The sequence below is a fragment of the Moritella sp. 5 genome (genome assembly GCF_018219455.1).
In the GTDB taxonomy this organism is placed as follows: domain Bacteria; phylum Pseudomonadota; class Gammaproteobacteria; order Enterobacterales; family Moritellaceae; genus Moritella.
In genome coordinates this window covers 2018502-2074866 of the sequence record NZ_CP056122.1, presented here as the reverse complement: position 1 = coordinate 2074866, position 56365 = coordinate 2018502, and the positions used below count along the sequence as shown (strand labels likewise).

69 protein-coding genes, 3 pseudogenes and 1 riboswitch (1 of these 73 running past the window's edge) are annotated in these 56365 nt (G+C 38.6%); of the genes and pseudogenes, 17 read left to right on the top strand and 55 right to left on the bottom strand.

The genetic code is table 11. The features are described from left to right. The first annotated feature begins 159 nt into the window (after positions 1–159). From HWV01_RS09400 to HWV01_RS09390, 3 genes are all read left to right on the top strand, one after another. Positions 160–897: an EAL domain-containing protein gene (locus HWV01_RS09400; protein ID WP_211675119.1), complete on the top strand. Its 738-nt coding sequence runs from the start codon at positions 160–162 to the stop codon at positions 895–897. 212 nt (positions 898–1109) lie between these two features. Continuing rightward, positions 1110–1892 (top strand): LuxR C-terminal-related transcriptional regulator, encoded by a 783-nt coding sequence (locus tag HWV01_RS09395; RefSeq protein ID WP_211675118.1) that lies wholly within the window; start codon positions 1110–1112, stop codon positions 1890–1892. Positions 1893–2027: 135 nt separating this feature from the next. Then, entirely contained in the window at positions 2028–2696 is a 669-nt protein-coding gene (locus HWV01_RS09390) for an EAL and HDOD domain-containing protein (protein ID WP_249185503.1), read from the top strand. A 5-nt stretch (positions 2697–2701) separates the two neighbouring features. Here HWV01_RS09390 and HWV01_RS09385 read toward each other — a convergent pair whose 3' ends face one another. Next, the gene (locus HWV01_RS09385; RefSeq protein ID WP_211675117.1) at positions 2702–3283 is read right to left on the bottom strand and encodes a thymidine kinase; all 582 of its coding nucleotides are present in this window, start codon (positions 3281–3283) and stop codon (positions 2702–2704) included. A gap of 96 nt (positions 3284–3379) precedes the next feature. Next, on the bottom strand, positions 3380–4975 hold the full coding sequence (locus HWV01_RS09380; RefSeq protein ID WP_211675116.1) for a Na+/H+ antiporter NhaC family protein: 1596 nt from the start codon (positions 4973–4975) through the stop codon (positions 3380–3382). Positions 4976–5085: 110 nt separating this feature from the next. Next, positions 5086–5270, bottom strand: a riboswitch (Lysine riboswitch). 375 nt (positions 5271–5645) lie between these two features. Here HWV01_RS09380 and HWV01_RS09375 point away from each other — a divergent pair. Both HWV01_RS09375 and HWV01_RS09370 read left to right on the top strand, forming a co-directional pair. Further along, positions 5646–6047, top strand: a complete 402-nt coding sequence (locus HWV01_RS09375; RefSeq protein ID WP_211675115.1) for an H-NS family nucleoid-associated regulatory protein — start codon at positions 5646–5648, stop codon at positions 6045–6047. A 10-nt stretch (positions 6048–6057) separates the two neighbouring features. Beyond that, positions 6058–6489, top strand: coding sequence for an HIT domain-containing protein (locus HWV01_RS09370; protein WP_211675114.1), 432 nt, complete (start codon positions 6058–6060; stop codon positions 6487–6489). 113 nt (positions 6490–6602) lie between these two features. Here HWV01_RS09370 and HWV01_RS09365 read toward each other — a convergent pair. From HWV01_RS09365 to HWV01_RS09355, 3 genes and pseudogenes are all read right to left on the bottom strand, one after another. Beyond that, positions 6603–6689: pseudogene (locus tag HWV01_RS09365) on the bottom strand (NAD-dependent epimerase/dehydratase family protein); the annotation flags it as partial. A 39-nt stretch (positions 6690–6728) separates the two neighbouring features. Beyond that, positions 6729–6971, bottom strand: a complete 243-nt coding sequence (locus HWV01_RS09360) for a DUF3820 family protein (protein WP_211675113.1) — start codon at positions 6969–6971, stop codon at positions 6729–6731. A 119-nt stretch (positions 6972–7090) separates the two neighbouring features. After that, complete coding sequence (locus HWV01_RS09355) at positions 7091–7738, bottom strand: tRNA-uridine aminocarboxypropyltransferase (protein WP_211675112.1); 648 nt, start codon at positions 7736–7738, stop codon at positions 7091–7093. 31 nt (positions 7739–7769) lie between these two features. Between HWV01_RS09355 and rrtA the strand changes: the two genes are divergently transcribed. Continuing rightward, positions 7770–8348: a rhombosortase gene (gene rrtA, locus HWV01_RS09350; protein WP_211675111.1), complete on the top strand. Its 579-nt coding sequence runs from the start codon at positions 7770–7772 to the stop codon at positions 8346–8348. A gap of 38 nt (positions 8349–8386) precedes the next feature. Here the strand turns inward: rrtA and pyrF are convergent, their stop codons facing one another. From pyrF to HWV01_RS09290, 12 genes are all read right to left on the bottom strand, one after another. Further along, positions 8387–9088, bottom strand: a complete 702-nt coding sequence (gene pyrF / locus HWV01_RS09345; protein WP_211675110.1) for an orotidine-5'-phosphate decarboxylase — start codon at positions 9086–9088, stop codon at positions 8387–8389. A gap of 56 nt (positions 9089–9144) precedes the next feature. Continuing rightward, the gene (lapB, locus tag HWV01_RS09340; RefSeq protein ID WP_211675109.1) at positions 9145–10314 is read right to left on the bottom strand and encodes a lipopolysaccharide assembly protein LapB; all 1170 of its coding nucleotides are present in this window, start codon (positions 10312–10314) and stop codon (positions 9145–9147) included. A gap of 8 nt (positions 10315–10322) precedes the next feature. Next, positions 10323–10610, bottom strand: a complete 288-nt coding sequence (locus HWV01_RS09335; protein WP_211675108.1) for a lipopolysaccharide assembly protein LapA domain-containing protein — start codon at positions 10608–10610, stop codon at positions 10323–10325. Positions 10611–10771: 161 nt separating this feature from the next. Continuing rightward, positions 10772–11056 (bottom strand): integration host factor subunit beta, encoded by a 285-nt coding sequence (gene ihfB / locus HWV01_RS09330; protein WP_006034591.1) that lies wholly within the window; start codon positions 11054–11056, stop codon positions 10772–10774. Positions 11057–11124: 68 nt separating this feature from the next. Next, on the bottom strand, positions 11125–12792 hold the full coding sequence (gene rpsA / locus HWV01_RS09325; protein WP_045110730.1) for a 30S ribosomal protein S1: 1668 nt from the start codon (positions 12790–12792) through the stop codon (positions 11125–11127). 122 nt (positions 12793–12914) lie between these two features. Beyond that, positions 12915–13589, bottom strand: coding sequence for a (d)CMP kinase (gene cmk / locus HWV01_RS09320; RefSeq protein WP_211675107.1), 675 nt, complete (start codon positions 13587–13589; stop codon positions 12915–12917). Positions 13590–13785: 196 nt separating this feature from the next. Further along, positions 13786–15069 carry a 3-phosphoshikimate 1-carboxyvinyltransferase gene (gene aroA / locus HWV01_RS09315; RefSeq protein ID WP_211675106.1) on the bottom strand — a complete coding sequence of 428 codons (1284 nt, stop codon included), beginning with the start codon at positions 15067–15069 and terminating at the stop codon, positions 13786–13788. Between the two features lie 55 nt (positions 15070–15124). Beyond that, on the bottom strand, positions 15125–16237 hold the full coding sequence (hisC, locus tag HWV01_RS09310; RefSeq protein ID WP_211675105.1) for a histidinol-phosphate transaminase: 1113 nt from the start codon (positions 16235–16237) through the stop codon (positions 15125–15127). Positions 16238–16375: 138 nt separating this feature from the next. Further along, positions 16376–17467 carry a 3-phosphoserine/phosphohydroxythreonine transaminase gene (gene serC, locus HWV01_RS09305; RefSeq protein ID WP_211675104.1) on the bottom strand — a complete coding sequence of 364 codons (1092 nt, stop codon included), beginning with the start codon at positions 17465–17467 and terminating at the stop codon, positions 16376–16378. A gap of 94 nt (positions 17468–17561) precedes the next feature. Continuing rightward, positions 17562–17840: a hypothetical protein gene (locus HWV01_RS09300; protein ID WP_045110735.1), complete on the bottom strand. Its 279-nt coding sequence runs from the start codon at positions 17838–17840 to the stop codon at positions 17562–17564. A gap of 76 nt (positions 17841–17916) precedes the next feature. Further along, positions 17917–19323, bottom strand: coding sequence for an NAD(P)H-hydrate dehydratase (locus HWV01_RS09295; protein ID WP_211675103.1), 1407 nt, complete (start codon positions 19321–19323; stop codon positions 17917–17919). A 45-nt stretch (positions 19324–19368) separates the two neighbouring features. Continuing rightward, complete coding sequence (locus HWV01_RS09290; protein WP_249185502.1) at positions 19369–20226, bottom strand: DMT family transporter; 858 nt, start codon at positions 20224–20226, stop codon at positions 19369–19371. A 212-nt stretch (positions 20227–20438) separates the two neighbouring features. Between HWV01_RS09290 and HWV01_RS09285 the strand changes: the two genes are divergently transcribed. Further along, positions 20439–20930 (top strand): peptidylprolyl isomerase, encoded by a 492-nt coding sequence (locus HWV01_RS09285; protein ID WP_211675101.1) that lies wholly within the window; start codon positions 20439–20441, stop codon positions 20928–20930. A 38-nt stretch (positions 20931–20968) separates the two neighbouring features. Here HWV01_RS09285 and HWV01_RS09280 read toward each other — a convergent pair whose 3' ends face one another. The 16 genes from HWV01_RS09280 to dfrA form a co-directional block, all read right to left on the bottom strand. Continuing rightward, a complete protein-coding gene (locus HWV01_RS09280; protein WP_211675100.1) occupies positions 20969–21220 on the bottom strand; it encodes a DUF1272 domain-containing protein in 252 nt (83 codons plus the stop codon). A gap of 22 nt (positions 21221–21242) precedes the next feature. Then, positions 21243–21725 carry an HAD family hydrolase gene (locus HWV01_RS09275; protein WP_249185501.1) on the bottom strand — a complete coding sequence of 161 codons (483 nt, stop codon included), beginning with the start codon at positions 21723–21725 and terminating at the stop codon, positions 21243–21245. A gap of 53 nt (positions 21726–21778) precedes the next feature. Continuing rightward, positions 21779–22423, bottom strand: coding sequence for a class I SAM-dependent methyltransferase (locus HWV01_RS09270; RefSeq protein ID WP_211675099.1), 645 nt, complete (start codon positions 22421–22423; stop codon positions 21779–21781). A 31-nt stretch (positions 22424–22454) separates the two neighbouring features. After that, positions 22455–23051: a class I SAM-dependent methyltransferase gene (locus HWV01_RS09265; protein WP_211675098.1), complete on the bottom strand. Its 597-nt coding sequence runs from the start codon at positions 23049–23051 to the stop codon at positions 22455–22457. A 161-nt stretch (positions 23052–23212) separates the two neighbouring features. Further along, complete coding sequence (locus HWV01_RS09260; RefSeq protein WP_211675097.1) at positions 23213–23839, bottom strand: LysE family translocator; 627 nt, start codon at positions 23837–23839, stop codon at positions 23213–23215. 85 nt (positions 23840–23924) lie between these two features. Further along, positions 23925–24353 (bottom strand): SRPBCC family protein, encoded by a 429-nt coding sequence (locus tag HWV01_RS09255; protein WP_211675096.1) that lies wholly within the window; start codon positions 24351–24353, stop codon positions 23925–23927. A gap of 14 nt (positions 24354–24367) precedes the next feature. Beyond that, a complete protein-coding gene (locus HWV01_RS09250; protein WP_211675095.1) occupies positions 24368–24844 on the bottom strand; it encodes an OsmC family protein in 477 nt (158 codons plus the stop codon). A gap of 64 nt (positions 24845–24908) precedes the next feature. Beyond that, positions 24909–25709, bottom strand: coding sequence for a PhzF family phenazine biosynthesis protein (locus HWV01_RS09245; protein ID WP_249185500.1), 801 nt, complete (start codon positions 25707–25709; stop codon positions 24909–24911). 29 nt (positions 25710–25738) lie between these two features. After that, the gene (locus HWV01_RS09240) at positions 25739–26152 is read right to left on the bottom strand and encodes a GFA family protein (protein ID WP_211675094.1); all 414 of its coding nucleotides are present in this window, start codon (positions 26150–26152) and stop codon (positions 25739–25741) included. A 40-nt stretch (positions 26153–26192) separates the two neighbouring features. Further along, complete coding sequence (locus tag HWV01_RS09235) at positions 26193–26687, bottom strand: GNAT family N-acetyltransferase (RefSeq protein ID WP_249185499.1); 495 nt, start codon at positions 26685–26687, stop codon at positions 26193–26195. 39 nt (positions 26688–26726) lie between these two features. Further along, a complete protein-coding gene (locus tag HWV01_RS09230) occupies positions 26727–27230 on the bottom strand; it encodes a flavodoxin family protein (RefSeq protein WP_211675093.1) in 504 nt (167 codons plus the stop codon). Between the two features lie 125 nt (positions 27231–27355). Then, positions 27356–28834 (bottom strand): PhoPQ-activated protein PqaA family protein, encoded by a 1479-nt coding sequence (locus tag HWV01_RS09225; protein WP_211675092.1) that lies wholly within the window; start codon positions 28832–28834, stop codon positions 27356–27358. Between the two features lie 253 nt (positions 28835–29087). Then, complete coding sequence (locus HWV01_RS09220; RefSeq protein ID WP_211675091.1) at positions 29088–29558, bottom strand: GNAT family N-acetyltransferase; 471 nt, start codon at positions 29556–29558, stop codon at positions 29088–29090. A gap of 9 nt (positions 29559–29567) precedes the next feature. Further along, complete coding sequence (locus HWV01_RS09215) at positions 29568–30185, bottom strand: Type 1 glutamine amidotransferase-like domain-containing protein (RefSeq protein ID WP_211675090.1); 618 nt, start codon at positions 30183–30185, stop codon at positions 29568–29570. A gap of 112 nt (positions 30186–30297) precedes the next feature. Further along, a complete protein-coding gene (locus HWV01_RS09210; protein ID WP_211675089.1) occupies positions 30298–30468 on the bottom strand; it encodes a hypothetical protein in 171 nt (56 codons plus the stop codon). Beyond that, entirely contained in the window at positions 30461–30958 is a 498-nt protein-coding gene (dfrA, locus tag HWV01_RS09205; RefSeq protein WP_211675088.1) for a trimethoprim-resistant dihydrofolate reductase DfrA, read from the bottom strand. Before dfrA ends, HWV01_RS09210 begins: the two co-directional genes overlap by 8 nt. 210 nt (positions 30959–31168) lie before the next feature. On the opposite strand from dfrA, the gene HWV01_RS09200 reads away from it, so the two are divergent. Together HWV01_RS09200 and HWV01_RS09195 are read left to right on the top strand one after the other, a co-directional pair. Further along, entirely contained in the window at positions 31169–31738 is a 570-nt protein-coding gene (locus HWV01_RS09200) for a porin family protein (RefSeq protein ID WP_211675087.1), read from the top strand. Positions 31739–32076: 338 nt separating this feature from the next. After that, positions 32077–34098, top strand: coding sequence for a TonB-dependent receptor domain-containing protein (locus HWV01_RS09195; RefSeq protein WP_211675086.1), 2022 nt, complete (start codon positions 32077–32079; stop codon positions 34096–34098). A gap of 192 nt (positions 34099–34290) precedes the next feature. Here the strand turns inward: HWV01_RS09195 and HWV01_RS09190 are convergent, their stop codons facing one another. The 4 genes from HWV01_RS09190 to HWV01_RS09175 form a co-directional block, all read right to left on the bottom strand. Further along, positions 34291–34764: a GNAT family N-acetyltransferase gene (locus HWV01_RS09190; RefSeq protein WP_211675085.1), complete on the bottom strand. Its 474-nt coding sequence runs from the start codon at positions 34762–34764 to the stop codon at positions 34291–34293. Between the two features lie 83 nt (positions 34765–34847). Beyond that, the gene (locus tag HWV01_RS09185) at positions 34848–35048 is read right to left on the bottom strand and encodes a DUF6434 domain-containing protein (protein ID WP_211675084.1); all 201 of its coding nucleotides are present in this window, start codon (positions 35046–35048) and stop codon (positions 34848–34850) included. After that, positions 35045–35473, bottom strand: coding sequence for a VOC family protein (locus HWV01_RS09180; protein ID WP_211675083.1), 429 nt, complete (start codon positions 35471–35473; stop codon positions 35045–35047). The genes HWV01_RS09185 and HWV01_RS09180 overlap by 4 nt, the downstream gene beginning before the upstream one ends. 155 nt (positions 35474–35628) lie before the next feature. Further along, positions 35629–36090, bottom strand: coding sequence for a GNAT family N-acetyltransferase (locus HWV01_RS09175; protein WP_211675082.1), 462 nt, complete (start codon positions 36088–36090; stop codon positions 35629–35631). A 324-nt stretch (positions 36091–36414) separates the two neighbouring features. Between HWV01_RS09175 and HWV01_RS09170 the strand changes: the two genes are divergently transcribed. Further along, the gene (locus HWV01_RS09170) at positions 36415–37257 is read left to right on the top strand and encodes a hypothetical protein (protein ID WP_211675081.1); all 843 of its coding nucleotides are present in this window, start codon (positions 36415–36417) and stop codon (positions 37255–37257) included. A gap of 193 nt (positions 37258–37450) precedes the next feature. Here the strand turns inward: HWV01_RS09170 and HWV01_RS09165 are convergent, their stop codons facing one another. Further along, a complete protein-coding gene (locus HWV01_RS09165) occupies positions 37451–38293 on the bottom strand; it encodes a methyltransferase domain-containing protein (RefSeq protein ID WP_211675080.1) in 843 nt (280 codons plus the stop codon). Between the two features lie 1177 nt (positions 38294–39470). On the opposite strand from HWV01_RS09165, the gene HWV01_RS09160 reads away from it, so the two are divergent. After that, the gene (locus HWV01_RS09160) at positions 39471–39875 is read left to right on the top strand and encodes a hypothetical protein (protein WP_211675079.1); all 405 of its coding nucleotides are present in this window, start codon (positions 39471–39473) and stop codon (positions 39873–39875) included. A 335-nt stretch (positions 39876–40210) separates the two neighbouring features. On the opposite strand, the gene HWV01_RS09155 is transcribed toward HWV01_RS09160, so the two are convergent. From HWV01_RS09155 to HWV01_RS09120, 8 genes are all read right to left on the bottom strand, one after another. Continuing rightward, positions 40211–40666, bottom strand: a complete 456-nt coding sequence (locus HWV01_RS09155; protein WP_211675078.1) for a GNAT family N-acetyltransferase — start codon at positions 40664–40666, stop codon at positions 40211–40213. Positions 40667–40877: 211 nt separating this feature from the next. Then, entirely contained in the window at positions 40878–41588 is a 711-nt protein-coding gene (locus HWV01_RS09150; protein WP_211675077.1) for a GDSL-type esterase/lipase family protein, read from the bottom strand. A 27-nt stretch (positions 41589–41615) separates the two neighbouring features. Further along, positions 41616–41903, bottom strand: coding sequence for a GNAT family N-acetyltransferase (locus HWV01_RS22485; RefSeq protein WP_211675076.1), 288 nt, complete (start codon positions 41901–41903; stop codon positions 41616–41618). A 54-nt stretch (positions 41904–41957) separates the two neighbouring features. Further along, on the bottom strand, positions 41958–42668 hold the full coding sequence (locus HWV01_RS09140; protein ID WP_211675075.1) for an HAD family hydrolase: 711 nt from the start codon (positions 42666–42668) through the stop codon (positions 41958–41960). A gap of 27 nt (positions 42669–42695) precedes the next feature. Then, positions 42696–43316 carry a GNAT family N-acetyltransferase gene (locus HWV01_RS09135; RefSeq protein WP_249185498.1) on the bottom strand — a complete coding sequence of 207 codons (621 nt, stop codon included), beginning with the start codon at positions 43314–43316 and terminating at the stop codon, positions 42696–42698. Positions 43317–43376: 60 nt separating this feature from the next. Next, positions 43377–44324 carry an alpha/beta fold hydrolase gene (locus HWV01_RS09130; RefSeq protein WP_249185497.1) on the bottom strand — a complete coding sequence of 316 codons (948 nt, stop codon included), beginning with the start codon at positions 44322–44324 and terminating at the stop codon, positions 43377–43379. Positions 44325–44367: 43 nt separating this feature from the next. After that, positions 44368–44910: a nucleotidyltransferase family protein gene (locus HWV01_RS09125; protein ID WP_211675074.1), complete on the bottom strand. Its 543-nt coding sequence runs from the start codon at positions 44908–44910 to the stop codon at positions 44368–44370. A gap of 140 nt (positions 44911–45050) precedes the next feature. Beyond that, on the bottom strand, positions 45051–45698 hold the full coding sequence (locus HWV01_RS09120; protein WP_249185496.1) for an HAD-IA family hydrolase: 648 nt from the start codon (positions 45696–45698) through the stop codon (positions 45051–45053). Between the two features lie 231 nt (positions 45699–45929). Between HWV01_RS09120 and HWV01_RS22365 the strand changes: the two genes are divergently transcribed. From HWV01_RS22365 to HWV01_RS09105, 3 genes are read left to right on the top strand one after another with little or no spacing between them, the layout of a single operon-like run. Then, complete coding sequence (locus HWV01_RS22365; RefSeq protein WP_249185543.1) at positions 45930–46064, top strand: hypothetical protein; 135 nt, start codon at positions 45930–45932, stop codon at positions 46062–46064. 36 nt (positions 46065–46100) lie between these two features. Then, positions 46101–46643 (top strand): tyrosine-type recombinase/integrase, encoded by a 543-nt coding sequence (locus HWV01_RS09110; RefSeq protein ID WP_371816352.1) that lies wholly within the window; start codon positions 46101–46103, stop codon positions 46641–46643. A 43-nt stretch (positions 46644–46686) separates the two neighbouring features. Continuing rightward, a complete protein-coding gene (locus HWV01_RS09105) occupies positions 46687–47052 on the top strand; it encodes a transposase (protein ID WP_249185494.1) in 366 nt (121 codons plus the stop codon). Positions 47053–47163: 111 nt separating this feature from the next. Here HWV01_RS09105 and HWV01_RS09100 read toward each other — a convergent pair whose 3' ends face one another. Next, positions 47164–47781, bottom strand: coding sequence for an RraA family protein (locus HWV01_RS09100; protein ID WP_211675073.1), 618 nt, complete (start codon positions 47779–47781; stop codon positions 47164–47166). Positions 47782–47897: 116 nt separating this feature from the next. Then, complete coding sequence (locus HWV01_RS09095; protein WP_211675072.1) at positions 47898–48437, bottom strand: MAPEG family protein; 540 nt, start codon at positions 48435–48437, stop codon at positions 47898–47900. A gap of 121 nt (positions 48438–48558) precedes the next feature. On the opposite strand from HWV01_RS09095, the pseudogene HWV01_RS09090 reads away from it, so the two are divergent. Continuing rightward, a pseudogene (locus tag HWV01_RS09090) lies at positions 48559–49578 on the top strand (IS110 family transposase). Positions 49579–49853: 275 nt separating this feature from the next. On the opposite strand, the gene HWV01_RS09085 reads toward HWV01_RS09090, so the two are convergent. Both HWV01_RS09085 and HWV01_RS09080 read right to left on the bottom strand, forming a co-directional pair. After that, positions 49854–50420, bottom strand: coding sequence for a nucleotidyltransferase family protein (locus tag HWV01_RS09085; RefSeq protein WP_211675071.1), 567 nt, complete (start codon positions 50418–50420; stop codon positions 49854–49856). A gap of 117 nt (positions 50421–50537) precedes the next feature. Further along, the gene (locus tag HWV01_RS09080; RefSeq protein WP_211675070.1) at positions 50538–50918 is read right to left on the bottom strand and encodes a DUF4440 domain-containing protein; all 381 of its coding nucleotides are present in this window, start codon (positions 50916–50918) and stop codon (positions 50538–50540) included. Between the two features lie 116 nt (positions 50919–51034). On the opposite strand from HWV01_RS09080, the pseudogene HWV01_RS09075 reads away from it, so the two are divergent. Beyond that, positions 51035–51587: pseudogene (locus HWV01_RS09075) on the top strand (transposase). A 407-nt stretch (positions 51588–51994) separates the two neighbouring features. Here the strand turns inward: HWV01_RS09075 and HWV01_RS09070 are convergent. Then, positions 51995–52432, bottom strand: a complete 438-nt coding sequence (locus HWV01_RS09070) for a hypothetical protein (protein WP_211675069.1) — start codon at positions 52430–52432, stop codon at positions 51995–51997. A 119-nt stretch (positions 52433–52551) separates the two neighbouring features. Between HWV01_RS09070 and HWV01_RS09065 the strand changes: the two genes are divergently transcribed. Further along, positions 52552–53706: an IS110 family transposase gene (locus tag HWV01_RS09065; protein WP_211675068.1), complete on the top strand. Its 1155-nt coding sequence runs from the start codon at positions 52552–52554 to the stop codon at positions 53704–53706. A gap of 402 nt (positions 53707–54108) precedes the next feature. Here HWV01_RS09065 and HWV01_RS09060 read toward each other — a convergent pair whose 3' ends face one another. From HWV01_RS09060 to HWV01_RS09045, 4 genes are all read right to left on the bottom strand, one after another. Beyond that, the gene (locus HWV01_RS09060; RefSeq protein WP_211675067.1) at positions 54109–54609 is read right to left on the bottom strand and encodes a DUF2199 domain-containing protein; all 501 of its coding nucleotides are present in this window, start codon (positions 54607–54609) and stop codon (positions 54109–54111) included. A gap of 136 nt (positions 54610–54745) precedes the next feature. Beyond that, the gene (locus HWV01_RS09055) at positions 54746–55012 is read right to left on the bottom strand and encodes a hypothetical protein (RefSeq protein WP_211675066.1); all 267 of its coding nucleotides are present in this window, start codon (positions 55010–55012) and stop codon (positions 54746–54748) included. Positions 55013–55113: 101 nt separating this feature from the next. Further along, entirely contained in the window at positions 55114–55884 is a 771-nt protein-coding gene (locus HWV01_RS09050; protein WP_211675065.1) for an alpha/beta fold hydrolase, read from the bottom strand. A gap of 147 nt (positions 55885–56031) precedes the next feature. Then, positions 56032–56365 carry the 3' portion of a hypothetical protein gene (locus tag HWV01_RS09045; protein WP_211675064.1) on the bottom strand. 134 nt of this gene lie beyond the right edge of the window, so the window shows 334 of its 468 coding nt (coding positions 135–468); its start codon lies beyond the right edge, outside the window; its stop codon occupies positions 56032–56034.

Sequence of the window (56365 nt, the reverse complement as noted above, 5' to 3'; positions counted from 1 at the left end):
CACTATCTAACCTATGATTCTCCTCATCATCTAGCTCCATTTATAATATCCTTAATTTAGATGACCTTACTCGTGAAAAGTACTAACTAATTATTATTTTTATAACTTTAGCTTCACGATCCCGTAGAGAAATGAAAACAAATTTCATCAAGGTTTCTTATGTTTTATACAAAAATAAAAAATAAAAATTCATTCATATTGAAAAACAACACCAATAACTCCTCCGCTGAGTTCTATCTTGTAGCGCAACCCATTGTTCAACCTAAAAGTAGAAATGTGATTGCAATTGAAGTATTGACCAATTTGATTAGCAGCTCGAATGGGACTATTCACGCTGAAGATTTTTTTAGTGACATTTCAAATGAATTTATAAAATCATTAATCATGATTCAAATTGAAGAATTAAATAATATAAAGGTTGCAATAAATAGTAAAAATATAGTTGCATCAATTAACATTCCATTTGATTTACTTTCTGATATCGAATTCATAAGATTAATCATTAATAAAAGTCAAGTTAAAGTTGCGCTCGAGGTAACAAACTTCAAAAATTCAACCTTGATGACAGACAATATAAAAAAATCTGTCTCAATAATAAAAGAACATGGCTTTGAACTGTGGTTGGATGATTTCACATCTGAAGATATACCAAGTAATGCGCTGTATTTATTAAAATGGGATCGAGTTAAAATAGATAAAACGTTCATCTATAGGCATATAAACAACCATTCTTTAATTTCAGATTTACTGAACTACGTTTCTAATTTTTCATTTAATAGTATCGTATTCGAAGGTATTGAATCAGATTATCAGAATGATCAAATATCAAAATTTAACTGTCTCTGCCAAGGTTACCTTTATAGTCGTCCGTTAAGACTATCCCACATGGTACTGTAATTCTCTTATTAGGCTACAACACCTAAAAATTGTAAATAATTATTTACACGCAATTGTTCTTTTAAAACAAACTATTAAGCTAATGCTAGGTTTTATCTAATTAAACACATCAATCAATATAAATATGTATTTGCAGTATTTTTACTCTAGTACTCACCATTTATTTCAATAAAATACTTTAAACATTACTTATGTTTAGAATGAGATTTAATATGCAACACACTCAACACTCTAGCTTTGAAAAGTTAATGATTGATCAGTCAAACGCTTTAATGTCTAGTGACCCTAGAAAATTTATATCAACTTGGCGTAATACCTCTTTAAGCGTTATGAATTGGTTTAATATTGATAGAATATGTCTACATCCAAATACAAAAGTGTTAGTTAATAACTGCAAGGTAGAGTCTGTCGAGCGGGATGGAATACCGCCTTTAAGCTTGGATCATTTGATTGAAAATGATTATTCCGACTATTTTACATTATTTAGAGAAAAAAAAGATTGGGTGATTTTTAATGCCCAAGAGCTTAAAAAGCATAAAAACAATGTACTAAGCAAGCTGTATCAACAAGGGGGTCGTTGGCATTGCATCATTCTTTTACAAAGCTTTGGCCAAAGCTGGGGGCTTCTAACCGTGACTTGCTTTGAAAATAATAATAAAAAGTTCAACGTAATCGACCTACAACGTTTAAAACTATTATGTGAACTTTGGTTATGCTATTGGCAAAATTCAACATTAATTCGAACTTTGCATCAAGGTGAAATTGTATCAATAAATGAAAGTGAGAAAATTTTTAAACTGACTAAAAAGCAACGAGCTGTGCTTACATTACTTGCTCAAGGTAACACTGCAAAACAATGCGCAGATAAACTTAATTTAAGCTCTCGTACAATTGAATCTCATAAATACCGTATGCTCGATATACTGAACTTAGATAAGCATTCAAATTTAATCCAGTTTGCATTACGTAATGGCTTAGGAATTTCAGAAGATTAAGTTATGTAAATGACGGAAAACTACTACTAGCGGATATAATTACCGCTATTACTCAAGCATAGTACCGAGCAACCCCTCACCCAAAACGTTGAACTTTTACCTATACTTTCTAATTAATTCGCCTTTTTGAGTATTATGCATAAGCTTATAGATATCTTTGTAAATAAAGTAACCTCTATGCACGCATATATAGCTAAGCAACCGATCCTAAATAGTGCTCGTCACATAGTGGCTTATGAACTTTTATATCGTGATAGTTTAGAAAATACGTTTCCACTTATTAATGCCGAAATTGCGACAGAGCGATTGGTTTATGACCATTTATTAAGTTCCAACATTGATAAATTGGTTGATAACAAACCTTACTTTATTAACTTCACAGAGAAAAGCATTCTCAATGGTCTACCTAAAAAGCTCATTAATAAACCCATTGTAATTGAAGTACTTGAAGATGTGCCACCCACACAGGCAGTATTAAGGGCGTTAAAGAAATTTAAAAATGATGGATTTACAATTGCATTAGATGATTTTATTTATTCTGAAGACTGGCTACCATTTTTTGGTGTTGTCGATATTATTAAGTTTGATATTACCCTCACCTCATTTAACGAGATAAAAGAATTAACACCATTATTAGAAAAATATGGCATAAGTACTCTAATCGAAAAAATAGAAACTGAGGAGCAATTTAAACAAGCTAAAAAGCTCCAAAGTACATATTTTCAAGGCTATCTGTTTGCAGAACCTGAAATTGTGCTAAACGATATTAATAAACCAGATTTAGACATAATCAACTTTAATTAATTCGATTAACGGCTCGCATTACCATTCATGAAATGCTTACGGCACAGTGAGACATAACGCTCATTACCACCAATTTCAACTTGCTCACCTTCTCTTAATACCACACCGCAATCACTGACCCTAGCATTCATGTGCGCTTTATTACCACACCAACAGACTGTTTTAAGTTCTTCAACTTTATCTGCAAGACACATTAAGTGGTATGAACCTTCAAACATCTCTAATTTAAAATCTGTTTTCAATCCATACACAATCACAGGAATATTGAGTTGGTCAACCACATTGGCTAATTGGTAAACCTGTTCTCGAGATAGAAATTGACCTTCATCGATTATGAATACGTCAATTTTTTCATTTTCTAATCGTGTAGATACCGTGGTAAATAAATTGGTCTCTTTCTCAAATACATCAACTTCTAGTTTTAAGCCAACACGCGCGCCTATCACACCTTTACCGTAGCGACTATCACACTCAGGTGTCATCGCTAATGGGTGCATACCACGCTCAATATAATTAAAGTGAGCTTGGATCAATTGTGTTGATTTACCTGAATTCATAGCTGCAAATTTGAAATGCAAAGATGCCATTTTATACCCTCAAAAAAAACGCCTGTATAAACAGGCGTATATAATTACTTCACATTAATACCACTCATTATAAACAGCGTGTTATTAATGTCTTATTTATACTTTACGACTTACTCGCGACATAATAGCAATCACAATTGTAAATGCAATTGCTGAAGCGATAAAGCCAGAAAGCACAGAGCTTGTTATGCCAAGTACCAAATAACCAATCGCACTTACTAACGCAATTGATAGCGCATATGGAAGCTGTGTCATTACGTGATCCATATGATGACAGTTGGCACCCGTTGACGATAGGATCGTAGTATCAGAGATAGGTGAACAATGATCGCCAAATACAGAACCCGCAAGCACAGATGCTAACATAGGCAACATCAACGAAATTTCTGTACCCGCAGCCATATCTCCCGCGATTGGTAACATGATACCGAATGTGCCCCAGCTTGTTCCCGTTGCAAATGCCATAAAGCCTGCTAATACAAACATGATAATCGGTAATAAACTCATTGGGATTGAATCCCCCACTAATGCAGCAAGGTATTTACCAGTTTCCATAGAACCAATAGTTGAACCAATAGCCCATGCGAAGAATAAGATATAAACCGCTGGTAGCATTGATTTAGCACCGTGGAAACTTGCTTGTGCGAGTAATGAAATAGACACACCAGAAATGAGACTCAGCACAAGTGCCACAGCAAGGCCAGATAAAGCACCATAAACTAAAGAACTACCTACATCTGTATTTTCAAATGCGCCGAGAATATTAAATTCTTTGCCATCCGCAGCTAGCGCCGATGCGCCCGAGTTCATCATAAAAAAGATAGTAGCAAAGATAAGCACTAAAATAGGTAAAATAAGACCTGAAATATAACCACCTTCAGCTTCTTCTAATTCTATTGTTGAACCCGCTGGATTACCTTTTTTAGCATCAAACAACTCACCATTTTTTGCCGCTTTTTCTTCTTTTGCCATCAAACCAAAATCAAGGTTGAAGCAAGCAACCGCAAATACCATTGCAATAGCAAAGATAGCGTAGAAGTTCATTGGTATCATTTGAACAAATGCCGCTAGAGGGCTGATATCCGTAATAGCGTGACTGGCTAAAATACCACCAATAACAGCAATGATATAAGCACCCCAACTTGAAATTGGCATTAATACACACATAGGAGCTGCGGTAGAATCAAGCAGATAAGCTAATTTAGCACGAGAAACTTTATAATGGTCTGTCAGTGGACGACTTACACTACCCACCGCAAGGCTATTAAAGTAATCATCAACAAAGATGAAAACACCTAAAAAAGCGGTCAGCAATGTACTACCACGACGAGTCGTAATTCGCTGTTTTGCCCAATCAGCAAACGCACTAGTTGCGCCGCTTACCATCATAATACTCGTTAACATACCAAGTATGAATAGGAATATGATGATTGATAAGTTCCAAGTATTGAACGAACCCACGTCCCAGAATGATCCTTTGCTCGCATCACCAGATTCCCAAACCAAACTTAATGATAAGTCTACAAGGTGTTTAGCTGCACCAACAACATTAAAGTCGGTTAAAAATAGTGCGCCAAGTAAAATACCACAACCAAGTGACAACAATACTCTACGTGTAAGAATTGCTAATGTAAGTGCAACTAGTGGTACAACTAGCGATAACGCTGAGTCTGAATAATTAATGAGTTCCATGATCCCTTTGACCTAATAATTTTTACAGGGAACCACTAAACAAGACAGATGAGATGTGCAATAAGGATATTTACAATATGATAGATGTAAAGATTACCCATATTCTCTTCTATTTCAGTAGCGCCCCATAGTTAATATAAATTGACTATGACAGTGATGTCTCTATTCGAACACATCACCAGAATGAATATTTTTAGCTTAAAAACCCATTCTTCGGCGCAATTCCCTTTTGTGTTGCTATTATCGGAGCTACCTAAATAACACTACTTATGAATTGCGCACCTCTACTTAGGAGGAAGCCCGATAATAGCAGATAATTTCACCACTTCAAGACAACACAGGTGTTAACGTTCACAAAACAAACAACACATGATATAAGGGTCTGATTGATAAACTAATTATTTTTACCCGCATAGAGTAAATCAACATCAAAAAACTGACCATTAAATGACTTAAAAATAAAGTGAATTGACTTCAAGTAATAATAATTTAATGGTTTAAAGTTACATATCTAAATATATTTTACTGACTTAATCTATTCTAGCTAAGTTAAATAAATTAGTGTAAATAGATTTTTGTTATTTATTTAACTATTGTATATTAACCGCATTAAAGTATATTAATATAATTGCAGTTTATTAATCCCACCGTCTATATTTAGGTACTAATTATGAATGATTTTATTAAAGTGTTTTTAAATGCTCGTAGCCTACGCGCTGTAACAAAAGAATTAAGCGTTGTCCAACTTGAAGATGTTTTAATTAAATTCACAAAGATTGTTGAAGATAGAAAAGAATCTGAAGCCGCTGAATTAGAAAAACAGCAAGAAAAACAAGCAATGATGAACGACATATTATTACAGTTGAAAGAAAACGGTATCAGCCCTGAAGAATTAATGAATTTAACTGATTCAACAATTGAGAAAACAAAGACTAAACGTGGTCCTCGCCCTGCAAAATACTCGTATGACCTAAACGGTGAAACGAAAACATGGACAGGTCAAGGACGTATGCCCTTGCCACTTCAAGAAGTGATGAATGAGAAAGGTTCAATTGAAGAATTCTTAATATAGAGGGATTCGCGTGACTCAGTTTTTATTGCATCCACAACTTGCAGCTGATACAACCTTAATTGGTGAGTTCCCGCTATGCCAAGTACTGTTAGCAAACGACGGTAATTTCCCGTGGTTAATTTTAGTACCTAAAGTTAATGGCATCACTGAATTTCATGAATTAACGAATGAACAGCAGGCTCAATTTTTAATTGAATCAAATACAGTAAGTCGGTTATTAAAAGATGGGCTAAGTGCAGATAAAATAAATATCGCAGCATTAGGGAATATGGTTCCGCAATTACATATTCATCATGTAGCGCGTTTTAAAGAAGATGCTTGCTGGCCAAAACCTATTTGGGGTCAACTCCCCCCAATAAGCAGAACACCACAGCAAGCAGCCAAGCTGATAACGATGATATCAACAACGCTGAAAGCTGGATTTATCAGCGAATCAAATTAATCGTTGGTACAACCACTCGTGGTTATTTGATTGCCAGCGCCAAGTGTCAACCGTCATATCTGATACTTGGCGTGTTGCTTTCCAACCGAGTTCTCGTTCAGCTAGATCTGTCGCAGCATAACATTTTGCCCTGCGGCTAATAACTCTAAAACTGTATGGCTACCAATATACCCGGCACCACCTGTTACTAAAATGGCCATTCTAAATTCCTTTTTAAAGCGTAAATATTAAATAAAGGTTTACCGCCCTTCACTATTTAAATATTTCGATGGGCGCTTCAACAATGGTGCTAGCATAGACTCGAGTCCATTTAACTTCACTTCGTATATTAGCGCAAGTTGTTGCCCTAACTTAGAATCAGGAAAGCCATTACTGTGAAACCAAACTAAATAAGGTTCAGGTAATTCAAGTAAAAGCCGTCCTCGGTATTTACCAAACGGCATCACAGTATTGATTGCTTCAATTAACTGTTGTTGTGACATATAAAATCCAATGTTAACTAATGATCTAGTGTAATACGTCTCATTTAGCCATAATATTTCACATTATTAAGCTGCTTATCTGACTGAGGTACTTTTATTTTATCAGAGAATATCTAAGACTATTTATAATTTTTATTAAATAAATCCGCTGGCATCTGTGCAATTTGAAAATTAATCATATATTCAAATGCAGTCAGCAAAGGCTGATATTTTATTTTATCTTTTTCTAATGTTGAAAGTAATAAGTAACCAGCTTCAACCGTCGATAGTCCCCCTTCGATCGAGGTTTGTCTAATTGTATATTGGCTTTTTTCTTCAGCGCTCAATCGCACAGCAGGTATACCTTGTAGATTCGTTGATGTTTGATACATTTTAAATGCTTTACGCCATGTACCATCCAATAAAATAAACGTGCGCTTCATGTTATGTTTTAAAATTGCACTGTTACTAACCATATCACTGCTTTTTGCAATGCTCAATCGCTCCACCTCAATACTCTCTTCACTTGGGTAGAGTAAATAACATTGTCGTGTTGGATCGTTTAATATTTCATTTAACTGCGTATTATCAGTAAAGTTCTCGCCAATTATAATTTGACATTGTGGTAATGAAAGATTGAGAATACGGGCGGTTCCGATCGCATTTTTAACTTCACCTGGGTGTTGTAATATAATTAATTCAATATCAGAATCAATAACCGTTATGTGCTGACATATACAGGCTGCTAATGCTTTATCACATACAATACACTTTTTTCTTTTACTCACGACAAACCTAAATATTATGGATTGATAAGATATGCTAATTCAACATAGATGGCTAAGCTGGCTCATTCTCGGACTGTTATGCCTTATTATTTATGCCTTATCCACCGAAAATATAACCGCCTTAGATTATAACAGGGAATTGATTATCGATGGTGAATTATGGCGTTTAATCACTGGTAATTTTAACCATACAAATATCTATCATGTACTGTTAAACGTCTGTGCGTTGGCTGTTATTAGCGGACTACATTACCGTTATTATAGTGCGACGGTTTACCTTAGTTTAATTTTAATATTATCAATTGGCGTTGGCGCTGGTATATTCTTGCTATCGCCTAGCACGCATTTATATGTCGGATTATCAGGTATACTACATGGCATTATCATTGTCGGCGCGATTATTGACGTGACGAAACAGTATTATTCCGGTTACATTTTAATTGCAGGTACGATTATCAAAATCATCAATGAACAATTTTTCAATAGCCCGATAGAGATGAGTAAGTTAATTCAAGCTCAAGTGCTCACCGAGGCGCATCTGTATGGTCTTGTAACAGGATTAATTATTGCCCCACTGTTTGTTTATCTAAATAAAAAAAAGAGCGCCTGAGCGCTCTTATCGATATGCATATTGAATTAAAGAATCATTTAGCTCGCTAAACTTTCATTAATTTCAGTTAACACTTGCATTGGTGATTCAGCTTGTGTGATTGGTCGACCGATTACTAAATAATCGGAACCAGCAGCAACCGCTTCAACAGGAGTCATAATACGACGCTGATCACCTGCTGCAGAGCCTGCAGGTCGAATCCCAGGCGTGATCAATAGGAAAGAATCGCCCAATTCTTTTTTCAGCATTGATGCTTCTTGTGAAGAACAAACGACACCGTCTAAGCCACTTTTTTGTGTTAGCGTCGCTAAACGGATAACCTGTTCGGCAGGTGTAATATTAACACCCATTTGTGCGAGATCTTCTTGCTCCATACTTGTTAATACAGTGACAGCAATCAGAATCGGTGCTTTATCGCCATAAGGAACCAGCGCTGCTTTTGCCGCTTCCATCATACGTTGACCACCACAAGCATGTACATTCACCATCCACACACCCAACTCAGCAGCAGCGGCAACAGCTTTCGCTACTGTATTTGGAATATCATGAAACTTAAGGTCCAAGAATACATCAAAATCACGTGCAACTAATTTGCGAACAAATTCTGGTCCAAATAACGTGAACATTTCTTTGCCTACTTTCAGACGGCATTGGCTAGGATTGATTTTATCAACAAAATTCAATGCACTTGCTTCATCAGCATAGTCAAGTGCGACAACTACTTTACTCTCTTGCAACATATTTTTTCCTAGGTCCGAGTTACTCATTATCGTATTACAAATTCGTTCTATATATACTATTCGCCATCTAAGCCTCGAATAGGTTTCACACTGCCCCAACGCTTACACGATGGACAATGCCAGTATATTCGTTTAGTACTAAAGCCACATTGGCTACATCGATAAATCGGCTTCAACTTAAGCTGTTCACCAACAAGATTACGTAACATAGCTAAGCTTTCTTTTGCCTTACCTTCTTCTGCAGCTTGTTCTTGATACTGCATTAGATGATAAAAGCCTTTCATTGTCGGCGTGCGAACAATTTGATTTAACATCAGCTTTTCAGCTGGCTCTAACCCCACACTGCTCACTGTAAAATCAGCTAATGCAATCGCAACACTAATACCCGCTTTATTATTTTGGGCGTCATTAAGAAAGTGAATAAAACCATCTTCATTATTAATTTCAGTGTAACAATCTTTTAGTTTTTGTAAGATCTCGGTGACAAAATCAATGTCCTGAGTCATTACATGCTCAAGCCAGACAATGGCCTTTTTATAATCGTCTTGCTCAATGTAAAAATCTGCCAGCATGATACTCGCTCTGACACATTGCTTATCATACTGTAAGGCTTTTTTAAGACTCGCCAAACGTTTTTTAGGCTCATTTACTAATGATGCAGAGGCTGCTAGCGCACAATGAAAATGTGCCACTTTACGTTCAACTTTCGTATCGCCCATTTTCTTTAATCTAATTCCAATCGCAATGGCTTGCTCCCACTCCTTGGTCTGTTCATAAATAATAATAAGTTGTGATAGAGCGGTTTGACGGTGATCAGGTTCATCAATCAATTTCAAAAATAATTCTTCAGCGCGATCAACCAAACCCGCAGCAAGATAGTCACGCGCAAGTTGTAATAATGCAAGGTTACGCTGTTCATGCGTTAATGAAGGCCGTGCAATTAAATTTTGGTGGATCTTAATTGCACGTTGTACTTCACCACGTTGGCGGAATAAATTACCGAGCGCCAAATGCGTATCGATCGTTTCACTATCAACATCAAGTAAATCAATAAATAAATCCACCGCTTTATCAGGTTGGTCTGATAATAAAAAGTTAAGCCCCGTCACATACTCTCTAGACATAGTATGTTGCTTATCTTGTTGTAAATAGCGGCCATTTCTTCTACCCATATACCAGCCATACGCGGCGGCAACAGGAAGTAAAAGAAATAAAAGTTCAAACATACAGTAAATTAACCTTTAATATCAGCAGCACGTAATCGTTCAAGCTCTGTAACTTGACGTTTTGATTTACGTTTTAATTTCGACAGTGATAATTTTAATTTCATTAACAACAGCCCCATACACACACCAGCCACAACTAAACCAGAAACGAATGCACCAACAAGCAGAGAAGATAATTTAAATGAATCTAGCGCAATTAGGTAATTAAAATCAACTAACTGATCGTTGCTCGAAGCAAATGCTGCAGCAAGCGCCAGTGTACAAGCGATAATAATAAAAAAGATAAATGATTTCATCGACGTCCTCTGTGATATAAATAGCAATAAAAGGGATTATCGCCAATTAATGGGCCAAGTGCTAGTAATATATGGTGTAATCCATAAACTATGGGTCAGTGTGAAAAAAAAGCAAAAAAAAACGACACACCAAAGTATGTCGTTTTTGCAAGTATCAACGGCTATAAAGAAGCGTTAACACGATCTCGAAGTTCTTTACCAGGTTTGAAATGAGGTACATATTTTCCCTCTAATTCAACCTTTTCACCTGATTTAGGATTACGCCCAATTCGAGGTTCACGGTAATGTAGAGAAAAACTTCCAAAACCCCGAATTTCAATTCGATCACCAGTTGCTAAAGTATCTACCATCTGATCAAGTATAGCTTTCACAGATAATTCAACATCTTTAGTCGCCAGCTGCGAATTTGCAGTGCAAAGACGTTCGATAAGTTCTGATTTTGTCATATAATCTCCATATAAGAATATTGTCGACATCGTACTAATGAGGGATGAATAAACATCCCTCCGGCTGATTATTCGCCTTTAGCAGCTTTAAATGCTTCTGCCATAGCAGATAGACCAGACTCTTGCGGTTGGCTGTTTACACTAGCCATTGCTTCTTTCTCGTCAGCTTCATCTTTAGCTTTAACTGAAAGACTAATTACGCGGTTTTTACGATCAACACCAACATATTTAGCTTCAAGTGATTCGCCTACAGATAATACTAGGCTTGCATCTTCGATACGGTCACGAGAGATATCGCCAACACGGATGTAACCTTCAACACCTTTAGCTAGTTCAATTGTCGCGCCTTTAGCGTCAACAGAAGAAACTGTACCATTAACAATAGCATTCTTCTTGTTATTCGCTAGGTATTCGTTGAACGGGTCTTCATCAATTTGCTTGATACCTAAAGAAATACGTTCACGCTCTGGGTCTACTTGTAGAACTACAGCTGTGATTTCGTCGCCTTTTTTGTACTCGCGAACTGCTTCTTCACCAGTAGCATCCCAAGAGATGTCTGAAAGATGAACTAGACCGTCGATGCCGCCGTCAAGACCGATGAAGATACCGAAATCTGTAATAGATTTGATCTTACCAGTAACTTGCTCGCCTTTGATACGTGAAGTTGAGAAGTTTTCCCAAGGATTAGCAATACATTGCTTAAGACCTAGAGAGATACGACGACGTTCTTCGTCGATATCAAGAACCATAACTTCAACAGAATCGCCAACGTTAACAACTTTAGAAGGGTGGATATTTTTGTTAGTCCAATCCATTTCTGAAACGTGAACTAGACCTTCAACGCCTTCTTCGATTTCAACGAAACAACCGTAGTCAGTTAGGTTCGTAACTTTACCCGTAAGCTTAGTGCTTTCAGGGTAACGTTTCGCGATAGCTACCCATGGATCTTCACCTAGCTGTTTAAGGCCTAGAGATACACGTGTACGTTCACGATCGAATTTAAGAACTTTAACATTGATTTCGTCACCAACATTAACGATTTCACTTGGGTGCTTAACGCGTTTCCAAGCCATATCAGTAATGTGAAGAAGACCATCAACACCACCAAGATCAACGAATGCGCCATAGTCCGTAAGGTTCTTAACGATACCTTTAACTTCTTGACCTTCTTGAAGGTTAGCAAGAAGTTCTTCACGTTCTGCACTGTTTTCAGTTTCGATAACTGCGCGACGAGAAACAACTACGTTGTTACGTTTTTGGTCAAGTTTGATTACTTTGAACTCTAACTCTTTGCCTTCAAGGTGAGTAGTGTCACGTACAGGACGAACGTCTACTAGAGAACCTGGTAAGAATGCGCGAATTGTGTTCACTTCAACCGTGAAACCACCTTTAACTTTACCGTTGATAACACCGATAACAGTTTCTTGATCTTCGTATGCTTTTTCAAGCTGAATCCAAGACTCATGACGTTTAGCTTTTTCACGAGAAAGTTGAGTTTCACCGAAACCGTCTTCAATTGATTCTAGTGCTACATCAACTTCTTGACCAACTTCAACTTCAAGTTCGCCAGCAGCGTTCTTGAATTCTTCAGCAGGAATAGAAGATTCTGATTTAAGACCAGCGTCAACTAAAACGTAACCGTTTTCGATTGCAACAACAGTTGCTTTGATGATGCTACCAGGAGCAGCAAGTTCTTGTAGTGACTCTTCAAAGAGTAAAGCGAAAGATTCATTCATAATGAGTTATTTGTACTTATAAAACGTTCACATAAGCAATCCGGCTAATGTGGGTTGTTAATCAAAAGTCATCATCATCCTTGATGCTTGACCGCTAAATAATCGATAGAATACCGACTACTTTAAATTTTACCTTCTGCAAAAGCCAACACACTAGCAAGTACGTCTTCGATCAACATAGATGTCGAATCGATAACAAGTGCATCGTCTGCAGGCTTTAGTGGAGCGACCAATCGGTTGCGATCTTGATGATCACGTTTCTCGATCTCCTCCAGAAGGGCTGGCATGTTAACATCGAAGCCTTTGTCTTGCAACTGATTAAACCGGCGAATGGCTCTTTCTTCAGCAGAAGCATCTAAAAATATTTTCACACTGGCATCAGTGAAGACAACAGTACCCATATCACGGCCGTCGGCAATTAAGCCAGGCGCAACACGGAAGTCACGTTGACGTTGTAACAACGCTGCACGAACTGCCGGATATACCGCTGTACGAGAGGCTGCAAAACCCGCTTCTTCTGTACGAATTTCACGTGATACATTCTCGCCTTCAAGGATCACTTGCAAGCCATCATCCGTTGGGACAAAACGTACGTCTAAGTTTGCAGCTAATGCAGTGAGTGCTTCTTCGTTATCTAAATTCACGTTATGGTGCATCGCAGCTAAGGCTAATACACGATAAATAGCGCCACTGTCTAGTATATGCCAACCTAGCTTAGCCGCAAGTAATTGGCATAAAGTACCTTTACCAGAGCCACTCGGCCCGTCAACTGTAATAATTGGTGCTACTGCTGTCATAAATTCTCCAAACTCGATATTTAACATACAACTTTAAACAGTGCTGTATGGATCTGGCCGCGATTATAACGGATCTTCATGAAAATAGTATGAAATAATAACCGCAAATAAAAAATAGCGAGGCATCACCTTATCAGTAATACCTCGCTATTTAAGAACAACGCTAATAACAGCATCAAATAGGGCAACGCTCAATTTAAGCTTGAACTAAACCTGTAAATTGCTCGAAATAATCTGGGAACGTTTTTGATGTACAGCCTGGATCATTAATCGTTACAGGAGTATCACTTAATGCAACTAATGAGAAACACATAGCCATACGGTGATCGTTATAAGTATCAATGGCAGCGTGAATCAATTTCGCAGGAGGGCTGATTTTAATGTAATCATTACCCTCTTCTACTTCTGCACCCACTTTACGTAACTCTGTCGCCATCGCCGCTAAGCGGTCAGTTTCCTTCACTCGCCAATTGTATACATTACGTATAACTGTTGTTCCTTTTGCAAACAATGCGGTTGTCGCAATTGTCATTGCTGCATCAGGAATATGGTTCATATCCATATCAACGGCATTTAATTCGCCAACTTCAGCTTCAATATAACTATCAGCCCAAGTGATTTTACCACCCATTGCTGCAATTACATCTGCAAACTGGATATCACCTTGAATTGATTTTTTACCAATACCCGTTACACGGATCTTACCACCTTTAATTGCCGCTGCAGCAAGGAAATAAGACGCAGAAGAAGCATCACCTTCAACTAAGAAGTCACCCGCAGCTTGATATGTTTGCTTACCTTTAATACTAAACGTCTGATAATTGTCATGACTTACCGTTACACCGAATTGCTGCATGATATGCAATGTAATTTCAATGTAAGGTTTAGAAACAAGCTCACCAAGGATCTCTATCCTTGTATCATTTTCTGCCAGTGGTGCAGCCATTAAAAATGCAGTTAAGAACTGGCTAGATACGCTGCCATCAATCTTAATATTACCACCTTTCAAGCCAGTGCCTTTAATAAGCACTGGTGGATAATCTTCATTTTTCAAATAAGTAACATCTGCGCCAGCTTGACGTAAACTGTCGACTAAGCTGCCAATTGGACGCTCTTCCATACGTGGTTCGCCAGTCAATTCAAACTCACCTTCGCTCAAACATAACGCTGCGCATAATGGACGCATTGCCGTACCTGCGTTACCTAAAAATAACTCAAGTTTTTCTTCTACAGAAAATGCACGACCCAAGCCAGTTACTGTACAAATTGTTTTACATGTAGACAGATCATACTGAACACCTAATTTTGTCAGTGCGTTTAACATATGACGAATATCATCACTGTCTAATAAATTTGTTAAACGCGTTGTGCCTTCAGCCAGCGCAGCAAGCAGCAATGCACGGTTTGAAACACTTTTAGAGCCTGGTAAGTTAATAGTACCTGATACTTTACCAATTGGTTGTAATGTTAATTTTTCCATAAATTTATTCACTTAATTTTTGATTAATACAACGAATAGTCGCTAGCGTTATTTGCTATGCGTCTAACTCAACTAACACTGTCAGTAGCGCCTGCATGAACGTTTTATTTTCCCGTTCAGTACCAATACTTACTCGCAAATGCTTTGTTAAACCATAACCCGCGACAGGACGAACAATTACGCCCTTATGCAATAATGCTTGGTACACAATAGCCGGATCTTGAACAAGTTCCACGGTAATGAAATTACCTTTAGACGGTATATAACCAATACCCTGCTCACTGAAAAATATTTCTAACACAGCTCGTTGTTCATTATTTAACGCCACACTCGCCGTTAAAAAATCATGATCAGACAATGCCGCTTGCGCAGCCGCTAATGCAAAACTATTACAATTAAATGGCTGGCGAACGCGGTTTAAAATATCCGCTATATCCGGATGTGACATGCTATAACCAACACGTAAACCCGCAAGGCCATAGGCTTTAGAGAAAGTACGTGTAATGATTAGGTTTGAAAACTGATTTAACCAAGTAATTGACGGCGCTTGTAGCTCTTTGTCTACGTATTCAAAATACGCTTCATCCAACACAACAATCACATCTTCTGGCACTTTACTTAAAAAATCATACAAGGCTTCTGCGGTTAAAAACGTACCCGTCGGATTATTGGGATTGGCAATAAAGATAAGACGTGTACGTTCGGTAATTGCCGCCAGCATTGCAGGTAAATCATGTCCCCAATCTTTTGCTGGTACAGCCACCCCCCTTGCTCCAATCGCTTGTGTCACTAATGGATAAACCACAAATGCGTGCTGCGCAAAAATAACTTCATGCTCTGGCGTAACAAAGCTGCGAGCGATGAGTTCCAGTACATCATTTGAACCATTACCTAAGGTAAATTGTGCTGGCGCAAGATCGTATTTATCTGCTAGCGCTTGCTTTAGATAGAAGCCATTCGCATCTGGATAACGGGTGATACCCGATAGTTCTTTCTCTAATGCTGCTTTAACTAATTCACCAACACCCAATGGATTCTCATTCGATGCCAATTTAACAATATCTGTTAGCCCTAGTTCACGTTCTAATTCATCAGTCGGTTTTCCCGCTTGATAAGGGTGTAAACCTTGTACCCCTGTATTTGCTAAAGCAAAAAAATCACAACTCATAATAAATCCTTGTAGACGGCACTCTTATTTAGTTGGCACGCTTGTCATCGACATTAATCATGCTCAACACATATTCCATTGCCTTTAAATACGTATTAATTGTTCTATTGCTAAGAACGCTTTCTTATCTATTCGCGATTAGCGCTGTTGACGTTCAAATTTTTCCATAAAGCCAATAAGTGCTTTCACACCTTCGATTGGCATCGCGTTATAAATACTTGCGCGCATACCACCGACAATACGATGGCCTTTTAATGCCATTAAATTCGCATCTTGAGATTGTTGTAAGAACCCCGCATCCAGATCACTTGATGCTAATGTAAACGGCACATTCATTTTTGAGCGGTTACCCGTCGCTACGTTGTTACTGTAGAAATCACTGCTATCAATATAGCCATAAAGTAGCTTAGCTTTTTCTGCGTTAATCTCTTCAATAGCAGACAGACCACCTTGTGCTTTTAACCACTTGAACACAAGTCCTGCTAAATACCAAGAATAGGTCGGCGGCGTATTAAACATCGAGTCATTTTCAGCCATCAGCTTATAGTTAAAGATTGATGGGGTTTCTTGTTTGGCTTTACCGAGCAGATCATCACGTACAATCACTACACCCAAACCTGATGGGCCGATGTTCTTTTGCGCACCCGCATAAACAATACCGAATTTACTAATATCTAATGGTTTAGAAAGGATGTTTGATGACATATCAGCAACAAGCGGAATATCACCTGTGTCAGGGATATCATTAATCTCAATGCCTTCGATAGTTTCATTCGGGCAGTAATGTACATAAGCCGTGTTTTTGCTTGATACTTGCCATTGTGATGCAGGTTTAACTGCAACAATACCGTCGGTACTTGGCATTAGAATATTTGATTCATTAATCTGGCAGTATTTCTTACCTTCAACAACCGCTGATTTTGACCATTGGCCAGTTAATAAATAATCTGCTTCAGTTTTATCACCAAGGATATTCAGGGGCACAGCAGCAAACTGACCGCGACCGCCACCTTGTGAAAAGATAACCTTGTAGTTGTCTGGAATGGCTAATAGATCACGTAAGTCTTGCTCTGCGGCAGAAGCGACAGCCATGTAGTCTTTACTACGATGACTGAGTTCCATTACCGATACGCCGGTGTTATTCCAATTAATAAATTCTTTTTGGGCTTGTTCCATCACTGCATGTGGCAACATTGCGGGACCAGCGCAAAAATTATAAGTCTGACTCATATCCATAATCCTTGTTAACAAAGCAGCTTAAACGTTTTAAACCCTTATTGAATGACTATCTAATGTAAGCCATTAATGTTGTTTTTCAAAGCAATTATTTAATTACCTTTATCGCCTTCTTAGGCAAAGCTGATCTCGCGAAAAAGATAACTATTGTGCCGATAGCCATTGATAACATAGCCAATCCAAACTGAGCGTCACTCCCTATTCCCATTATGAGTAAAAACAGACCGATAACAATAAGTAATGAGCCAGTGAACATCGATACACGAGGATGTGTACTAACAAAATCAGTCTGTTTAGCCGATGCCTTTAAACCTTGATGTTTATGCGAATGCTTTGCTGCTTTACGTTTATGCTTTCTTGTTGACATAACACACTCCAAAATTGACGAATTTAATATGCTATTGATTACTTAAAATAATGATGATTTAAGATAGTCATGGACTTTACAGTCCTTTTACTCCCTCGATGATATCCATTGGTGTTAAAGCGTAATTATTCTTAGTATAGGTTTTTGCTGACATAGCGTGAGCGAGACTTGCCGTAATTGTCGCATTTATGACACTGTACCTTTGCGCTAACAATGCCGAAATCAATCCCGTTAACACATCTCCAGATCCACCTTTACTCAGGATATTACTTCCCAAAGGATTGATGTAAATAATATTATTATAGGTGATAAGCGAGTTCGCGCCTTTTAACAACAGCACAGTTTTGGGATAATTTATAGCAAAGAGTCTTACATACTTGAATCTATTATTTTGCAGCTCTGCTACGGTTATTTCTGCGAGCTTGATTAACTTCAGCAGAGAACAGAACTCTTTAGGGTGTGGCGTCAACACCACATTTTCATGATTTAAAACCGTTAGAATAATCTCGTCATGAAATAAATCTGCATCAACAACTTTTGGAATATCAATATCTAAAATCTGTTCTATTTCCGCTTTTATAAATTGGCCAAGTCCCATACCAATTGCGATCGCAGTGCATTTTTCAGGCAGGGTATGCTGTCGCATAATATGAAACGGTATATTTACATTTTCGTCTGTAATCACAGTGACCAAACCTGCACCAAATGCAAAAGCGGCTTCAGCTGCAATGATCCCCGCCCCTGTTTTATTACCGACAATGACGCTTAAATGCCCAAATGACCCTTTGTGCGAGTTTTGTTTTGTACGTAATGGCAATTGCATATCAAAGGGATCTAAAAGATAGGTATTAGTTGTCGTTTCATAAATACTGCGATGCACACCTAAGTCGCTGACAATAATATCTCCCGTATAATCCTTCGCGACATCACTGTAAAGTTGCGTTTTTAACGCCCCCATAGTGATGGTTATGTTAGCGCAAAAGCCGACGGTGGTTACTTTTCCCTGCTTATTTATTCCTGAAGGAATATCACATGCAATTTTATGCCCTGGCCAAGAATTTATTCGTGTGATCAGACGCTGCGACTCGTTATCCAGATCTCTGTTTAATCCGGAGCCAAAAAGGCAATCGACAATAACATCGGGCGTGTGTTCAAGTGCTAGTTCAGATAAGCTCTCGATGATCTTAACACCTAAAAGCTTGGCTCTTTTATATTGCAATTTTGCCATCGCAGATTTCACATGATACGGCATAAGCATACTGACATCGTATTGAGAGTATAAAAGTCTGGCAAGCGCGATTCCATCAGCACCATTATTTCCTGAACCGCAAACGATAAGTACCTTTTCATTACTTGAAAACTTACCGTGTATATATTGCATCATCGACGCAGCGGCATGCTCCATCAGTAAATCTTCACTTAACCCAAACAGATCAACACATCGCTTATCTAAAGCGTTCACATCATCAAATACCTTTTGCATTCGTTACTCCATTATTGAACGTCTTTAGACAAGTATGCTTTATGATCAGCCTGCTTGCTTGTGTTTTATTGATCTTCGATTAAGGCTACCAAATGCGTTAATTAACGCACCCATAATAATTAAACTGCCTCCAAACCAAGTCCACAGGGAAGGTACTTCACTAAACAATAACCAACCGAATATAATTGAGAAAACAACTTGCACATAAGAATATGCCGTCGCTTTGCTCGCTACTTCTGTTTGCATTGCTTTGGTTAACCCCAGCTGCCCTATTTGAGTGAAAATACCAATAAAAATCAACAATACAAACGCTTCTGTATTGGGCAGAACAAAATCATCACCAAGTAAGATTAATGACAGGGGTAATGCAACAAGTGGAAAATAAAATATAATAACAGAACTATCTTCGGTACTACTAAGACGCTTAACAATCACATAAGCAATCGCACTCCCCAACGCACCCAGCAGTGCAACTGCAACGCTGAATAAAGGTAACTCGGCAGTCCCTGAAAATGTCAGGCTTGGGCTAACAATAAGTAATAGCCCTATGATGCAAAACAGAATGCAGATAATAGTCGAGCGTTGAATACGTTCTTTAAGAAAAATCAAGGCTAGTATTGCCGTAAATACGGGATGTAAATATTGTAGAATAGTGGCCTCAGCTAAAGGTAGAGTCGTTACCGCGAAATAAACACAGATGAGGGCTAGTGAACCAACAGTACCACGCGCCATAAGTAGTTTTTTATTATTGCCCCAAACGGATATGCGTTTACGACGCACGTCCACGTAACTAATAATTAATGAAACAATTGCTCTTGCTGCAACAATTTCAAAAACAGGAATACCATAAGTACTGACTAATTTAACAAAGCTCGTCATAATCGAAAAAGCCAATGCTGACATCAGCATGAACCTTACACTAACAGGAATATTTTTTATAAATTGAGCTGGCATAGGGAGTGATTAACTTCAGATGGTTAGAAAAAATGATCTTATAAAAGAAATTGCTTAAATGAAAGTAGTTTTAAATATTCACGACTACAGTTTAGCGTTATGTTTGCGTATACTGCGCGATTAAATTAATACCAACACTAATACAAAAATGGTGCAACAGAATGATTATTTTTACCACAAACTTAGGTGACATCGAAATTGAACTGAATATGGAGAAAGCGCCAGTCACGTCAAAGAACTTTCTACGCTATTGCAAAGAAGGTTTTTATGAAGGCACTATTTTTCATCGCGTGATTAAAGACTTCATGATCCAAGGTGGTGGTTTTACTGAAAAAATGCAGGAAAAGAAGACTCGCCCAGCCATTGCTAACGAAGCTAATCGAGGCCTTAAAAATGTGATTGGTTCAATCGCAATGGCGCGTACAGATTCACCACACTCTGCGACAGCTCAGTTCTTTATTAACTTAGATGATAATGATTTTCTTGATCATACCGCAACGACAAACGCTGGCTGGGGCTACACGGCATTTGGTACTGTTACCGCGGGAATGGATGTAGTTAACATGATTGCATTTTCAAGAACGACAACAGTAAAAGGTCATGAAGATGTACCGAGCGAAGCTATCATTATTAAGAAAGTAGTTATTAAATAATACATTAGGATGCCATAAATCGTTTATGGCATCCTTTGTTATAAGCTAGAACGGACGCAGCCACCTTGCTTTAATACGCGCGTTGTCGATGCCGGATTATTTTTCAACGCATCTGCAGGTCGTATCGGTCGCGGCACCAAGTTTCCACTGCAATTTGGGCATACATAATTCAATGTATTTTCAGCACACTGTAAACAAAACGTACACTCAAATGTACAAATAAGTGCATCTTGTGCAGACGCAGCTAAATCTTTATTACAGCATTCGCAATTCGGTCTCAGTACTAACATATCAATATCCCTTCCTCATGATTCAAAGATTACATAATTCACTGAGGTGTTTAATTTGTTGATAATGCCCCGTATTTTCTCCACCTGATGCATCAGGGGTATACCAAATCGCATTCAATCCGGCCTCAATGGCAGGCTCTATATCGCGATGTAATATATCACCGACCATGGTAACTTCGCTTGCGTCAACACCAAGCGCTTCTACCACAGCTTGATAATAAGCCGCAGTTCCCTTACCAATACCTAAATTTGATTGGCAAAAAAATTCTAATATGTACCCAGCAAGCCCTACTCGTTCAAATGCAGTTTTAATATCCTCTTCACTTGAGTCCGCAGCACCAGTCGCGACATAAAGTTTACAACCCTGTTGCGACAGTAAAGCTAACGTATCATGTGCACCGTTTATCGCTTCAACATGCTCCCAATTACACATTTTTCCTTTCATATGCGCTGGATTAACCATTAAGGTATCACCCCAATCAAACAGATAAATCTTAGCCATCATACACTCCTTTCCGTTTAATCGTTTTGTGCTTATTCTTTACGATAGAGGGTATATTAAGCTTTACATACAATAACATGCACAAGCTTATCGACACTCTCACCAGTATTACTTAAACCATGTTCAGTAAATTCATGGACACTTTCAATGTTAAAACCCACTTCGCGCAGAAGATTACAAGCACTAGAGTCATCATACAATTCAAAACCATACTTCACAAAAGGAAGATTTTTCATAAACTCTCGGTTTCCGAAAGCAATACAGAAAGTACCGGATGGCTTCAATACTCGTCTAACTTCAGAAAGGTGTTCATAGGGTTTGTCCCAAAAATATAAGGTGTGAACCGTAAACACCTTGTCAAAGTAACCTGCTTCGAAAGGAAGATCCGCTGAGTCACCACACTCAAATTTGGCAATCCCTTTTCTAACCTGAGACTCATTAAGCCTGCTAGCCTCGGCAACGAGCGCTGTTGAAATATCAATTCCCACATAATTAATGCCTTTGGCTTCTTGCAAGATTTCCTGCACGAATGCCCCATTACCGGGTCCAATTTCTAGCACCCTATTGTCATCATTTAATTCTAATAGGTTTATGCATTCTCGATTAAGGTTATAATTTGCCTTATTCATACTAATACCAACTTCAAGCGCTTTATCTCCGCTCGGACATCGAAGTTGAGATGCTAAATGTTCAGGTTCCATATTGAACGTCCTTATAAATCATCAACAAAATTTAAGTCTGCTTTACCGCAATCACTGAAAAAGTATGCCAATGCTTGATTTTTCCTATGGCCGTTTGCCCTTTTTCATCACGCTCATGAAACTCTATAATTTCAAATTCGCCAAACAAATTCAAGATTTGTTGCTTGTTCATCGGGTTTGTTGCACTACGATACCCTGTAGCCCAGCTATCATTTACACCCATAAAGTCGCCAGCAAACACGCCACCTTTGGCTAAGCTAGATGATATTTTTATCCATGTGTTTTGAAAATCGCTAGGTTCGGCAAAATAAAGACTAGAGTGAGCTAAAACCAGACCATTCTTTGGGTAGTCATAGTCCTCAAAACTATCACGTGATATTTCGACCAAAGCATTATCAACAAAACGTTCATGACAAATTGCTAACGCATCTTCATTAATATCAAAACCAGAAACTTGATAGCCTAAATCACTCAGGTAATGAATATCACTTCCTATTCCGCAGCCACAATCTGTTGCTGTTTTATAATTAGATGTGTTTAGCTTCACCGCGGATTCTGTGCTTGGTCTATGTTTACGTATTAACGCCTTTTCGTAATATTGACGCCAAATATCTGCATTTTTTTCCATAAAGTCTTCTTATTTACTCTTGCTCAAGGCCATTATCATGATTAAAAGATCATGACGTGATCGACTAAATATTTAGACCAGTCCATCAAGTTATCCATGATAGGCGTTGCTATCTCCCACAATTCTGCTTCTGACATACTTTCAAACGTCATGTTAAATCCTTATTTTTGTGTCAGAATCATTGAACTGAAATATATCATGGCAGTGCCCGAAAGCCTTTGAACCCAATTTCCCATTCTGGTATTTTTAGCCGATGATTTTATTTTCTCTATTGCTAAGGTTACACCGACAAACCACATGAATATGATGCTTGCATGAATTGAAACTAACGAAAATGCATTCAAATACGAGAAATTGTCGGGTGATATAAATTGAGGAAAAGCTGCCAAGTAAAACATCGATACTTTGGGATTTAGGATTTGAGTGATAAACCCTTCATTAAAATAACCAACTCCGTTCTTCTGAGCATTGATTTTTTTATTCGTTTCGGTATCGCTGCTCTTTGTTTTGTAAGAGCTAATAATTGCCTTTACACCGATATAAAACAGATACCCAGCACCGAGTATTTTAATGATGAAAAACAACTCTGCTGATTGCATCAATAATGCCGAGAAGCCGAAAATAGACAGCGCGCCATGAAAGAAGGTTGCCGTGGTTAACCCGAAAATATTCAAGATGGAAGCTCGCTGTCCCTGTGACGACGCAGTTTTTAAAATTAACACGCCATTTGGGCCTGGTGATACAACTAAAAGTAACGCGATCAAGCTAAAAGCTAATATGTCATTCACTATTATTTACTCCTTTTTAGTGTCTATAAAAATATTCCTTCAAAAACCAGTGCACTTTGTAATATCGGTCTTCTAAGATAGGACGTTAACTAACGTCTTTACAGCCGGACTCAGCTGCAAGTTTCAACCCCCTAAGGGTATGAGGTAAGCCTTTGCTAATTCCAGTTCCGATCAAACGGCCAAATATTGGGGATAACAACCCTGTAAAAGACACCTTATGTAAAACAGCTGTATCTTTACCATTAGGTTCCAGTACATGCTCAAAGGTCATTTTACACAATGGCAAACGGCTAGTTACTGTGAATAATTTATCTTTCACAACTTCCGTGAGTAATATTTTAGATTCAGGACCGTTTATAGGTTTTAATTTACCCATTGCTCCAGCTTCAAATAGTCCATCGATAGATGCACTTTTAACATCAGGATCCCATGATGACCAAGCGTCCACATTTTCATAAATCGCGAATATATTTGCAGCCGATGCATTAATACTTATTCTATGTTCAAATTCCATTCTGATTCCACTTGTTAATTTTTAGCTGTAATAATCTCTGTCACAATTTCAGTTTTGACCGAATTGGCGATGAAGCACTGTTGATGCGATTGATGATGCATTTTTTCAAGTTGCGCTATCGTCGGTTTTTTATCTCCCGAAAACTCAACATAAGGTCGAAGTGTTACCTTTGTCATTGAAATATTACCGTCACTGTCTTTTCCCATTATTCCAACAGCATCATCTATATATGAATCGACTACATACTTTCGTTTAGCTGCGATAGATAAAAAGAACAACATATGACAGCTAGAAAGGGATGCAACAAACGCCTCTTCAGGGTCTACATTTGCTTCGACAGAATAAGGTAAAGGTACAACGTGAGGTGAAGATGAGGCTTGAACAACTACGCCACCATCAAAGATCCATTCATGCCCTCGGCTGTATTTGTTATCAACATAACTTTCATTGCTATCTCTAACCCAATTGATTTTGGCAAAATACTCTGACATTTTAACTCCCTGTAAATAGTCCTATACAACTTCCCGTTGGATCCAATAATACATCACAACACAGTTATTCATTTTTTAGTTCGTCGATAAAATTAACAACTTGCGTAAGTAAAACATTCACCGTCAATTCAATGCTATCACTTTGGCTCTGACTAACATGGAAAAAACCACCTCGGATTGATAACTGTCTTACCTCGAGTTCTTTTACAGATAACTTATTTAACCAATATGGCGCTAATGAACATTGAGCTGACCCCGTGGCAATATCTTCATTAATCCCGATTTTAGGAGGAAAATACCTAAGTACATAACCACCAGCTCCTTTTTGAGCCGTTATGATTACGGCATGGTACTCACTGATACTTTTTATAACATCAAAGTCTGGTTCGAAGTCACGAACTTGCTCTTCACTATCTAGCACTAAAACCAAATCCCTTGTGCTAAATACATCAATAGCTTCCAAACCAAGTAATTTACTGTATTTTTTCAATTCGGGATTATGTTCTGACTGCCAGCTTGGCATAGTCATCGTATAACCATAAGTATATTTCTTGACTGAAATCACACCGTGCTTACTAATAAACTGGATATCAAGATCATGGTCAGGATCCATTTCGAAAATAGCTGCGGCAGCGGCTAAACTACCATGTCCACATAGATTAATTTCGACACAACTCGCAAACCAACGGATTTCATAACTGTGTTCGATATAAACAATAAATGAAGTAATAGGTTGACCCAAGTTACGCGAAATAGTTTGTAACTCATGCTCTGGTAACCACGAAGTGAGTTTTACAACAGCTGCAGGATTACCCGTTGCGTTGTCACCAGTAAATACATTCAGTATATGTGCGTCGATAATCAATTCCTCCAATACATTAATGCCCAGTTAAATTATAAATCAGATACAAGCTTCCGATCAGCTGGATGGTTAACCCCATCATTAGTGACTATATCCTCGATATCAAAAGGATTAACGCCCTCGAGGCAACCAATATTGAAACCATACTCACTTGGGTTAGAACGCCGTTGATGATGTGTATAAATACCACAATTAGAACAGAAATAGTGTTTAGCCGTATTGGTATTAAATTGATACAATCGCAGAACCTCAGCACCTTTAATAATACGAATACCACTAAGATCGACAGACCCAACAATTGCACCTTTCCGACGACAAATAGAACAGTCACAACGCCTAGGTTTTTCAATGCCATTAGGTAACGACAATTCAAGCTCAACAGAACCACAATGACAGGTTAATTTATGCTTAGGCTGAATCTTAGCCTTCCCTACTTGCTTCAACATATTTAGAACTTCCCTATAAAAATTGATACTGATGACTTTATTAACAGGCTATTTCAAATCGAATGAAGAACATTAATAAATCGGTGTCTATATCTTTAGACAATGTGTAATCTTGCCCGACAATATTTGATACTGACGACTTCCAAAAATGAAGCGCATCAACATTCTCAAGTAACACTCTAATCTGCCATTTCCCTGGGAATGACTGGGTGACTAACTCAAAAGCCTTCTTTCCGATACCTTTGCCTTTGAACGTTCGTAAAACAAAAAACTGTTCGATATCGTTAATAGATAAATCTAAAGGGTATTTACGAAACAACACAAAACCGGCTAATTCCGAACCAACATAAATAAAATAAGGAACGTGATCATCCTTGTCCCAATAAGCATCAAATTGTGATTTATTAAAACCGAATTGACCATTTTCATGCAGAGACAACGCCAAAAAATAAGACATATCATAAACGTAATAATGAAATAAATTTTCTAATATGTTTCGATGCTCTTTATCAATTTTAACTAATGAAACGTCCATACTCCTCCCCCTATTAGTTAACAGTCAAACAACAACGCATTACGCAATATTTAATCCAATATGATTTAATAACTTATCAGAATGCTCTTGTTCAATAAAGTCATCTTCACACGAGCAGTAAAGCATTTTTTGATAAGCCATACCGAGATATGCAGCGGATAATTTAAAAGGCTGCTCAAAACATTCTGGTGGTTGTTCATCTACGCCAGTGGCTAATACAGAACATCTTTTCCCTTTCAATCCTCGACCTAATTCTTTTTCTATTGTTAACAGGTCGGATAGCCGGTCAAAAAACACTTTCATTTGACCGCTCATTGAATACCAATACATAGGAGTCGCAAAGATCAGATGCTCATAATCCAGAAGCTGCTTAGCTAAAACCAAAAAGTCATCGTGTTTATTATTGTGGTCATAATCAAAAGTAGAGATAGAAAAGTCTGTTAAATTAAATACATCAGCTGACTTATGCTGTTGATACAAGTTGACTAACTTGTGAGTATTTCCATTAGATCTAGATGTCCCTAATACAATTGCCGTTTTCATAAACTCTCCATGTTATATACATGATGAAACACCAACGGTTCTCATTGGCCCCTCCTGTAACACTTGTATTTTTACGATAAAAAGCCCCTCAGTAACAATAATCTGAGGGGCTATGTCAGTTTTCGTTACTGACTTTTAGCCTGGGGATATGTATTTGGTGTTATAAATGCAGGTGACGTCGTCACAAGTCGATTTGAGCCATCTTCATAGACAAACTCAATAAAACGCGAGGTGTAACCTGTCTTAGTCGTAATTGGTGCTAATTTATAAACACATGTTTGTTCAATACAAACACCTGCAATTTGTGTTTGTTTATACTCCATTTTTGCTGGATAAATACGGAAATCTCGCTCCTTTGGATTATAACCTTCCCATAACGTTGCTTTAATTGGCTCAAAGTCTGTCGTTACGCTAATAACCTGATGATCTTTACTTGCATTCCAACGCACATCGGGCCTAGGACGTTTATTAATAAACAAGGTGTAATATTCAATAAGCGCCGGATTCACGATCGAATAATCAATATAATGACGCTGATTAGGTAAAATCCGAAGTACGGTTTCTCCAGGTAAAGCTTTCGCGTACTGTAAGTATGAATCCGGAACAAAGAAATCATCTGACGATGCGTTAATAATATATTTAGGCACCGCCAAACGTGAGGCATATTTTGGATAAGATAAATAAGCAATCGGATCTTCGATGCTCATTAATTTGTCGAATTCAAGACTCCCCATACGGTCCGTTACACCTTGCGCTTCATAATCATGAAATGCAAATGGCCAACCGTTTAGACTATTTTTTATATGAAGTAGGTTTTCTTTGGTGTTCAGAATATCGATAACAATAGGGATAATACCATTGACTCGGTCATCTACTATCGTTGTTAGCCACGCTGTCCAACCACGTTTACTGGCACCCGATAACACAAAATCAGTCGGTTTTTGGTAGCCATGAATTTCGGCTTGCAATTGAATCATGTCCATTGCCTTAACAACCGCTTTCGTCATAGGTAAATGTGCAGACCAATAAGCATTATGTTCCGGATCATCCATATATTTATTCCAAGTATAAGCAACAATATCGTCTTCACGCCTTGCTATGCCATCATCAAAACTTAAATACTGGTCGGGGATATCTTGTAGATCTGCAACAACAGATTGCGTTGCTTTTACGAGCCCCTCAAAATCCACCTCAGCTGGTTTAGGGTTAGATTTACCCTTTTCTTCAAACCGCGTGCCACCATTAATATAAAGGAATGATTGCGATGAAGTGACATGATCTGGTACATAAAGCACTAGCGTGTGCTTCCAGTCACGTCCAGAGTTGCTTATTGTTTTATCAGGCCAAAATTGACTCGTAAATGTATAGGTATATACGGTTAAAGCAGCTTCCTTTCTATATTCACTCTTTTCTAGTTTCAAGTCCGCCTTTGTAGACGAATCTGAATTTACAAAACACGAGAGCACATTTTGAGGATGCGTTTTTAACTCTGATTTTAAACATAACGTATTTTCATCCGCAAATACTGCGCTAGATATTAAACTAAGTGCACACCCAAATAGGAAACCTTTACTCGCTTTTTTTGTAAAACCAATGCTATACATTTCTGCATCCTTTCAAACATCAAAAAATAAAATAATTATCTAGCTCGGTGAACTAGAGCATTACGTTAACTTAAATCCCAAGACTAGTGATAAATAACCATATCACTAACGGAATAATAGAATGCTAAGATTGCACTGAATAACCATTTTAATCAATCAGTTATTTACTATTGTTGAGGTTCACCCATTCGTACAGCGCCCCTCTTCAAACTTTATATTATTCTTTAAAACGTATCCAACCTGGTCTTATGTGTTAAGTTCGCATCACGAAAGCCATTTGAATCTCACCATTTTGACTACTGATTACGTCAAACCCAGCATCTTGGTATACTTTTATTGCACTTAAATTCGTTTGATACACAGTTAAAATAAGCGAATTACTGTTAAAGTGTTTGAGATAACACTTTGCTAAATCAAGTAATTTAAAAGCAATCCCTAGTCCTCTGTTCTTTTTTACTACGTACATTTGGATTATTTCGATTTTTTTCGATGTTGAAGGAGTTAGTCCACATAAACCAACCAACTCGTTACCAATAAATGCACCTAACATAGCGCTATTTTTGCTTTCTTCTTCAATGAGCTTTTCAAGGTACAATTGAGGTAACTTAACTTGTTTTTCGTATCCCGAACCGAAACATTCAGGATGCAATTTCAAACTTTCTAATCTCAATTCACGATATGCACGGCTATCCTCAGCCTCCAACACTCTACAATATACTTCCATATAACCTCGTTAAATACTTACCAACTCAACCTTGTCACCATCTACCAATATCACTTGCGCATTACTGAAAGGGATAAGATTAATCGCATCCATGTAATTTGACATTATTTTTTGCGTACTTTCTTGAAACGGAAAGTTTGTATAATGCGGTAACGGGTAAAAATCAATGACACTTAAAGAAGAAAAAGAGACTAGGTCTGCAACAGCGTTAAAGTCATCCATCTCTTTTACATATTCAATATTTGGAGACAGGATTACTGAACCCGCAGATTCGCCAATATACGGTTTACCTCGGTTAATTTGTTCCTTTATTAATTCATCGGCACCCGTTCTTCTTAGCTCTTTAAGCAAGAAAAATGTATTTCCTCCACTGATATAAATAAAGTCATTACTTTCTAGCTTACTTGATATTTCGTTTTTTGTAGCTGTAGAAATTTCTAACACATCAATAATTAAACCTAGATCTTGCAACACCTTTTTACCTGCATCCACATAAAAAGTGACTTCTTCATGAATACTCGCTGTAGGGATGAATGTAACAGTCTTCCCCTTTAGCTCAGTTTTTTCCGATTGAACAAATAACTCGACTACATCAGTAAACGATGACGCTAAAAACAATTTTTTCATTACTTTTCCCTAAAACTAAACAAGATAATCCAGATTAAAACCGAACGCATGACTAATTGAAATGATCGCTTCGCACACAATCATGAATATTATCAATAAATTCAGAAACTTGTCATACTGTTACATTACTTTCTATAATTTCATTTAATAACCCTGGGAGCAACTCAGGTTTAAAGCTGTCGTGACCTGCTACGCACATCTCTTCTAAAGACCACCACTTCCATTTTTGAATCGTGCTTTTTTCTTCTTCAGTCCACTGCGCTGCAAAAAAATCCTTAAACACTCGGTACAACGGCTTCCTCACTCTTTTGCCAAATTTGATAGCAATAGTTAATATTCGATTCAAATTTTTGCTCAAACGCTAAACTAAATAAACCTGGGATTTCAGGAAAAACAATATCCCCTTCAGTTTCAATATCAATTGTTGATATATGCAAAGTATCAACTTTAGAAATCAAACTTCTATAAATCTCGCCGCCACCCGAAACAATAACGTGATCGGTAATATCTTCTAACTCTTTTAAAGCACCCTCAATTGAAGAAAAAACCATTACATTTTCATCCTCTGAAACGAAATCAGATCGTGATATCACGGCGTACTTACGATTTGGTAGCGACCCCATAGACTCAAAAGTTTTGCGTCCAACTAAAAGCCATTGATTATATGTCATGGCTTTGAATAAAAGTTGCTCACCTTTAGCTCTCCATGGAATATCAGGACCATTGCCAATGATGCCATTCAGAGACTTTGCAGCCATTAATGATAACTTCATGATTAACTCCTTTGGTTAATACCTAATTATGCTCTACTAGAATTTTTTGATAACAACATGGGCACTTTTGAATTAAAAAAGAAGGGATTACAAAAATACACCTTTACTTACAGTACCTTACTCTACTTTAACCTAGTTGTATTGTTTTAAATTTAGTGTCATTTATAATCCGGCCATCAAAATAATCAATAATAAATATAAAGGTAAATAATGAAATCTATAACTGTACTTGGTGCCTTAGCTGCAATCGTATTAACGACACATGTTCAAGCAAACCAAGACGTCTCAGGCTTCTACATTGGTGGTGGTTTAGGCTCGACATTTAGTGATTCTGATAGCAATTCATTTTATTCTGATACCCATGGTAATACACTAAAATTTATTGGTGGTTACCAATTTAACCGTATCGTTGCAATTGAAACTCAATATACAAAATACGGGGATGTCACACCACTTAACAACAAAAATGGCTATAAATGGGCGCCTACTACTTTATCTCTAACCGCCAATCTTGGTTACACTTTCCAAAATGGCTTACGTCCTTTTACTACCATTGGTTTGTCATCACTGGATCTACACCAAACAACGAAAAAAATAGACGATAGCAGTGCTACAGCCGCACGTTTAGGACTAGGTTTAGAATATACACCAGCGACTTTATCTAATATAAACTTCCGTGCAGGCTATGAAGCTGACGCTTTCACACTTAAGACTCCAGGTAAATCTGATACTGATGTTATTTTAAGTTCGCTATACCTAGCTGCATCTTACAAATTCTAACGTTGTAAATTTATTGTGTTGGGCTATATCTAGCTAGTCCGATTAAAATGATACGATAGTCTACAACGACAGTAGACTATCACTCTCCCCCCCCCCAGCTCCTTAAGCCTCCTCTTATTCTTTTTATAACCCATTTATAGCCCCCATAAATTTCATCCCCCTTCCATGACGATGAAGCCAACTAGGCTCGAATTTAAAGCTATCTTCAGAAAGTATGTAAATAAAGTAAACAATGTAAAGTAGTGTAATGTAAACAATGTAAATGATAACAATTACCATTTAGATATAGTGCTAGAATGCGCGTCTCAAATACACCATATAACGAGACAGATAATAATATGAAATTAAAAGTATTACCTTCGGCAATAGCCATTGCGCTAACATCATTTTCAGCGTTTTCAGATGATGGAAGTATGGTTGTAACAGCAACAGCTTTAGATCAGCTGGTTCAAACTGAGATTAACGCAACAACATTAGAGCAAAAACAAGCTTCCGACATCAAAGATATTCTAAACACTATGCCAAGTGTTACTGTTGATGGTAATGCTAGGTACTCACGTAAAGTATTTATTCGAGGAATGGAAGACAAGTTCGCAGTTGTAACCATCGATGGCGCTCGTCAGGAAGGTCAGCTTTTCCATCACTCCGGTGACCAAACTATCGACCCATCCCTTTTGAAAGTGGCTAAAATTGAGCTAGGGGCCAACTCTGCACTTAATGGCTCAGGTGTTGTCAACGGTTCGTTCAGCTACGAAACAAAAGACCCTGATGATTTACTTCAAGGCGATGATAAATTTGGTGCTCGTATCAAAACGAGTTACCAAAGTGCATACGAACGAAAAGGTGTTGACGTTGCCGTATATACAAAGCTGAACGACAAGCTTCAGTTTATGGCTATCGCAAACTATTCAGAAGATGGCGACCTACATATTCCAAACAAAGACGATGTTAGCTCTAAACAAGGCGAGCTAAAATCAGGTTTGGCAAAAGTCGTCTTTATTCCAAATAACAGCAACGAATTCAAACTAATGATAAACCACTATAGTGATGGTGGTAAACGTCAACTTTCAGGTGAAAAAAACGGCGCTTTATATGCAGACAAAGATCATAATTACAATTCTATCAACCGAGATACAGTAACGCTTCAACACGCCTACAATCCAGACAATGATCTCGTTAATTTAAAGAGCAATCTATACTATAACCGCCAATACATGAAACGCGACCCGCTGACAGATAGCATTTGGAAAAAAGATGCTAATGGAAAATGGATCAAAGATGGTCAAGTATCAATCCCAAATCGCGAATATAATGTAACAACTATCGGGGGTGATATTCGTAATGTTTCTTGGGTTTCTGATCACGAGTTAACATATGGCGTTGACGGTTACACAGCAAAACAGTGGATTGACGCCGAGAATGGCGAAATACTCTCGGGCCCACAAAAAGGTGAAACTAAAAAATATGGTTTTGATGGCGGTAAGATCACAGCTTATGGTCTTTACATTCAGGATTCATTCGAAATTAACGACTTCCGTTTAACGTCGGGACTACGTTACGATATTCATCAACTTGGTGGCATGTATTCTGGTACGCTAGACCAACTTTCACCAAAGTTCAAAGGTGAATACCAAGCAACAAATGATCTACGACTACGTGTAGGCTATGGTCGTTTATTTAAAGGCGCTTCATTACCAGAAGCCTTAATGATAGGAGACCCGAGTAAGGTAACTCAAGGTGATACAAAGGCCATGACGGGTAACAACTATGAAACAGGCTTCGATTACGATTTATCTAACTTACTTGGGGCTGATAACTCAATCATTGGGTTCACGGCTTATAAGTATAACCTTGATAACCAAATGCACCCAACCAAGAACACCAGTTTAACTAACAAGAACGATGCTGAAGTATGGGGTATCGAAACTGTATTCACTTACAAATTAGAAGACCTTAGCATTTATGCTAACCACTCATATTCAGATGGCGATCAGAAGAACCTTAAAGACAACACGACTAGCGATATGAATAAAACAGGTATTCATAATATCAAGGCTGGTTTCAATTATGGCCTGAGCGAAGAGATCGTGTTTGGTTGGGATTCACGCTTCGTTCTAGGTAACGAATATACAGATGAAGAAAATGAAAAGATTAGTCGCCCGGGATTCGGTGTTCATAACATGTGGGCAGCCTATAACCCTACTTTTGCGAAAGACCTAACTATAAATCTTGGCGTAGACAACTTATTCAACAAGCAATATGCAGAACATACAGGCTTCGGTATTTCTTGGGGCTCAGATAAATACACCAGCTACGAAGTCGGCCGTAACTTCAAAGCAAGCCTTGCCTACGCGTTCTAATAGCGAAAGGTCTTAAATACAAGTGTGATGAAAAACTAAGTTTACAGACATATGTATACTTATAAGGTAAGTTAATACTTGTATTTGAGTTAATACCCCCTTCTACTCATGCGGAAGGGGAATTTCATTCATTTCAATACGGTCTAATTTTTTATTTCAAAGACAACACATAGACATCTTCTGCAGGTGCTACTACCAACAACTTTCACTTATTTTCTTTGACATATTATAACCACTAATAGCAAAACCAACTTCCTGATATAACTTTAAAGCCCTTTGATTGTGGTAAGCAACTCTTAGTTTTATTTGTTCAATGCCAATTGATTTCAATTGTGATTCAAGCGCCTTAATTGCTAACTTTCCATAGCCGTTATTACGGCTATTAGGGAATATGAAAAAGTCATAAATAAATGTGGATTTATCACTTACCTTAATCGAGTGCCATAAATAGCCAACAAGGTTCGATTCTGATTCAATACACAGCAGCTCGTGTTCATTGGTTTCCAATCCATTAGGAAAACAACGTATTAGGTCTTGCTGAGCTAATTCGACAGCCCGCTCCATTGAGTGACCATAATTTTTAGAAATCTCATGGCTGTAATCGTCAATGAAATAATCACAATACGCGGGATATTCATCTGATGTCATTGGCCTAAGTTGGATCATGCCAGCTCCTATTAAAAAGTGATTTTCTGCAAGTCTTGCTGTGGCAATGTACTATATCACCGACTTTTCCTGATATTTCGTATTTAACTAAGCCACTCTTCGATTGCGTCACCCATAGTTAATCCTTGTGCACCTTTCATCCACAGCATGAAATTACGATCAAACTTAAAATTTTCGCCACAGTTTAACTTAAAGAACCGACGAACATTTTGAGTGTTCTTATAAGACGATGTAATCAAAGTACTGTTAGAAATAGCATCTTTATGCCAATCAAATTCATTCACGTTACATCCTTAGGCTTTTCACCCAAGTGTTGAGTAAACCGTAATAAATAACCATCTGGGTCTTGAATCAAAAATTCACGCTCTCCAGAAATCTTACTCCCGATGTCATACCACGTTTCTTTCAATTCACGATAATAAGAAACCTGATACTGTTCAAGACGGCCTATAAGCGGGGCTAGAACAGGTAGTTCGATTTGAAGGTTAATACCTCGCCCTAAGGGAGCAACGAGTTCACCCGTTACCCAAGCCGTCTCATTAATCTGCTCAAGCATAATTTGAACCTGGCCTTGCTCTAGATACACAAAATCGGGTTTGTCTCGCCTAATTCGAATAGAGAAACCTAACACTTGTGTATAAAAAGCTAGCGACTTATCAAAATCAGTAACGAGTAATTCGGGAACCATCGGATTCCAATATTCTTCCATATCAATACCCTATTATTAAATAGAAAATGATGCACTTATGCTCGACAATCTTCAATTTCGATTAAAAGATCAGTAACACCAACATCATTATTAAACTGATTCAAAACGCTATGCGCATAACATCATGTTTATTCAACTAATCCTATTCTTATAGACTATATCCGTTGTTCAACATTGAGTTCCATAGGCACATAACGAATGCCATTTATACTCAACTCCTCCGACATTGCTTTAAACCCGACTTTCCCATAAAAACCAAGTGCATAAATAGATGCTTTGACTCGAATCAACCTTGCGCTACTAATTTGCTTCATTTCTTCGACTAGTCGTTTCGCTACACCAAAACCATGATATTCAGTTTTAACATAAAGATGGCCAATGTAGTTCTCTTCCCGCCAAGCTATATAACCGATAATTTCGTTACCAATAGTTGCTTTAACTGCCGAATAAATGTCGGGATTTTTCACCTGATCAATATCAGCCTTAAACGCAATTCTAATCGCCTCCTGACCTTCTGCATTAAGTAGAGGCACGACATGTTCTTCATTAACTGACTCACCTAATTTAAGGATTAAATCTAGATCCCTGTGAGTCACTTTTTCAAAAGTAAATTCCATTTTTTCTCCTAGTACATAACGTCCAAATAAGTAACGGATATAACAGCTATACGTTACCATTAGCGACTTCCTCTAGCTTACCATCTAGTGAAGCCTTGAATACCTAGACATAATGACTCCCCACTAGGCGTTAACCTCCAACTTCGCGGGTTAGTTTTTGAAACCAGAGCCGTAACATATTGATGAAATCTGGATAAGTAAATATAACATTTTACCTACAAACTGTAATGTATATTAAGGTGATTATGGGGGCTATTGATTATGCGTGACTCTTTATAGACTGTACTGTATATTCTCGGCATCTTTATTTATTGGATTGCTAAAATGAAATATTTATTATCTTCTTTATGTCTTGTGGTTATTACATTACTGGCTGGTTGTGGCAGTGGTGGCGGTAGTACACCACCAACAAAAGAAGCTAAGAAGCCCGTTCCAAGAGTGCAAGCGACTCCTGGTGGTTATGTGGAAGTAAGCTCTAATGGGAGTCAAAAAAATATTAATTTAGTGGTACAAAATTATACAATCACCAAGGATATTCCATTGATGCTTGTAACTTTTACCTTAAAAGATACAAATGGGAAAACCCGATTCTTTATTACTCAGGCTAATAATTCAGGAAGGGCTACAATGTTCACTGAACATACTAGTGTCATGCCTTTAAATCGGGATCGTGGTGATGTAAATTTCGAGTTTATTGATAATGGTAAAAAAATCAAACTTACTGTTAAGAGATTAGATGAAAGTGCGAAAGATCTAGGTTTAACCATTGGAGAATCAATCACTTTAGAACGAATTAGTCAGCACGAAAGCTTCGAACAACTAGAAACGTATTCATTTTCCTCAAAAGATAAAAGCTATGATTTACAGTTCACCGCGAACAAGGATGGTACCGCAACAGTACAAGGTCACCAAACCGTTCTAGACTGCACTATTGAAGGAGAATTAAAACAGACGGATACAGAAAAAGCCGGAGCATACGAATTGGTAAAGCACGAACTCAAATTTTCAGGTTGTACTGACAAAGCTAATGATAAAGCAGTTCCTTCGAGTATGTACTTTTTTGATGCTAGTGAAAAATCACACAGGATCAAGCTTTTTATAGCCCCATTATACGTTAAAGATACCGATGGTAAAGGTGGGCTTGTTGTTGAACTTATTGCTAATTAGGTTCTTTTTCTATTTGGTATAAATGTTGTATTCTTGATTATAGCGACATAGTTAAAAAGCCTCCTCTTTGGAGGTTTTTTTGATTTTGTGATAAAGATGGTCAAATTCAAGCTTTAAAAAAACACACGCTAATAAGAAGCCGGATACAACCAAAATTAAGAATCATTAATAATTGTTACGGCTCCCCTTTATTCTATTTTTTCTGCGCACTGACTCCCATCAGATGATCGACCTTTACCACGTTCTTAAAGCCCGCTGCTTTTAACCGGCGGATGACACCGTCGACAAAGCTGCTTCCCTTCTTTATTATGTGTGGATTTCCGGTGTAATGAAAAAGCTGCCCGTCCTTGCGTAGCACTCGGAAGATCTGTCGGTAGAACTCTTCACTATAAAGCTCACCAGCAAGGGAAAAACGCGGTGGATCGTGAATGACCGCATCAAAAGAAGCCGCAGGCATTGTAGGGATCAGTTCATAGCTACTGCCCTGTCGTTGCACAATCCCCTTGTTCCCCAAATCACTTGACCAAGGGTTCTGCGCACGCAGCCCCATTACCTCAGGGCTCAACTCGATAGTAAGTACCTCACTTGCGCCTATTCGGTGGGCTGCAATAGCCGCATAGCCTAGACCGCTGCAGCAATCCAGTACCTTATCACCCTTACGTACCGCCTTCTGAGCCATCTCGGAAGCACTAACAAAAGGGTCAGTTCCCTTGGATATGTGCATCTTAACACCACTAATTTCTAGTAGAGGTGATCCATCCGTAGGAACAAGTTTGTAGTAGCCTGAACTGCGGTCTTCAAGCGGAACTATATCGCCATCACTACAGAGGTAAATCCTTTGTGTCTTCTTGACTATTTTTTTGAGTTCGTCAATAGAAAGTCGATTGTCTTCGTCGAGCACGAGGCCTTGGTCACTTAAAGCAAATTCTTGCTCTGAAAGATTAAGATCAGCGGAAAGCAAGACGCAAGTCTGTCCTTTGGCGATAGCCTCCAGCGCTTGTTTGGCATTTGCTGTATGAAGGTAGTAGTTGGGCATATTATTCGTCTATCTAGTTAAAAAATACTGGCCCTACTATACACCCTCAGCGTTAGAGGGTTAACTTAAATAATTATATTCCTCCGAAAAAATGAACAGCGAACATTTCAGCTTTATAAGTAACCTTATTAACAAAATAAGATGTATCCGGATCACACGAACACCTAGCGAAAGGCGAATATAATAAGGATATTGTGATCATAAATAACGAGGAGAAAGGATTTATGGCTAAAAACACTCAGTTCCTCACCAGATACTAAACAAGTAACCCGTACCGTAATTTTACGATAACCATCAGGTTCGTTGATTCGCTCCAGTACATCCATTAACTCTAGAGCATAGCTTGTCACTTCAAGAACTTGCCAACTCCCTATTCCTAGCACCAAAATAGCGGGCTAAGTAGTTCTTGCTAAATGAGAAACCGAGCAAGCTATACGTGTCCCAGTTAATTGATAGTATGCTCTAGATTAATAACTGTAATATTTGCGTGTTCAAAATAGCTTTTCAAGATAGACCCCTATAGTAAAACATAAAGGCAAAGTATGTCGTACTTACCGTACACTGAAAGTGATTGAACTACTGCTAACCTAAGAGATTACTTTAACAGCCTTATCCAAGTCCATTCATGGAACACGGTTAAAATCGACCGTAGTGGCTGACAGTTTTCTACCTCGATATCCTTGATAAACAATGTAAATAGTTCAATATCGTTAAGCGCCAACGAAAGGCGAATACCCAGTTTGATTCTAAAGTTGCATAGGTGTTGCCTTAAAAACAAGACTCATGGCTGCAGCCGTATATACCGAATTACCAAAAGCTACAGATTATAATAACGTTTTCGTTTAAAGAATAAAATAGGCTACCAATCAAACGGTACTTGCCTATTTAAAGCTATAATTGAATAAAGTTCATACTACCAACAAGAACCTAAACAATAGCACGATACCAAAACAATCTGACAACCACACCGCAACAAAAAGACGCCAGTTATTAACACCACCAAACACCAGTTAACAAGAATAATGTTTCACTTACAATTCTTTACGCGCACATTTAATCTAACAGACTTTACGAATACCCCTTTAGTGATAGTATCGCACTCAGTTAATGCGCTGGCGATTATTTATGATTAGTGCATTCATTTACTATTATATTATTTATTTACATAAGGTTTGTTATGAAAAAGATTTTCACTTTAGGTTTAGCACTACTGACTCTTTCTTCTGTAGTTAAAGCAGATGAGTTTTCGCTAGAAGATACTGATAGTAACTATAGTTATCAAAGGTACACCGTCCTCAACAGTACAAATGGCACTGTAAATCTCGATTTTCATCCAGTGGCGTCAGGAATATGTAATAAACACACGTTCACTGACGTTGCTTCTTTTGAGAAAAGAGTAGACGAACATTCACGAGGTGTTTGTCTGCTTCAGGGGATCACCGGAATGTTAAGAATTGACGAGGAGAGATACGATCTTAGTTACGAAAGCAAAGGTACTTCCTATGGTACATTTGTCGTTATGGTAGAGAAAGATTTGAAGGGGAATTTCATAAAAGCTTATCTAAAACACATGAAATTCTAAAATACCTCAAGCAATTTATTATCCTTTTTAGGGGGGGGATGGTTCCTCCCCTATTCTAGTTAAAGTTATTAATCAACTCCTTCGACACTTCCTGTCTCCATTCCACCTGTAATGCCAGCCAAAAACTTGGAAGACCAAGACGGGCTACTCTGTTGAATAAGAGATATTCTCTTTCTCCTTTATTAATTCGATAAAGGAATATATTAACTGAATTTGGTTCCCTCACTTTCTACCAACTCTCATTTAAAGGGGGTGATATATAATTGGGTGATTTAACCAAAACATGGCATGACAGCCTTGTTGAATCTTAATCTAGAGGCTTGTTAGCAGACAACTTACACCGCCAGTTTGAACCCTTCGTGAGTTGCTATAAAACCAAGTTTTTCATAAAACCTAATAGCATCTGGACGTTGTTTATCGCTAGTAAGTTGAACAACCTTACAATTCTTAGTTTTCGCTAGCTTAATGGCATGTTCAAACATTTGCTCACCGAATCCTCGACCACGAAAAGACTCATGGATTCGAACTCCTTCGATAAGACAACGCCAACTACCAATATGAGTGAGGTAAGGGATAAAAGTTAGCTGGAGCATACCGACTAGCTGCTCATCAACCTCGACTATTATGAGCTCATTATTAGGGTCAACATCTATCGCTTTAAATGCGTCAATATAAGAGCTTTTCAATGGTATTGATGCGTCTTCCCTTTGGCTTCCAAGCGGATCTTCGATAAGTAATGACACGAGATTTTCCAAGTCATTCATCTTTGCTGAACGATACTTTAATTCCATAGATACATCCTTTTCACCTCGGTCTACCAACCAATAATAACGATTAAATTTCTTTATGAACAACACCTTACCAATTTTAGACTACAAGGTAAACAACCAGAAAAAACATATGTGCATAAATAGATAACCAATTTAACTGGCCTTTTCATTTTTCTGGTCATTGAAAATTGCCATTGCTAAAAGTAATTCGAGTTCTAGTCAAGTCAGGGCGTTATGCATTGTCTAGCGCTTTTCGAAGCTGACTTATCCATACTCTGTAACCGTCGGTGTTTAAATGAACGCCGTCTCCAGTATGAAATGTACTTTTCAAATTTCCATTAGGTTCTTGAAGCATGCTGCTGGAATTAATAAAAATGACATTGACATAGTTCGTGGACATCTTTTTTAACGCTGAATTTAGCTGAAGAATCCTCTTGTTAGAGACTTTGACTGAACTGACTCTTTCATCAACGGGTAGCACTGCACTCAAAATTATTTTTTTATCTTTAGGTATAAGGTTCAATATTGTTTGATGATTTTTAACGATACTACTGTTATCTCGGCGTTTAAGGTCGTTCACTCCAATTGCAATCACTATGGATTTTGCTGTGGTAACTGATTTATAAAATGGAAGTCGATTAATCACCCCAATTGTAGTATCAGACCCTATTCCATAATTGACTGAATACTCTGATATGGCAGCAGTCGCTAGTCCTTGCGTTATGCTATCACCAATAAAAATCGTAGCACCTTCGGGAACAGAGCCATCCATGCGCTTATGATAGGTAGTTGTTGTATTGTAATAATCGGAAATTTCGGTGGGTTGATAAATCCCAATTCTTCTTCCTACTTTTTCAACGAAATCACTTTTCACAAGTATCACGGCAATAATGATATGTAGTCCTACTACATACCCGTACCAAACTTTATTACGAGATTTCATATGTATCCTTAGATGCATAACGCCACGTTAAGGTATGAACAGCGTGCTAATTGAGGTACTTCTGCCAATGATACAAACCTTTCCCAAACCTTGGCCTCTATAGTGTTCAGAGACCAGAAGGTCATGGATATTCATCACTTTCTGGGCTCGATAAGTAGAGTAAGATTCGAAACACACAGCAAAAGCAGCTGGCTTGCTGCCTACAAAGCTAATAAATCCGTGAAAATAGGACAAGATAAACAACTGACTTATAACTGTAGGCTCTAATTCAACAGATAGCCCTGGCGCGTATCCATTAAACAAAGATTCGAACATTTCTTGATGTTCAGTATTCCCGTAAGATACCAACGCCCAAGCAAACGCGTCGCTTTACCTTTGATTGTTAGATTTTGATACCAACACACTCGACACTTCCGACAAGCAGGCTATAGAATGGCTTGGCTTATCAATGTCTTCTGGCCAATCATGGAATCCTCGCAGCCATATAGCTTGCATTCCAGCCTTTCTGGCTCCCTCTATATCATTTACAGGATGGTCTCCAATATACCAGCATTGATCTGCGGTAAACCCGAATTCATTAGCTGACTTTGTAAATATGCCACTATCAGGTTTTCGCATACCGGCAGCCTCAGAACTCACTAGCTGCTTAATATATTCAAAAGCCCCTAAGGTTTCGGCAGTTGCTATTCTGGTTTTATCTGCACCATTAGAAATGATTCCAATATGGAACCCTTGCTCAGATAGCTGAACCAGAAGGTCGTTTGCACCACTCATCGGCTGCGCGCATTGAGGAAAGTTCTGTATCCAATGTTCCAGAATATCTTCGACAGCAACCTGTTTACTGTGGATAAACCTTTTGTGAAGCTCATTTGACACAGCATCTTTGATGGTGCTGTAAGGTGATGTTTCACTGAGGTAACCACCATTGTCCTGTGAGAATATGACCATTGCGATATCTTCTGAATTGACAGAAATTAATGAATCAGCGTATCGCTCGCTAAACATTTCCGAGTAAGCTGAAATACTCTTATTTCTATGTACAAGAGTATTATCGAGATCAAAATATATAGCCTTGCGCACAACTCTCCGAAAACGCCTAAGCGCTTGTTAGCAAAACTTACTCTGCAAATTGTTTTTTACCGCTGGCCACTCAGAATTAATAATCGAGTAAACAACAGTATCTCTAATAGAACCATCCTTTAAAATTTGATGGTTTCGGATAATACCGTCTTGTTTGGCTCCTAACCTTTCTATCGCTTTTCTAGAATTTTGGTTAAAGAAGTGAGTTCTAAATTCAACAGCTATTGCAGAGTGTTTTTCAAACACATGCAATAATAAAAGCAATTTACACTCTGTATTAACTGGTGAGCGCCTCACTGATGATGAGTACCATGTATAACCCAACATCGCTCGCTTATTTTTAACATCAACGTTATAAAATCGACTTGTCCCTACAACTTTATTTGTATTATTACACCTTACCGCAAATGCTATATTACCTTTTTTTGAATCTGCAATTGCCTCATCTACATATTCATTCATTAATTCAGGAGACGGAACATTTGCATACCATAACTTCCAAGGCTTTCCAGTGATTTGATAAGTTGTTCCCGATTTCACATCAATATCTAAGTCACCAGGTAGTATCACAGTACCCCATAAGTAAGTAAACGGACACATAATTGATACGCTATGTTTACCAATTTGAATTGGGGCTGTTGTTCCCATTTTATAAATGCAACAACGCATAGTAAGATGCCACGCGTTGCGGATAATTTGTTATGCGGTTTAAGGCGCTGCAGCAAACGATAGAAACGATTCTGCGATTGCTAAAGGGGTTTCCACCATTGGCAAATGACCAACATTTTGTATTATTTCAATTTTTGCATTAGGTATAATTTGCTTTAAAACCGCTGCTCCTGAGACATGTAACACTCGGTCTTTTTCGCCCCATGATATTAAGACAGAACCATTGTAGTTTTTTAAAACACGATCAAGTGGAGAGTCTGGTTGTGGTTTCCCCTGATTCATTCTATGTATTTGGTCAAAAATTTTCGTGTTAATTTTGACCCTTTCTTCAGATTTTAATGCTAGATGTTGTATAACAACAGAGGGAATAAAGGGAGGGTTAACAAACAAAAAATCGAACAATTCCAAAAACTCTGTCTCTGTTCGTGGTAAAACAACGGGGTTTAGACCTTTTTGGGTGGCTGTAAACATTTCACTTGTTTCTGAACTCGCAACACCAAATGGGCTAATAAGCCATAATTTTTTAACTTTACGAGGGTATTGAGCTGCAAAATTTCCCGCAATATATCCGCCCATAGAGCTGCCAGCTAGATTAAATTCAACGAGATTAAGAGCATCAGTTATCTGTTTCAACCGTGCGACTTGTGAGAACACGTCATAATCTAGTTCAATATCTCTTGTACTATTCCCAAAACCCGGCAGGTCAATCGCAATAACATCAAAGTGTTCGACAAGATATCCAGAGATTCTATTCCAGTTATCCTTGTCAGCGCCAAAGCCATGGAGCAAAACTAATGGGGGACCACTTCCACCACGAAGATATTCAATTTCTAACTCATCAACTTTTATGCGTTCTAGTTCAAGACCAGCAACACTCCGTTCAGAACTAATCATGTATCGAAATAGTGTTGAGCTCGGCGTAATTACATATATAAAAGTGAGTAAAAATATGAGTGCTGAAAACGAAACAATTAGCGTTTTTTTCACGTATTGGTCTCCTTTTTACTTGTTATATAATACGAACCACAGTCTAATCGCATAAAACAGTTCTCAAATTAGACCAATGAGCCAACCAACCTTTTGACGTCACACGTTCACTGAAGGTTTCCAAAGAACGCTTAGGATTACGCGTAACGTGTAGATTAAACAACGATTCGAAACCAAAAGTAGAAATACATTCATAGTAACCATTATCTAACTTTCGTATAGCAACAGCTGTTTCCTTTTCTGGCCAATAACTCATCGCGTCAATGATACTTAAATACGGTTTATCGCCATGTCGTTTATGCATAATAGCTTGATTACGCACTTCCCAGTTTAACTCTGGCATCAGCACAGAAAGCTGAGATTCTATGAATTTGTAGTTTTCAGAGTTAGATTCAGTTTCATCGAAATAGATAACGTCAGCGTCATTCAAAGGCGTTGATGTTGATTTTTGGTGCAAGTGGTCCCACACCAAATTTCGGACAAAACCAGCCGCTAGATAACAATAAGGTAAATCAAGTTGCTGAACACAATCAAGAGCTTTAACCCTCAATTCATCTTTTTCAATTAATGTGATTACCCTATCCATATACACCCTGCTTTCTAACGCTTTGCTAATAGGTCTGCGTCCTTTGCACATTCTAGTGAGTTTACAATCACGCTCAGAAAAACGGGAAGAAGACAAGCCTAACCTACTGTTTTAAATCAAGTTAAATTGCACCCTATGTTTTACCAGCATAGTTCATACGAACCATTTTTGTTTTCAATTGCTAGATCTGAAAAGCCGTCAACGATTAAATCAGCTAAAACTAATTCAGATTCTTTATGGCTAGTTAAGATAGCGACGGTAAAGCACCCAGCTTCTTTAGCTGATTTTACTCCAGCAGGCGAATCTTCAAAAGCAACACAACTCACCGCTTTTAAACCTAAATTCTTAGCAGCAAGTGCAAATGGTTCTGGGTGTGGTTTACCAAAAATTACATCTTCGGCACACACCATATTCATAGGTAATTTAAAACCAGATGCAAGTAAACTTGTCTCAGCAACTTTTCTTGGTCCACTCGTTGCTATTGCCCACGAGCACTTAGGTATATTTTCTACGAAACTTAATGCTCCATCAATTTCAGTAGCTGATTCCATAGCTTCGATTGCAATTTTTTTTACTACATTTTCTTCATCAGCATTTGCGTATTGCGAACCAACTAACTCGAGTGTTTCACTAATTTTTCTACCGTGCACGTGTGGATATACAATTGAAAAATCGATTCCGTTTTGCCCGGCCCACTTTTTCCAAATATTGTTTATAACAAGAGTGGTGTTTACAAGTGTTGCATCTACATCAAATATAAAACCTTTGCATGAATATCTATTTATCAAATCTATTCCTTAAATTCGCATAACGCAGCGCTAAGCTGGCTCCAACACATTTCTACACTTTGCAAAACAAAAATGCCATGTGTTGGAGATAAGTTTGAGCACCTTGTTGAACGAAGCCGCTGCGCGGCAGAGTAAACAAGCCTGCGTTCATACTAATAACAGCAACGATTTAATTATCTTTATGAACAACACCTTACCAATTTAAGGCTACAAGGTAAACGGCCAGCAACCATTGATGGCTATTCTCGTGCGGTTCGACGCATTTCGGCTTATTTTGATAAGTCCCCAGACACATTAACTACTGCTGATTTAAAAGTTTATTTCAATAGCCTGCCAGGCCCACTTCTTGGAGTACCGTTAAATTAGACCGTAACGGTTTACAGTTTTTCTACCGCTACACGCTTGATAAGCAATGGGACTAGGAAGCAGCGCTACCAAGTATTCTTTCTCACGCTTTACAGCATTGGATTGCGATTAAGTGAGGGCTTAAACCTTACCGTTCATGATATTGATAGCCAGACTATGCAAGTCCATATCCGTGAAGCTAAAGGTGGCAAAGACAGGTTGGTGCCATTACCTAAACGAACTTTACTCGCACTGCGCAGTCATTGGCAAACGCATCATCATGCGCGACTGATTTTCCCTGGCTTGGGTAATGGTATGAACTCGCCGATGGATAAAGGCGGCATTCAAAAAGCCATCAAGCAAGTTCTGCGTGATTGTCATATCAACAAACTCGTTAGCCCGCATTCGCTACGTCATTGCTTTGCTACTCACTTACTCGAAGGCGGACTAGATTTACGCTCACTGCAAGTCTTACTCGGTCATGCCTCGCTAAACACTACAGCGAGATACACTCAATTAACCCAACTCAAACAAAAGGATGCGGCCGTTGCCATCAATCAACTCGCTGACAAGTTAGCGCTAGATTGGAGTTTAAAATGAGTACCTTCATTGGTTTACTGCGCATTCATCATGACGAGCGAGAATGATTGATACAATCAATCAGCACGCTGATTTATCGCTAGCGAACACTGACACATCCAATAATACCGTTACCTTCAGATATAAAGACGGACAAACTCAAGCAACTAAAACCAGAGCCTTACCGACATTGCAATTCCTCTGGCTTATCTTGCAGCATGTGTTGCCGAAAGGGTTACAGCGGGTGCGCGATTACGGTTTTTTACACGGTAATGCCAAACGGCTGAGAGTACGCATTAAAACTATATTGCTACATCTGTTCAGTTGGAAAATACATGAACTCGTCGCAACGTTCACTGCGAAAGCCATCAGGATTTGTCCTTGCTGTCAGCATGAAATGAGGTGTGTTGGCATTACACGAACGACCTAGCCGAAAGGTGAACATAATAGGAATAGTGGCATTAACATTACAGTTGGAGATATTAAACTTATGGTGAACACTCGAATAAGGTGTCGGCTGCGCGACACCTATTCTTATATGTTAGGCTTTTTGTTTCGCAGAACTTATTGCTTGAACTATTTTAGCTCTATGGTTCGCTTCCCACTCAGATAGCGTTAATGAAGCTTCTTCACATGCTTTCTTTGAGGCTAATAAAAATACTTCCTCTCTTCTTGCTTTAGGGATAACCACAATACCCTCTTCATCTGCAACAATTACGTCTCCCGTAGAAACCTTTGCTCCCCCACAAGTAATTGAAACACACAACTCAGTATAGACCTTCTTCTTACCTGGTACAGGGTAAACACCTTTCGCAAAAACTGGAAATTTCATATCTGAAATTTCACCCAAGTCCCGAATTACACCATCAATAATGAAGCCTTTTATCCCTCGATTATTAGCGACTGCGCATACGTTACCGCCCGCGACTGCATACTCGCTATCAACGCCGTCCACAACGATTATGGAGCCTTCAGGTGCTTCGTATATTGCAGAATGAAGCATTAAATTATCACCTGAAGCTAATTGAACCGTGAATGCCTCTCCGCAGATTCGCGGCATACCCTGCCAAAGAGGGCCGATGTTGTAATCAATAAAGTGGTCATTAGTTAGTATGTTTCCGTACTCGGTTGTCGCCAATTTAGAAAAATCTTGCTTCATATTTATACTCCATGTTCGAACAAAGCATAACGCTTACATAAGCGGAAAATTATAGTTGGCTAAAATTTTGAGGTACGAAAAACAGCCAACTGTAAATTTTCCGTTTAATGTTCTTGTTAGCTTACAACTACACATACCTGATAAATAATCAAAACCAGAAGTAACACAACGGTTGAATAAAATGTTAGTGCAAAACCAAAGGCTCTAGATGCAGCTCCACTTTTGTAGCCTTTAAAGAATAAAATACGACCCAAAGCAAAAAGAACTGAACAAAGAGGTATAGCTGATAGCCAAGAAACGGGCATTAAAAAACACCATGCGGTATATACAGAAATTGCAATAACCAACTGCTCTACTGTGTTTTGAAGCAAGCTTTGTAGTAATGATGCATTTTCACTACCTTTAGTTAAAGCACTACCGTCAATATCGTCAGGGCTAAAAAAACGAAACTTAGCCAAGCGGCCAATAGAAGCAACTAAACACAGAGTAGGTAGAATGACTGATAGCCCAAGAATCTCAATTCTACCTTGTGCATTCACGATCAGCGTATATGAAAAAGGGTCTAAATAGGTAGCGAGAATGATAGTAAGTACAGAGACGGTCATGGCAAAAGCCATACCTTTGAATACGCCTAATTGTTTATCTGAAAGTGCCAAACCTTATCCTTGTAAGCTAGACATAATGACTCCCACAAGGTGCTAGCCTCCAACTTCGTGGGTTAGTTTTAAAAACCAGAGCCATAATATATTTGTCAAAAATATAAAACTGGAGACTAGCATGAGTAAACATAACATAGTTTTTATTGGCATGGACACGCACAAATCAGTTATTGAGGTCGCTTATATCGAAGATGTGCGTGGCGTCAAACCGATTCATCTAGGCAAAAGTCCATCGGCTAAACAAGCGGTTACTAAACTGGCCCGTCAGTTTGAGTCTAAATGCCCACAAGCCACATTACACTTCGTTTATGAAGCTGCCCCTGTGGTTATTGGATCTATAGATTGCTCACTTCACTTGAGCATTGTTGTTATGTCATCGCACCATCATTAATTCCGAAAAAACCTGGTGATAAAATTAAAACAGACAAACGCGATGCCATGAATTTAGCTAAATTGCTAAAATCTGAAGATTTAACGGCGATTTACGTACCTGAGCCAGAAGATGAAGCTGTACGTGATTTATCTCGCGCCAGAGAAACAGCAATGAAAGATCTTAAAGACGGTAAATATCAACTTAAAGCGTTGTTACTACGAAATAATGTTACAGCAAAAGTGAAGGACAATTGGTCGAAGCAACATTTACGCTGGTTATCCGAATTGATCTTACCGCCCCCTGCTCAACAGATAGTTTTGCAGGAATACAAACAATAACCGAGCGTATAAATCGATTAAAACGGCTCGATAATGAACTTGAGCATCATGTTAAAAACTGGCGCTATTACCCCATGGTAAAAGCGATCCAAGCGATGCGAGGTGTACGCTTACTTGTAGCAACTGGTGTTACTCGGGGATCTAACCCGTTTCGACCATCCAAGAAAGCTAATGAGTTATCTTGGACTTATCCCCAGTGAGCACAGCAGCGGTGGTAGCCGTAAGATTGGTTCTATTACCAAGTGTGGTAATAGTCGAGCAAGGCGCTTACTTGTTGAAGGATCGCACACCTATCGCTTCGCCGCAAACATCTCCAAAGAGCTGCAACTTAGACAGGAAGACCTAGGTAAAACTATCGTTGATATCGCGTGAAATAGTGCTGACACCCGTAGAGCCAAAATTACGGCTATCGAGAGTGCCTGCATGATAAAAGTTGTTAAGTTAGCGTATAGAATCAAGCATCGGGTGTGGCACAATCACCGACGGCGTTAGGATGGTAGCTAATGAAAGTTAGCTGATCCACGAATATCAGCATGATAACCGTAAATACTAACCAACCAAATATGGCTAATCCAATGCTTCTTCTCCGTATGTGAATAAGGCATAAGTGAGTAGCAATAGAAATAGTGTGATTTTCATACTTATAGAAAGTTAACGCCAGCCTCATGTACCGCAGGTCAAATGTTGGCACTTGTTAGCTGGTTAACCCCATGGGTACACCTTTACTTTCGGCCAGCGAGCCTTATAGCCAGTGGTCATTTTGTTGTAGCAGGCCTCTGTCATTGCTCGCTTATTAGGTTTAACTAACATATCGAAAGCATCTTCTAAACCATAAGGAGCATAGATAGCTAGGTCTCCATAAGAATCGAGAGTAAAGCCTATAGCAAACGCAGGTAACCAAGACTCAATACCTTGCTCCACACTAACATATGCTGCGATTGAACAACCAAACCTTTGGAGGTAACGCTCATGCATTGTCGCTTGATTCTTAAGATCCACTTCAACGCTATGCCGTATACGTTTAGTAATGCTTAGTTCGAACAACTCTTCTGAAACAGCATTGCTCTCATCAAAATAAACAATGTCAAAATCTTTAACTTTATCGAGCAACTCTTTTTCACCCAAGCTGTTCCAAATTAATTGAGTTATCGCTCCGCCAGCAATGTAGAAATTAGGTAAACCAACATCCCTGCACGCCTCAGCTGTTTCCATCAACTCAGGAACCGACTTGATTAATTGTTGTAGTTGTAGTTGTAGTTTTAGTTCCATCTTCCTAACCTGTTAACGCCCGCCACAACTGCCGGAACAAGGTGGCTTGATTTTTCCCCCCTTCACAAAAAACAAGACAGTTTGCGGAGGTCAGATTACTGGCCCTTGTTATGAGTTTTAAGCTGGGGAATTCCAGCTATCTAAACAAATTAGCCATTCTGACCCAACGTTTTCCCAGACCAATATATTTTTTCCAGTTTGAGTGATCGTTTTTCCGTTTTTATCTGGGTTTGTCATCACCCAGTTAAACAGCCAATACGCTAGCTCTCCACCTACCCGTACCTCTATCGTTTCTACTTTCTGAAACCGATAGCCAGCATTAAACGTATTTTTCCAGAAGTTACTTACACCTTCTCGAGTAGTAATTCTACTGAAATTAGGCGCTAAAAATTGTGTTTCTTTTTTATACAGATTAGCTACGCCTTCATAATCTCCGGCATTGAATAACTCTATAGAACTATCACATAATTTCTGAAAATCTTCTTTTTCTTTAGTCATATCATTCCTTATTGATTACTCATAGACATAATGACTCCCCACTAGGTACTAGCCTCCAATATCGTGGGTTAGTTTTTGAAACCAGAGTCACAACACACTTATTACAATATGTTAACATGGTTTTTATTGGCATGGACACACACAAATCATTTTTTAAGCTCGCTTATATTGAAGATGTGCGGGGCGTCAAATAAATTCACCTTGGTAAAATTACACTTACTAAACAATCGGTTATAAAATCAAAACCGACAAACGTGATGCTATAAATCTCGTTAAGTTGCTAAAATCAGAAGACTTAACCGCGAACTACGTACCAGAGCCTGCAGATAAAGCTGTACGCGATCTATCTCGAAGCAGCATTACGCTGGTTAACTGAACCGATCTTGCCAAACCATGCACACATATTGTTTTTAAAAAATAAAGACGAACAATAACAGAACGAGCATAGTAGTGGTGGGAGTCGTAAGCTCGGTTCTATCACCAAGTGTGGTAATAGTCGAGCAAGACGCTTACTTGTTGAAGGAGCGCACACCTATCGCTTTGCCGCAAACATCTTCAAAGAGCTGGAACTTAGACAGGAAGACCTAGGTAAAACCATTGTTGATATCGCGTGAAATAGTGCTGACACCCGTAGAGCCTAAATTAAGGCTATCGAGAGTACCTGCATGATAAAAGTTGTTGAGTTAGCGTATAGAATCAAGCATCGGGTGTAACACAATCACCGACGGCGTTAGGATGGTAGCTAATGAAAGTTAGCTGATCCACGAACATAGACTGAAGACAGGTGTCACGACGCCTCTTGATTCAAGAAAAGTAGTAAGGTAGGCGCTGCTTGCGAAAGCAAGTAATCCACGAATATCAGCATGATAACCGACGAATATACTTGCTTCATTCTTACGTTAACTCACTTTATTTAATGAAAGTGAATTTATGGCTATATTTTTTAGCAAGGATCTCTGCGTTTTACTTGACGTGGGGAGTCATACCAACGCCCCAATAAGAGGCTAAAATTTGTTGGCTAAAATAGTGAGGCACGAACGACAGCCAACATGTTTTAGTCCTGCTTTATTGGCTTGTTATATGGCATTGACGATTTTATATAAGCCACATAAACCAATTAACCCTATTGGTATAAATACCAATTTAATGCCTTTAATTCCAATACCGTAATGTAATTCATAAAACCTCCAGTATTCTCTGAACCTATTAAATCCAAAAGAAAGAGTAACAATAGAAACAAAAATAAAGGGTATTACAACCATAGAACCGAATACAAGCGCAATCCCCCATGGAACTAGCTCGGGGTTATTATCTGTAATGCTTTGTAAAAAAGGTATTGGCAACGATAAACCAACAAAGTGGAGTACCACTGAAATATTATTAATCCATTGATTATTTCTTTTGAGTGTATCAAATGAAGAAAAATTTAATTCATAATTTTTATTTACAGGAAAAAATTTACTCCATAAAACCATGATTATAGGGGTAAGAAAAATAGATAAAGCTAACTCCATGTGATCCCTGCCATATAGACATAATGACTCCCACAAGGTGCTAGCCTCCAACTTCGTGGGTTAGTTTTAAAAACCAGAGCCATAATATATTTGTCAAAAATATAAAACTGGAGACTAGCATGAGTAAACATAACATAGTTTTTATTGGCATGGACACACACAAATCATTTATTGAGGTCGCTTATATTGAAGATGTGCGGGGCGTCAAACCTATTCACCTAGGTAAGAATCCATCAACTAAACAATCAGTTACAAAATTGGTGCGTCGGTTCGAATCAAAATACCCACATGCAACCCTACACTTCGTTTATGAAGCCGGTCCTTGTGGTTATTGGATCTACCGTTTGATCACATCACTCGGCCATTGTTGTTATGTCATCGCGCCTTCGCTTATCCCCAAGAAACCAGGCGATAAAATAAAAACCGACAAGCGTGATGCAATGAACCTCGCTAAATTGCTTAAATCAGAAGACTTAACCGCTATTTACGTGCCCGAGCCTGAAGATGAAGCGGTACGAGATTTATCTCGTGCCAGAGAAACTGCAATGAAAGATCTTAAAGATGGTAAATATCAACTTAAAGCCTTGCTGCTGCGAAATAATGTTACAGCAAAAGTGAAAGACAATTGGTCAAAACAACATTTACGCTGGTTAACCGAATTGATCTTGCCGCACCCTGCTCAACAGATTGTTTTGCAGGAATACATACAAACAATAACTGAGCGTATGAATCGATTAAAACGGCTCGATAATGAACTTGAGCATCATGTGAAAAACTGGCGCTATTACCCCGTGGTAAAAGCGATCCAAGCGATGCGAGGTGTACGCTTACTTGTAGCAACTGGTGTTGTAGCAGAGCTCGGGGATCTAACCCGTTTCGACCATCCAAGAAAGCTCATGAGTTATCTTGGACTTGTCCCCAGTGAGCACAGCAGCGGTGGCAGCCGTAAGATTGGTTCTATTACCAAATGTGGTAATAGTCGAGCAAGACGCTTACTTGTTGAAGGAGCACACACCTATCGTTTTGCCGCAAACATCTCCACAGAACTGCAACTTAGACAGGAAGACCTAGGTAAAACCATTGTAGATATCGCATGGAAAGCACAGCTTAGGCTGTGCCGCAGATATCAAACCATGTTACGTCGAGGCAAACACTATAACGTGATTGTCACGGCAATAGCGCGAGAAATGATTGCCTATATCTGGGCGATATCGCGTGAAATAGTGCTGACACCCGTAGAGCCAAAATTACGGCTATCGAGAGTGCCTGCATGATAAAAGTTGTTGAGTTAGCGTGTAGAATCAAGCATCGGGTGTGGCACAATCACCGACGGCGTTAGGATGGTAGCTAATGAAAGTTAGCTGATCCACGAACATAGACTGAAGACAGGTGTCACGACGAAATAAGTAAGGTAGGCGCTGCTTGCGAAAGCAAGTAATCCACGAATATCAGCATGATAACCGACGAATATACTTGCTTCATTCTTACGTTAATTCACTTTATTTAATGAAAGTGAATTTATGGCTATATTTTTTAGCAAGGATCTCTGCGTTTTACTTGACGTGGGGAGTCATACCAACGCCTGCATTTGCGGCAGTTTTGTGGAGCGGCGAAGCCGCGTAGCAAAGCTGTCCAAGCCACGAAGTGGCTGATGCAACATGCACTTGTTAAACGGTTTAGCGACATAGGTCAGAATACTCACTAGCACGATGTATTGTAATGCCGCACTGTTGTTCTTTATATAATGAGCACTCGGGATCTTTAATTGAAATTAATGGCCTTGAGGTAGCTCCAGTAAGCTGCACTTCAACCTCGGAGTCTTCAGAGTTGGTATTAAGATGAATGTTGTTTGCCAGCAACCCACCCATTCGCGGCTCATTCGATTGATCACTTTCATCCCAAAGCTCCCAGATTCGATTAAAGCTATTTGAGGACACTTGTGCCCATGCTCCTATTGCGTAATCCCTTCCTGAGTCTTTGACAGGCAGAGAAATAATACACCTTATGTAGAAGTACTCGTCATTGCACACAACGTAATCGTTGGTGTATTTACACTGCTCATCAATATCTTCCTGATTCATGCAAGCGATAGCATCAGGCATACGATAAGATAGTTCCATATCGTTGGCCGGAACCATTTTATCGCAGCAAGGACATTTTATTAATTCTTGTGTCATAACTTCCCTGATCGTTTAACGCCTTTAGCACAGGCCGTAGCAAGTAGGCGTGTTTTTTGGAACAAAAAACATGACAGCTTGCGGAGGTCCAGCACGAAGTGCGGTTGTGCCTAAACTTGTTAAATGCTGGTTGATACTAAGGCTTCTCAATGTCTGCCAGCTCCATTTGCTTATATGGGTTCCAGTCTTGAGATTTGTCTTTATCTTCACCCCACCACTTACATTTATCTTGAGCAACCCAAGTTAAACGAATTTTCTTAAGATGCTCTTCGGTTGAGTGTTGATCATACTCAACTCCCGACTCACAACCACAAGAGTCGCAAATTTCAAAAGTAGTACAGTTGAAATCATCTAATACTGTGATTTCTTTAAAACCACAAACTGGGCAGCCTTGCTTATTCATTATTTGCCATTTAACGCCCGCATAAAATGCGATAATGCTTGGCTATAATTAGCGAAGAATGAGCGTCAGCCAAGCGTTTGACGTCATTTTTGATGCGTTTGTTAGGTTGTTGGTATCGCGTTCTTTATCGCTTCTGCTAGTCCATCTGCGTTTTCCCACGCCATCGAATGCCCAGCATCGGAAACAACGCTAATCGTTACCTCATGCTCATTCAACTCTGTAGAGTCGGGATCAGGCAAAGATTTACTACCAAATATGTACGTTCTGTTTGTGTCCAGAGAGTAAAACATATCACGCCAACTTGGATTCTGTCCTTCGATCAACGATAAGGCTTGCCTGTGCGTAGCAACCGATGAGTTCACGATCAAGCTGGCAGCCCATTGAGTATTCAGATTACTTATACTCTCCTGCACTATCTGGTCATGTCCGTTGTTTTTATATTCAAGTTCGGTATAGCTAGCAATTTTTTTGCTAAAAAATCCGCCTCCGCTATCGAGGTTAGCCTCACTCAACACCAGTGCTTGTAGCTGATCTTGAACTTTCTCAGCCAACACAACTGATACTGCCCCACCCATACTGTGACCGAATATTACAAATCTATCCAAACCCAAGTATTTAATAAATTCTTCAAGATAAGTCGCGTGGCTACGTATAGAGTAATCAAATTGCTCCGGTTTATCACTAAACCCCGAACCTAGTAAATCAACAAGAATTCGCCTGTGAGGAAGCAACCAATTACTCGACACTACTTGTGGGTAATCAAACGAGGATGCACAACCAATCCCATGTATAAAAATAATTGGAACTTCCGAACCGGGAAGGTCGTGGTATCTAAGAATTGCGTCGCAACTTTTTACCTTAAACTCTTTCATTCATTCCTCTGCATACTAGTTTGAAGGAGCACCGCACCAACCTAACGCCCGGCTCACCGAGCAAATTTTTGATGGCGGCTTTTGTGCGTATTTTTGCACAAAAGGTGACAGCGGAAATTTGTCCGGTGCAGCCGCTTGTTAACTGCTTTATGCCCCTGACTCAAACCTCTCATTGAACTCTATACCAATATCAGACTGAACAGAAAGCGGATAGATTGATTTGACTCCAAGAGCAATACAGAGCTCCTTTTCATCACTGAAATCCGAATCTGTCAGATTTATAACAAACTGCTCTTCATTGACATAAATAGTTACCGAGTTAACAGTGTTTTCCATTACAAATAAAGTGGCAAAAACTTCAATTGTGCCATTCACCGTTGCCCTGGCTTTGTACAAAGTAAATTCATACGGAGAAGGCTTCTCGAAGTTTACATATGGAATCAAATAACTATCAGAATACTCAATTCTCTTTAGTTCGCTT

Bases quoted from the DNA above. Each gene is read 5' to 3' on its own strand.
- hisC (WP_211675105.1), bottom strand. From the start codon at position 16,237: ATGAGTTGTGATTTTTTTGCTTTAGCAAATACAGGGGTACAAGGTTTA.
- HWV01_RS09270 (WP_211675099.1), bottom strand. From the start codon at position 22,423: ATGGAACCTGAACATTTAGCATCTCAACTTCGATGTCCGAGCGGAGAT.
- HWV01_RS09085 (WP_211675071.1), bottom strand. From the start codon at position 50,420: ATGGAACTAAAACTACAACTACAACTACAACAATTAATCAAGTCGGTT.
- HWV01_RS09375 (WP_211675115.1), top strand. From the start codon at position 5,646: ATGAATGATTTTATTAAAGTGTTTTTAAATGCTCGTAGCCTACGCGCT.
- HWV01_RS09050 (WP_211675065.1), bottom strand. From the start codon at position 55,884: ATGAAAGAGTTTAAGGTAAAAAGTTGCGACGCAATTCTTAGATACCAC.
- HWV01_RS09060 (WP_211675067.1), bottom strand. From the start codon at position 54,609: ATGACACAAGAATTAATAAAATGTCCTTGCTGCGATAAAATGGTTCCG.
- HWV01_RS09170 (WP_211675081.1), top strand. From the start codon at position 36,415: ATGAAATATTTATTATCTTCTTTATGTCTTGTGGTTATTACATTACTG.
- HWV01_RS09285 (WP_211675101.1), top strand. From the start codon at position 20,439: ATGATTATTTTTACCACAAACTTAGGTGACATCGAAATTGAACTGAAT.
- HWV01_RS09280 (WP_211675100.1), bottom strand. From the start codon at position 21,220: ATGTTAGTACTGAGACCGAATTGCGAATGCTGTAATAAAGATTTAGCT.
- HWV01_RS09180 (WP_211675083.1), bottom strand. From the start codon at position 35,473: ATGGAAGAATATTGGAATCCGATGGTTCCCGAATTACTCGTTACTGAT.
- rpsA (WP_045110730.1), bottom strand. From the start codon at position 12,792: ATGAATGAATCTTTCGCTTTACTCTTTGAAGAGTCACTACAAGAACTT.
- HWV01_RS09135 (WP_249185498.1), bottom strand. From the start codon at position 43,316: ATGGGAACAACAGCCCCAATTCAAATTGGTAAACATAGCGTATCAATT.
- HWV01_RS22485 (WP_211675076.1), bottom strand. From the start codon at position 41,903: ATGTTCGAATCTTTGTTTAATGGATACGCGCCAGGGCTATCTGTTGAA.
- serC (WP_211675104.1), bottom strand. From the start codon at position 17,467: ATGAGTCAGACTTATAATTTTTGCGCTGGTCCCGCAATGTTGCCACAT.
- HWV01_RS09100 (WP_211675073.1), bottom strand. From the start codon at position 47,781: ATGAAGCAAGATTTTTCTAAATTGGCGACAACCGAGTACGGAAACATA.
- HWV01_RS09215 (WP_211675090.1), bottom strand. From the start codon at position 30,185: ATGAAAAAATTGTTTTTAGCGTCATCGTTTACTGATGTAGTCGAGTTA.
- pyrF (WP_211675110.1), bottom strand. From the start codon at position 9,088: ATGTTGCAAGAGAGTAAAGTAGTTGTCGCACTTGACTATGCTGATGAA.
- HWV01_RS09250 (WP_211675095.1), bottom strand. From the start codon at position 24,844: ATGTCAGAGTATTTTGCCAAAATCAATTGGGTTAGAGATAGCAATGAA.
- HWV01_RS09200 (WP_211675087.1), top strand. From the start codon at position 31,169: ATGAAATCTATAACTGTACTTGGTGCCTTAGCTGCAATCGTATTAACG.
- HWV01_RS09055 (WP_211675066.1), bottom strand. From the start codon at position 55,012: ATGAATAAGCAAGGCTGCCCAGTTTGTGGTTTTAAAGAAATCACAGTA.
- HWV01_RS09125 (WP_211675074.1), bottom strand. From the start codon at position 44,910: ATGGATAGGGTAATCACATTAATTGAAAAAGATGAATTGAGGGTTAAA.
- HWV01_RS09385 (WP_211675117.1), bottom strand. From the start codon at position 3,283: ATGGCATCTTTGCATTTCAAATTTGCAGCTATGAATTCAGGTAAATCA.
- HWV01_RS09235 (WP_249185499.1), bottom strand. From the start codon at position 26,687: ATGGACGTTTCATTAGTTAAAATTGATAAAGAGCATCGAAACATATTA.
- HWV01_RS09070 (WP_211675069.1), bottom strand. From the start codon at position 52,432: ATGGAGTTAGCTTTATCTATTTTTCTTACCCCTATAATCATGGTTTTA.
- HWV01_RS09220 (WP_211675091.1), bottom strand. From the start codon at position 29,558: ATGGAAGTATATTGTAGAGTGTTGGAGGCTGAGGATAGCCGTGCATAT.
- HWV01_RS09160 (WP_211675079.1), top strand. From the start codon at position 39,471: ATGAAAAAGATTTTCACTTTAGGTTTAGCACTACTGACTCTTTCTTCT.
- HWV01_RS09395 (WP_211675118.1), top strand. From the start codon at position 1,110: ATGCAACACACTCAACACTCTAGCTTTGAAAAGTTAATGATTGATCAG.
- HWV01_RS09190 (WP_211675085.1), bottom strand. From the start codon at position 34,764: ATGATCCAACTTAGGCCAATGACATCAGATGAATATCCCGCGTATTGT.
- HWV01_RS09400 (WP_211675119.1), top strand. From the start codon at position 160: ATGTTTTATACAAAAATAAAAAATAAAAATTCATTCATATTGAAAAAC.
- HWV01_RS09225 (WP_211675092.1), bottom strand. From the start codon at position 28,834: ATGTATAGCATTGGTTTTACAAAAAAAGCGAGTAAAGGTTTCCTATTT.
- HWV01_RS09105 (WP_249185494.1), top strand. From the start codon at position 46,687: ATGATTGATACAATCAATCAGCACGCTGATTTATCGCTAGCGAACACT.
- cmk (WP_211675107.1), bottom strand. From the start codon at position 13,589: ATGACAGCAGTAGCACCAATTATTACAGTTGACGGGCCGAGTGGCTCT.
- HWV01_RS09240 (WP_211675094.1), bottom strand. From the start codon at position 26,152: ATGTTGAAGCAAGTAGGGAAGGCTAAGATTCAGCCTAAGCATAAATTA.
- HWV01_RS09380 (WP_211675116.1), bottom strand. From the start codon at position 4,975: ATGGAACTCATTAATTATTCAGACTCAGCGTTATCGCTAGTTGTACCA.
- HWV01_RS09230 (WP_211675093.1), bottom strand. From the start codon at position 27,230: ATGAAAACGGCAATTGTATTAGGGACATCTAGATCTAATGGAAATACT.
- HWV01_RS09290 (WP_249185502.1), bottom strand. From the start codon at position 20,226: ATGTCAGCATTGGCTTTTTCGATTATGACGAGCTTTGTTAAATTAGTC.
- HWV01_RS09165 (WP_211675080.1), bottom strand. From the start codon at position 38,293: ATGCCCAACTACTACCTTCATACAGCAAATGCCAAACAAGCGCTGGAG.
- HWV01_RS09175 (WP_211675082.1), bottom strand. From the start codon at position 36,090: ATGGAATTTACTTTTGAAAAAGTGACTCACAGGGATCTAGATTTAATC.
- HWV01_RS09195 (WP_211675086.1), top strand. From the start codon at position 32,077: ATGAAATTAAAAGTATTACCTTCGGCAATAGCCATTGCGCTAACATCA.
- HWV01_RS09335 (WP_211675108.1), bottom strand. From the start codon at position 10,610: ATGAAATCATTTATCTTTTTTATTATTATCGCTTGTACACTGGCGCTT.
- HWV01_RS09390 (WP_249185503.1), top strand. From the start codon at position 2,028: ATGCATAAGCTTATAGATATCTTTGTAAATAAAGTAACCTCTATGCAC.
- HWV01_RS09360 (WP_211675113.1), bottom strand. From the start codon at position 6,971: ATGTCACAACAACAGTTAATTGAAGCAATCAATACTGTGATGCCGTTT.
- HWV01_RS09265 (WP_211675098.1), bottom strand. From the start codon at position 23,051: ATGGAAAAAAATGCAGATATTTGGCGTCAATATTACGAAAAGGCGTTA.
- HWV01_RS09155 (WP_211675078.1), bottom strand. From the start codon at position 40,666: ATGGAATTAAAGTATCGTTCAGCAAAGATGAATGACTTGGAAAATCTC.
- HWV01_RS09255 (WP_211675096.1), bottom strand. From the start codon at position 24,353: ATGGAATTTGAACATAGAATAAGTATTAATGCATCGGCTGCAAATATA.
- HWV01_RS09275 (WP_249185501.1), bottom strand. From the start codon at position 21,725: ATGATGGCTAAGATTTATCTGTTTGATTGGGGTGATACCTTAATGGTT.
- rrtA (WP_211675111.1), top strand. From the start codon at position 7,770: ATGCTAATTCAACATAGATGGCTAAGCTGGCTCATTCTCGGACTGTTA.
- ihfB (WP_006034591.1), bottom strand. From the start codon at position 11,056: ATGACAAAATCAGAACTTATCGAACGTCTTTGCACTGCAAATTCGCAG.
- HWV01_RS09150 (WP_211675077.1), bottom strand. From the start codon at position 41,588: ATGAAATCTCGTAATAAAGTTTGGTACGGGTATGTAGTAGGACTACAT.
- lapB (WP_211675109.1), bottom strand. From the start codon at position 10,314: ATGTTTGAACTTTTATTTCTTTTACTTCCTGTTGCCGCCGCGTATGGC.
- HWV01_RS09295 (WP_211675103.1), bottom strand. From the start codon at position 19,323: ATGCAAAAGGTATTTGATGATGTGAACGCTTTAGATAAGCGATGTGTT.
- HWV01_RS09080 (WP_211675070.1), bottom strand. From the start codon at position 50,918: ATGACTAAAGAAAAAGAAGATTTTCAGAAATTATGTGATAGTTCTATA.
- aroA (WP_211675106.1), bottom strand. From the start codon at position 15,069: ATGGAAAAATTAACATTACAACCAATTGGTAAAGTATCAGGTACTATT.
- dfrA (WP_211675088.1), bottom strand. From the start codon at position 30,958: ATGAAGTTATCATTAATGGCTGCAAAGTCTCTGAATGGCATCATTGGC.
- HWV01_RS09300 (WP_045110735.1), bottom strand. From the start codon at position 17,840: ATGTCAACAAGAAAGCATAAACGTAAAGCAGCAAAGCATTCGCATAAA.
- HWV01_RS09065 (WP_211675068.1), top strand. From the start codon at position 52,552: ATGAGTAAACATAACATAGTTTTTATTGGCATGGACACACACAAATCA.